This is a genomic window from Mesorhizobium sp. M0243 (assembly GCF_040321775.1).
Lineage (GTDB): Bacteria > Pseudomonadota > Alphaproteobacteria > Rhizobiales > Rhizobiaceae > Mesorhizobium.
This window is the reverse complement of the sequence record NZ_JAMYSF010000018.1, coordinates 1-57,671: the sequence shown is the minus strand read 5'-3', so window position 1 is coordinate 57,671 and position 57,671 is coordinate 1. Positions and strand designations below refer to the sequence as shown.

Here is a 57,671-nt window from a genome sequence, read left to right as displayed (position 1 = left end):
CGCCTGCTGCAACCTGCCGCTGGCGGAACTCAGCCACTGAGCGAAAGATGCGGGAGGCGGCCTGACGCCTCCCGTTTTCTCATCCTGGACGATCAGCAAATCCTGTTCTTCCAGCGCCAAACTCAATATATGATATATCAATGTACGGAGACCTCGCTATGCCTTCCCTGATCAACTCCAAGGACCAGTTGCTGCGCGAGCGTGCGGCCTCGGTCATTCCGGGCGGCATGTGGGGACACATGGCGACGCGCTATCTCGGCTCCGCCTATCCGCAGTTCTTCGAGCGCGCCGACGGCTGCCGGGTCTGGGACGTCGATGGGCGCGAATACATCGACCTGATGTGCAGTTGGGGGCCCAACATCCTCGGCCACCATCACCAGGCCGTCGAACAGGCAGCCGAGAAGCAACGTCGCCTGGGCGATGCGATGAACGGCCCGGGTGAAGTTCTGGTCGAGCTGGCGGAGTTGCTGGTCAAGACCGTCGCGCATGCCGACTGGGCAATGCTGCAGAAGAACGGCACCGACGCCACCACGGCCTGCGTGACAATCGCGCGTGCCGGCACCGGCCGGCGCAAGGTGCTGGTCGCGCGCGGCTCCTATCACGGCGCCGTGCCGTGGTGCACGCCTTCGCTCGCCGGCGTCACCGCCGAGGACCGCGCCCATCTCATCCATTTCGACTACAATGACGTTGCCGGCCTTGAGGCAGCCGTCGAGCAGGCCGGCAGCGATCTTGCCGCCGTCATCGTCACAGCTTTCCGCCACGACATCGCCCGAGATCAGGAATTGCCGACAGCCGCCTTCGCCAGACGGGCGCGCGAACTGACTACCGCCGCCGACGCGGCACTGATCGTCGACGATGTCAGGGCCGGCTTCCGCATCGACCTCGCCGGCAGCTGGGAGCCGCTCGGCGTACGGCCGGACCTTTCCGCCTTCTCGAAGGCTATCGCCAATGGTTATCCGCTGGCCGCCATCACCGGCACCGACCGGTTTCGCGAGGCCGCGACCAAGATCTATGTGACGGGTTCGTTCTGGTACGGCGCCGTCGCCATGGCCGCCGCGATCGCCACCATCAGCACGCTGCGCGATACCGACGCCATTGCCCGCATGACCGAAGCCGGCGACAGGCTGCGCTCAGGCCTCGACGCGGCAGCGAAGAAGCATGGCCTGTCGTTGCGCCAGACCGGTCCGGTGTCGATGCCGATGGTGCTGTTCGACGACGATGCCGAGTTCAAGCTGGCCAATGCCTTCTGCTCGGCCGCCTTGCGCGAAGGCGCCTATTTCCATCCCCGGCACAACATGTTCCTGAGCGCCGCGCACACCGCAAAAGACATAGATCTCGCCCTGCAGGCTGCCGATGCGGGCATGGCTGCCGCGGCGCAGGTGGCGTGACCGGCGCCGATGCGGTTCGGAGAAAAAGTTCGTTCAACCGGCGGCCGACACCAGTCGGCCGTTCTGCGCCGCGCGGCGCAGTTCCTCGGGCGTGACCGCACCGTCGTTCAGCCGCTCGAGCACCTTGACCAACAGGCGGCCGCCTTCGATCATGTCCTGCTGAATGCCCTTGCGCACGCCGTTCTCGTCACGGGCGCGCAGCGCGTCGAGAATATCGAGATGCCGGTGGCGGCCGTCATAGGTCGGCCTCGCGTGCGGGTATTGATAGTTCACCAGCGGTCCGTTGCGCAGCCAGATGCCCTCGATGATGGCCAGCAACTCCGGCATTTGCGCCGCCTGGTAGATCGAGTGATGGAATTCCCAATTGTCGCGGACGGCTTCGAACCAGCGGCCATTGTCCTCGTTGGCAATCAGCTTGTCATGCACCGCGGCCAGACGGTCGATCTCGCGCGGCTCGATGCGCGTCGTTGCCGCGGCACCCGCCATGCCTTCGAGATGCAGCCGGATGCTCCGCAGTTCCAGATACTGGGCCAGCGACAACTGGGCGACGGTGATCGAACGGCCCGCCTCCATCTCCAGGCCTTTTTCGCGCACCAGCTGCATCAGCGCCTCGCGCACTGGTGTCTCAGACACCTGAAGGCTGGCGGCGAGGTCGCGGATCTTGAAGCGATGGCCCGGCCAGAAACGGCCTTCCATCATGGCGCGGCGAAGCTCCTCGTAGACACGCGTCGTCAGATTGTCGCGCGCGATCGGCGCGATAGAAGCAGTCACATCCGCTCTCCGTTCTTGCAGTCGCGCAGGCGGCGCCTGCGTCGCGTGGGCTGTGTATATGATACCACGAATGGCCTGACCACCGACATGAGACAAGCCGCCCCGAAACCGGCAGACATGAGACGGGTAGCATGACCAGGTCGATGCCTTCCCTGCTGTTCGGCGCCATTGCCGACGATCTGACCGGCGGCACCGAGCTGGCGTCGATGCTGGTCGCGCGCGGCATTCCAACAGGATGCACGGTCGGACTGAGTGCGCCGATCCCATCAGGCAATCTTGCCCACGTGATCCTGCTGAAGACCCGCGTCATCGCGGCCAGCGATGCGGTGCGCCAGGTGCTGGAGGCCGCGGACCGGCTGGTTGCAGCGGGCGCGCGGCAGATCTTCTTCAAATACTGCGCTACCTTCGATTCCACGCCCGCCGGCAATATCGGCCCTTGCGCCGAGGCGCTGCTCGAGCGGCTTGGCGGCGGCGTCACGCTGTTCACCCCGGCGCTCTGCGAAACCGGCCGCACCGTTTATCAAGGGCATATGTTCGGTGGCGTCCAGTTGCTGGCAGAGTCGCCCAAGCGATTCGATCCGCTGACGCCGATGACCGATTCCAATCTGGTTCGCGTGCTGCAGACGCAGAGCAAGGGCAAGGCAGGGCTGGTGCCCTATCTCATTGTCGATGCGGGCGCCGTGGCGATCCGCAACGCCATACGAGAGCACAGTGCGCGCGGCGAGACGCTGCTGGTCACCGACACGGTCCGCGAGCGCGACCTGGCGGCGATCGCGGAAGCCGCCTTCGACCTGCCGCTGATGACCGGCAATTCCTCGGTCGCGGCGCATCTGCCGCCGGCCTGGCTGGCGCATGGGCTGGTGAATTCAGGCGACCTCGTTGCCGCCAGCCTGCCGGCCGTAAACGGCCCAGCGGCGGTGCTGGCCGGCAGCGTCGCCGATCGCACCATCGAACAGCTCGAGCGTTTTGCGCAGAACAATCCAATGCTGACGATCGATCTTGCCAGCGCCTTCGCCGGCGCCGATGTCATGGCCGAAGCGCGTGCCTTCGCCCAGCGGCATTTGCCCGGCACGATGATCGCCATTGCCACGACAGCGCCGCAAGCGACGGTCGAAGCGCTGCAGCAGGCGCACGGCCGCGATGTGGTGGCAGCAAGGGCGGAAGAGATCCTGGCCGGGATTGCACAGATTCTGGTGCGTGAACTCGGCGTCCGCCGGCTCGTCGTCGCCGGCGGCGAGACAGCCGGTTCGGTGGTCAAGGCGCTCGGCATCGACCGGATCGCCATGGGCGCCTATGAGGGCCCGGGACTGTCGCGCGCCATCGCCCACCTCCCCGACCTGCCATCCGATCCGCTGGCGCTGATGCTGAAATCGGGAAAGCTCGGCGGCCCGGATATTTTCGCCGACGTCCTGCAAGACATGACACGGGCGACCACCGTCGCGCCGGCGATCGATATATGGCCACCGGCAAAACCTGTCATGCGGCCAACCACAGGAAAGGCATCGTGATGGATACCGAGACTGCACGCGCCAGCCTGATCACCGCGACGCAGACGCTGGACGCTAGTGGGATGAATGTCGGCACCACCGGAAACATCAGCGTGCGCACGACAGCCGGCATGCTGATCACGCCGACGGGAATAGCCACGAGCGCCTCGCGGCCGGAGCAGATGGTGGCGATGCAGCTCGATGGAGCCTGGGACGGTGCGTTCAGGCCATCGAGCGAATGGGAAATGCACGCCGAGATCTACAAGGCCTTTCCCGAGGCCGGCGCCGTCGTCCATGCCCATCCCGACCATTGCGTGGCGCTATCGTGCCTGCGCGAGGGACTGCCGCTGTTCCATTACATGGTCGCGGGTTTCGGTGGCGATGATGTGCGCTGTTCGGACTATGCGCTGTTCGCGTCAAGCGACCTGGCCAAGGTTGCCGTCGTCGCGCTCAAGGACAGGTCGGCCTGCCTGCTCGCCAATCATGGCATGATCGCTTTCGGCGGCGATCTCGACATAGCGCTCATCCGCACCATCAAGCTCGAAACCTTGGCGCGGCAATATCTGCTGGCGCGCAGCGCCGGCACGCCGGTGCTCATCGAGGGCAGCGAACTCGCCGCCATTCGCGGGCGCTACAAGAGCTACGGCCAGCAGAAATAACCGGCCGAGCAATTCCAGGAAAAGTGTGAAGCGGTTTTCCCGGGAAAACCGCATAGCGCTTTCCCTTGGGAATAGCGCCAAAACAAGGAACGGCTCTTCGCGCTCTTGAAGTAGAGAACCACTCAGTCGACCCCACAAATGCGACGAGGGCTGTCACGCTCCGTGAAAGATCAGGCGGGGATCGGTTCGGCGGCAGGCGCATAGACGCTGACAGCCCCAGTGCCGACCAACTGGTAGATGGTCTCGGCGCTGTAGCCGAGCACGTCGGCCAGCACGGCAGCTGTGTCCTGGCCCAGCATCGGTGGCGCGGTGAAGTCGGCGGTCAACTGCGCGGCAAGTCCCTGCGCCGGGCGCACCATGGCGACGGAACCGAGATGCGGATGCGGCAAGGTCTGAACGAGGCCACGTTCGCGCACATTGGGACTATCGAAGACTTCCGGTATCGATTTTACCGTGCCGGCCGGCACGCTGGCGGCGGCACAGGCCGACATCCAGTGATCACGCGGCTTGGTCTTGAAGACGGCGGTGAGGTGCGGGATCAGCGCCTCGCGGTTGGTGGCGCGCGCCCCTGCCTTGATGAAGCGCGCATCCCCAGCCAGATGTGGCAGATCAACGACCTTCTCGCACAGCGCCGCGAACTGGCGGTCATTGCCGACCGCCAGCGCAAAGCTGCCATCGGAGGCTTCGAATATCTGATAGGGAACGACCGTCGGATGGGCATTGCCGTATCGGGCGACCTCTCGGCCGGTGTTGAGATAACCGCTGCCGACATTGATCAGCAGGCTGAGCGCGCAGTCGATCAGCGACAGGTCGAGGAACTGCCCCTTGCCGGTCGTCGTTCGCTCGAAAAGCGCTGCCAGGATCGACTGCGTGGCGACCATGCCGCAGACGATGTCGGTGATGGCGACGCCGACACGCATCGGCTCGCCATTGCTCTCGCCAGTGATGGCCATCAGGCCGCTTTCGGCCTGCATGACGAAATCATAGCCGGGCCGTCCGGCATCGGGGCCGGTCTGGCCGTAACCGGAGATCGAGCAATAGATCAGCCGTGGGTTTGAGGCACTGAGCTCCTTGAAACCAACGCCAAGGCGATCGGCGGTGCCGGAGCGGAAATTCTCGACGACGATGTCGGCCTTCGCCGCCAGCTCGCGCACGATGGCCAGCCCCTGCGGGCTCTTCATGTCGAGCGCGATGCTCTGCTTGCCGCGATTGGCGCAGAGATAGTAGGTCGAGACACCCTTGTAGCTCGGCACCGACCACGCCCTGGTGTCATCGCCGCCGTCGATGTTCTCGATCTTCCAGACTTCGGCGCCGAGATCGGCCAAGCTCATCGTCGCCCACGGACCGGCCAGCACGCGCGAAAGATCGAGAACCTTGATGCCTTCGAGCGGCAGGCGCCCACGGCCCGCCGTGCTGGCATCGTCAGTTTGGGCTTCAGTCACGATAATATCCTTCGTGGGTACAGCAATCGTGAGGACCGGTCAGACAGCCTTTAAAGTGTTGACCGGCTCCGGGAAATGACAGGCGACCCGATGCGAACCGCCAGGCGGATCGAGCGGCGGTTCGACGGCAGCGCAGATCGCCTGCGCCTTGAAGCAGCGCGTGCGGAAGCGGCAGCCTGACGGCGGGTTGAGCGGGCTCGGCACGTCACCGGTCAGCACGATGCGCTCGCGCCTGCGCTCCTTCTCGGGATTGGCGAGCGGCACCGCCGACAGCAGCGCCTGCGTGTAGGGATGCAGCGCACTGGAATAGAGCTCGGCCGCGGGCGCGATCTCGACGATCTTGCCGAGATACATCACCGCGGCCTGGTGCGAGATGTGGCGCACGACGGACAGATCATGGGCGATGAACAGATAGGAGGTGCCGAAGGATTGCTGAATATCCCTAAGCAAATTGAGCACGCCAGCCTGCACCGAAACGTCGAGCGCCGAAACCGGTTCGTCGAGGATCACCACTTGCGGGTTGAGGGCCAGCGCGCGGGCGATGACCACACGCTGGCGCTGGCCGCCGGACAGCTCGTGCGGATAGCGCTTGCCGTGATCGGGATTGAGCCGGACGAGTTCGAGCAGTTCGGCGACGCGCGCGCGGCGGTCGGCCGCCGACATGTCGCTCATGCGCAGCGGCTCGGCGATGTTGTCGGCGATGCGCATGCGCGGATGCAGCGACCCGTACGGATCCTGGAAGACCAGCTGGATGTAGCGCCGCATCAGGCGCATGTCTTCGTGATTGAGCGCGAGCAGGTTCTGGCCCCGGAACCAGCTTTCGCCGCTGGTCGGCTCGATCAGCCGCATCAGGCAGCGCCCGAGGGTCGACTTGCCGCAACCGGATTCACCGACGAGGCCCAGCGTTTCGCCGGGGGCTACGTCGAACGAGACATCAGCGACCGCACGGACATGGGCAACGGCACGGTCGAAGACGAGGCCGCCGCGAACCGGAAAGTCCTTGACGAGATGGCGTACCGAAAGCGCTGCCGCCGGCTTGGTTTCGACTTGAATTTGCTCCGCTGCGCTCATGGGCTCACGCTTCCATTGTCCAGGCTGGCCGCCACCAGCGCAGCGCTGTGGAAGGGCGGCAAGGTCGTCGCGAAATGGCAGGCCGAGAACCGGCCGCCAATATCGTGCAAAGGCGGATCCTCGGTCCGGCAGCGTGCCTCGGCATAGATGCAGCGCGGATGGAAGGCGCAGCCGCCCGGCAAGCGGCCAAGTGCGGGCGGCGAACCGTCGATCGAGAACAGCCGCTCGCGGCTTTCCTCGAGGTTGGGGATCGAGGCAATGAGGCCGCGCGTGTAGGGATGGCGCGGGTCGGCGAACAGCTCGGACACGCCAGCCTGTTCGACGACGCGGCCGGAATAGACGACCGCGACGCGGTCGGCATGACCGGCGACGACGCCGAGATCATGGGTAATCAGCACCAGGCCAAGGCCGAGCCGCTCCTGCAGCGAACGCAGCACCGACAGGATCTGCGCCTGCACCGTGACATCGAGCGCCGTGGTCGGTTCGTCGGCGATTAGCAAATCGGGATCGTTGGCGACGGCCATGGCTATGACCGCGCGCTGGCGCATGCCGCCGGAGAATTCATGCGGATACTGGTTCACCCGGCGCTCCGGCTGCGGGATCGCCACCAGATTGAGCAATTCCACCGCGCGCGCCATAGCCTGTTTGCGGGTGACGCGCTGATGCAGCCTGACCGCCTCGGCGATCTGGGCGCCGACAGTCATCACCGGGTTTAGCGAGGACAGCGGGTCCTGAAAAATCATGGCTATCCGCGCGCCCCTGATCTTGCGCATTTCGCGTGACGATTTGCCCACCAGTTCGTCGCCGTTGAAGCGGACCGAACCGGTGACCACCGCATTCTTCGACGTCAGGCCGAGCGCGGCGAGCATGCCAACGGACTTGCCCGAGCCGGACTCCCCGACAATGCCGACCACTTCGCCCTTGGCGACGTCGAGGTCGATGCCGCGCACCGCTTCGAACTGATCGCCCGCCCGTCGGAAGCCTACCCGCAGGCCGCGTATGGACAGAAGCGGCTCGCGTTCGGCTGCCTTGTCGACTGCGCCCGGTGGCGCTGAAGATATCTGTGCGCTCATCGCTTAATCCGACCTTGGATCGAGAATGTCGCGCAAGCCGTCGCCGATGAAGTTGAAGCCGAGCACGATGGTGAGGATGGCGACGCCGGGACCGAAGGCGATCCACCATTGGTAGAAATGGACGGCGCCATCGGAGATCATCGACCCCCATTCAGGCGTCGGCGGCGTGGCGCCGAGCCCGATGAAGCTGAGCGACGCGGCAAGCAGCACGACCTGGCCGAGATCCATGGTCGCGCTGATCAGCACCGGGGTCCAGCAAAGCGGCAATATGTGCGTGAACAGCACGCGTCGAGGCCTGGCGCCGGCAGCGATCGCCGCCTCGACATGCTCGCGCTCCTTCACCTCCAGCACCTGCGCCCGCATCAGCCGGGCGTAGACCGGCCACCAGACCAGCACCATGGCGATGGCGGCATTGCCGAGGCCGGGGCCGAGCGACGCCGCGACGGCCATGGCCAGCAGCATCGGCGGAAAGGACAGAGTGACGTCGACAAGCCGCATAATCGCCGCGCCGGTCAGGCCGCCGACGAAGCCGGAAATGGCGCCGAGCAGCGAGCCGATGATCACAGCGGAGACGACGACCAGTACCGCGATAGGCAGCGAATGCGCGGCCCCGTGCAGAGTGCGGGCCAGCACATCGCGCCCGAGTGCGTCGGTGCCCAGCCAGTGCGCCCAGCTCGGCGGCTGCAGCCGGCGCGCCACCATTTCGAGCGGATCGAACTGCACGACCAGATTGGCGAACACGGTCATGAACAGCCAAAACAGGATGACGATCGTGCCGATGACCAAAGGCGCGGTCAGCCATTCGGGAATGGCGGCGGAGCGGGATTTGGTGACGACCGTCGACATCAGCTTAATCTCACCCGCGGATTGGCCACGACATAGAGTATGTCGGTGATGAGATTGGTGACCAGGAAGGCGAGGCCGCCGACGATGGTGACGCCGATGATTGCCGGGAAGTCGAGCGCGCGTGCCGCCTCGACGGCATAGGAGCCCATGCCCGGCCAGGAGAAGATGGTTTCGGTCAGCACGGCGCCGGTGATCAGATAGGCGAAGGAATAGCCGATGACGGTCAAGGTCGGCACCATGGTGTTGCGCAATGCGTGGACAATGACGACGCGGAATTCGCTGGCCCCCTTGGCGCGCGCGGTGAGCACGAACTCGCGGCTCATCACATCCAGCATGTTGGCGCGCACCAGCCGCGATATGGTGCCGGAAACCGTCCAGCCGAGCACGAAGGCCGGCAGAAGCAGATGCCAGAGCGCGTCCCTGAAGACTGTCCAGTCGCCAGCCAGAAGCGAATCGATGGTCAGGAAGCCGGTGATGCCGGGCGGCAATGCCAGGCGGGCATCGACCCTGCCCGGCCCCGGCAGCCAGTTCAGCATGACGGAGAAGATGAACAACAGGCCGAGCCCCGACCAGAACACCGGCAGCGAAGAGCCGAACAAGGCGAACAGCCGCGCGCCATGGTCAATCAGGCTGTTGCGGAAATAGGCAGCCAGCACACCAAGCACGATGCCGAGCGTGGTGCCGAAGATCATCGCAGCGAAAACCAGTTCGAGCGTTGCCGGCAAGCGGTAGAGAATGTCGGTGCCGACATTGCGCTTGGTGATGAACGAGGTGCCAAGATCGCCGCTCAGCAGATTACTGAGATATATCATATAGCGTTCCGGCAAAGGACGATCGAGACCCCAGCGCGCCTTGGCGGCGGCCACCACTTCGGGGTTGCTCATCTGCTGTTCGGCGACAATCGCGGTCAGCGGATCGCCCTTGGTCACCGTGGTGATCAGGAAGGCAATGGTGACGATGCCGAGCACCAGAAACGGCATGGCGATAAGCCGGCGCAAAATATAGCGAGACACGTGGCTACCTTCACAAGGAGGGGCTTCGTAAGATGGCACAAGGCGCTTGGAGATGCCATCAAGGGAAGCATATTGACAGTGGGTGAAAGCGCCTGTCAATATAAATGGAATTTAATTTCACTTTTGAGACAGCGCCGGCGACACCGGCCCGACAGGCGGACGACGACGCCAGAAAGACCTCAGCGTGCGCAAGCGAGCCACCAGGGACGAGACGGAGCTTGAAGTCGAAGGCGCGCAGCTTTCGTCGTCGCTGGTGCGCGGGCTCGGCATCCTGCGCGCTTTCCGCCCGGGCGATGCCTCACTCGGCAATCAGGACATCATTGCCCGCACCGGCCTGCCCAAGGCCACGGTTTCCCGCATCACCTATACGCTAAGCGCGCTCGGCTATCTCCTCTACGACAAGGACCTTGGCCGCTACAGCCTGGGACCAGCCACCGTGGCGCTGGGTTATTCGGCACTGAGTTCCAGTGCGGTTGTCCACGTCGCCCGGCCGCTGATGCAGCCGCTGGCCGATTTGACGGGGGCGGCGGTGGCGCTCGGCACCCGCGACAGCCTCAACATGGTCTATCTCGCCAACTGCCGGTCGGAGAGCCTTGTCACGCTGCGCCTCAACCCGGGCTCCTATCTGCCGATCTGGAAGACATCGATGGGGCTGGCCTATGCGGCGGCACTTTCATCCGAGGAGCGTGCCAGCCTTGTGGGGGCTTTGCAGGAGGCCGAGCCGGACAGGGCGGCGATGATCGCGGCGGCGATCGACGATGCGATCGCCCAGTATGCCGACAAGGGCTATGTGACGTCGTTCGGCGCCTGGCACAGCTACATCCATGCAGTCGGCGTGCCGTTCCGTCCGAGTGACGGCTCGCCGCTGGTTGCCATCACCTGCGGCGGCATCGGCGAGATCATCACGGAAGAGCGCGCGCATGCCGAGATCGGACCGGCGCTGGTGGCGATGGTGAAGGCGCTGGGCAGAGAGCTCGAGGGACATGCCGGGTAACGGGATTGGCCCAGACGATCGGCCTCGCATGCCGGCTTGAACTTGCCTGATGGTGACCGCACAGTCGCCGTCGATGGTATGGCGGTCGCGCGTGGTTGGCGTCCATCGGGTTCAGGTGACGGGGGGAGAATCAAATGCCGATGAATTTTGCAGGACGGTTCAGCGGTCGAGCGGCGGTGATCACCGGCGGCGCATCGGGCATCGGTCTGGCAGTGGCTCAGAGGATTGTCGAAGAGGGCGGACGGGTTTCAGTCTGGGATCGCGATCCGGCTCAGATCGAACAGGCCAAGGCTACCCTTCCCGGCCTCCACGGTGTTGCCATCGACGTCGCCAATGCGGCCGGTGTGGAACGCGCCAAGCAGTCGGCGATCGAAGCGCTTGGTGGTGTCGACATCCTGGTCACCAGTGCGGCGATCACCGGACCCAACATGACGACCTGGAATTACTCGGTCGAAGATTGGCAGAAGGTCATCGACATCAACATCAATGGCGTCTTCTATTGCAACAAGGCGCTTGTCCCGCACATGCTCGAGCGCAACTATGGCCGCATCGTCAACATCGCTTCGATCGCCGGCAAGGAAGGCAATCCCAACGCTTCGGCCTACAGCACCTCGAAGGCCGCGGTGATCGGCCTGACCAAGTCGCTCGGTAAGGAGTTGGCCAAGACCAAGGTGACGGTCAATTGCGTCACACCGGCGGCCGTGCGCACCGCGATCTTCAGGCAGATGAGCCAGGAGCACATCGACTTCATGCTGTCCAAGATACCGATGGCGCGCTTCGGCGAGGTCGACGAGGTGGCGGCGCTGATCTGCTGGATCGCCTCGGAAGAGTGTTCGTTCACGACCGCCGCCGTGTTCGACGTTTCCGGCGGCCGCGCCACCTACTGAGGCAGGACGCATCTCAATTCCGCGTGACGACGCAACGAACTGGAGCGTAGGGGCGTATAGTCCAGACGTCGAATCGACGTTGACGCAACAAAGCTATGCGGGAAAGCTATGACGCGGCATGACAGTTCAGCATGCGTGATGACCTGCCGGCGCGGGGCAACTGGTTGGCGGTTGACGGACGCTGCAGCCATCCGGCGGGAGCTTGCTTCCTTTGCTTAGGGCCGAGCCTGGCGCGCTGTCCGACGACGAGCTTCTGGACCGCTATCAGCGCGCCGCCTTCGACTATTTCCTCGAGAACGTGAACCCCGAAAACGGATTGGTCGCCGACACCTCGCGGCCGAATTCGCCGGCCAGCATCGCTGTCGTCGGCTTCGCGCTGTCCAGCTATCCGGTCGGCGTCGAGCGCGGCTGGATGGCGCGCGATGCCGCCGCGAAGCTGACGCTGGCCGCGTTGCGTTTCTTCTCGGCCGGCTCGCAAGGCAATGGCGAGGAGGTCACCGGCCACAAGGGTTTCTACTACCATTTCCTCGACATGCGGACCGGCCTGCGCGTCTGGCGCTGCGAACTGTCGATGGTGGATACGGCATTGCTGATATCGGGCATGCTGGTGGCGGGCGCCTATTTCTCCGGTGATGATGACGAGGAAGCCGAAATCCGCCAACTGGCCGAGGCGCTCTACCGGCGCGTCGACTGGCGGTGGGCACAAGGCTCAAGCCCGACCTTGCGACAAGGCTGGAAGCCGAGGAGCGGCTTTCTCCACTATGGCTGGGAGGGCTACAACGAAGCCACGATCCTCTACGTCCTGTCGATGGCCTCGCCCGACAGCCCGACTTCGGACAACAGCTACGAGGGCTGGACGGCGACCTATCAGTGGGAGAACATTTACGGCTACGACGTGCTGTATGGCGGTCCGCTGTTCATGCACCAGTTCTCGCATGCCTGGATCGATTTCGCCGGCATCCGCGACGCCTTCATGCGCGAGAAGAACTCGGACTATTTCGAAAACAGCCGCCGCTCGACCTATCTGCATCGCGACTATGCACGCCACAACCCTTACGGCTATGGCGGCTACGACGAGAACCTTTGGGGTCTTTCGGCGGGCGACGGGCCAGGCGGTTTTCGCACCAGCGTGGAGCGACAGCGCCGGCGGTTTTCCGGCTATGCCGCGCGCGGCGCGCCGTTCGGTCCCGATGACGGGACGATCGCGCCTTGGTCCTATCCGGCATCACTGCCTTTCGCCCCGGAGATCTGCCTGGCGGCGTTGCGCCATCTCGGTGATCGCTACCCCGAGGTGATCGACAATTTCCGACTGCCGAGCGGTTTCAATCCGACATTGGCGAACCGACGTAAATTCGGGAGGCACGGCTGGGTGTCGGAAGGCCACTATGGGCTGGATCAAGGCATCGTGGTGATGATGATCGAGAACCATCGGTCAGGGTTGATCTGGAGACTGATGCGGTCAAATCAACACATCCGCAACGGCTTGCGCAAGGCCGGATTCAATGGCGGCTGGCTGTCTCAGCCGGCAAGCCCGGCGTCGGGTGGCGGCGATGTCGCGTGACCGGACCAGGGCTGCCGCCTTTCCTGTCGATCACAACGACATTGAGCTGATCAAGGGCGCCCATCCGCCGCACCGGAAGAACCCGCAGCCGGACGGTCCCTACAACCTCGTCGTCATCGGTGCCGGACCGGCTGGACTGACCGCCGCCTACGAAGCGGCCGGCCTCGGCGCAAAGGTCGCGCTCATCGAGCGCAACCTGATCGGCGGAACTTGCGTCAATGTCGGCTGCATCCCGTCGAAGTCGATCATCCGCACCGCAAGGCTTTATGCCGACATGCGCGACGCCGAGAATTTCGGCGGCGACATGCCGGACCGTCTTCACGTCAACTTTCAGCGCGCCATGACGCGGATGCGGCAGATCCGGCAGCGGATCAGCCGCGCCGATTCGGCAGCGAGTCTGGTTTCCGAAGGCATCGACCTTTATTTCGGCGAAGCGCGGTTTTCCGGACGGGACGCTGTCACGGTCGCCGGACAAACCTTGCGTTTCAGGAAGGCGCTGGTCGCGACGGGGGCGCGGGCGAGCCTGCCGACGATTCCAGGCCTTGCCGAAACCGGCTATCTCAGCAACGAAACCATGTTCGATCTCACGGAGTGTCCGAAGCGGCTTCTGGTCATCGGCGGCGGCCCGCTCGGTTGCGAGGCGGCGCAGGCCTTCTGCCTGCTGGGCGCGAAGGTCATCCAGGCGCAGCGCGAACCGATGTTCCTGCCCGGTGAGGAACGCGATGCCGCCCAGATCCTTTCGGACGCGCTGGCGCGCGAAGGTGTCGAAGTTCGCCTCAACACCGAGGTGGTGGCGGTGCGGACGGAAGGCGGCAAGAAGCTCGCCGACCTGGTGTGCGACGACGTCACGACGACGATTTCCGTCGACGAGATCATCACCGGCATCGGCCGATCGCCCAATGTCGACGGCCTCGACCTGGAAAACGCCGGGGTGGCATATGATGCCGACGGTATCAAGGTGGACGATTATCTCCGCACCACAAATCCGCGCATCTATGCGGCGGGCGATGTCTGCCTCGCCTACAAATTCACCCACACCGCCGAGGCGACAGCCCGCATGGTCGTGCGCAATGCCCTGTTTCTCGGACGCCGGAAACTGAGCGAACTGGTCATTCCGTGGTGCACCTATACCGATCCGGAGATCGCCCATGTCGGCCTCTATCCGGCGGAGGCGCGCCAGAACGGCATCCCGGTCAAGACCTATACAGTGCTGATGCACGATGTCGCCCGTGCGGTGATGGACGGCGAGGAGGAGGGTTTTGTCAAAATCCACGTCAGGGAGGGGTCCGACCGCATCCTGGGCGCCACGGTCGTCGCCAGCCATGCCGGCGAGATGATCAATGCGGTGTCGCTGGCGATCAAATCGGACATGGGAATGCGGGCGCTGGCCGACGTCATCCATCCATTCCCGACGCAGGCGCAAGGCATCAAGATGGCCGGTGACGCCTATCGGCGGACAAGGCTCACCTCATCATGGAAGCATCTGGCGGGCCGCTGGTTGGCGTGGTCCAGGCGATGGTGACATTCGGCAGGGCGCGCAACTGGTGCATCTGACATTCAGCGACGATGCGGCGCTTGACGAAAGCGGCGTTCGGCTGAACAAGTCGAAGCCGATTGTTGTGGTTTTGGGGCCGTCGCGCATGTCGTCTGGAATGAAGCCTCCGGCGCAAAGCCCAGAGCGTCCGCTTTGAAACCCGCGGACGCACAACCGCTCGACGCTGTCTCCGCGGCGAAAGCCGGGCGACGTGTGCTGGTTGTGTCCCACGATCCGGCCTTTCCGCCGATCTCCGGCGCGGATTTGCGGAACTACCGCAATGCTGAGTCTGCTGCGCAATTCGGCCCGGTCTGCCTGGTGTCTGTGCTGCCGCAGGCGACGGAAACAACCGATCCGTCGATCCGCACCGAAGCCTTGTCGATCAAGGGAGAGGCCCGCTCCGCCTCGATCGGGTGGTGGCGCATAAGGGCGGAGCGTCGCATCTCGCGCGTCGCCTTGACGCGGCTGGAGGCACTGGTTCGGGACTTCCGCCCCGATACGGTGCTGATCGAGGGCATCGGCCTGTTCAAGCTGCTGCGGCCTTTGCGGGCACTGACGAAACATCTCATCCTCGACATGCACAACGTCGAGTCCGACTTGGCGGGGCAGTTGCGGCACGTCGATGTGAAGCGGCCTGCGGTGGCGACGATCACGCCAAGCCTTGGCATCAGGCGTCTCGAGAGAAAAGCGATTGCCCTTGTCGACCGGGTCTGGGTCTGCTCGAGCCAGGATCGAGAGCGGTTGATGGCGCTTTCCCAGCATAAGTTGCCGATCGACGTCGTTCCAAACGGAATTCCGCACGCCGGGCACAGCCCCGAAACGCTGCCCGCCGAGCCCGGATCCGGCGAAAGCTTTCCGGTGATCCTGTTCGTCGGCCATCTCGGCTATCCGCCAAACGTCGACGCCGTCCAGAGATTAGCCGGCCCCATACTTACGCGCATCCGACTGGCCTTGCCGACCGCGACATTGATTCTCGCTGGGCGCAACCCGACAACGGCCGTGCAAGCGCTGGCAGGATTGCGGGGCGTGGAGCTTGTCGAAGACCCCGAAGACATGGCGCCGCTTCTTTCGAGAGCGCATCTCACCATCATCCCGCTTGCGGCAGGCGGCGGCACCCGCATCAAGATTTTGGAGGCGATGGCGTGGGGCGTGCCGGTGATCGCCACGCCTCTGGCGGCCGAGGGCCTGGATCTGGTCGACGGGGAGGAGCTGCTGCTGTCGGATACCGATGAAGGGCTTGCCGGAATGGCTGTCGGACTCTGCCTGGATGCCGACCGCAGGGCACGGCAGCGCATCCGCGCGCATCAAGCGGTTTGGGCAAGGTTCGGCCCAGAAGCCATCCGCAATGCTGTCCGCGGCGGCCTGGGGCTGGACGAGGCTGGCACATGATCCGTCCCTCCACCAGATATGGAGGAGCCACATCGTTCCACATCGCTTGCAGGAGCCCCGCTTCGCACGTCGTCCAGCCGGAATTTCGTGGTCTGCCCTATCAGGATGCGTGCTGAAGCTCTTGCCGAATGGGGCCGAGATAGGTTTGCGGATGCAAGCGTCCCCAAACACGGCCCCGGTCGGTCAGATGCGCGACCTGCTCTATCCAGCGTCTCGGCGCATCGGGGTCCCTCACCTCATGCCAGTCGTCGACGATAATGACAGGCAGGCCCTGGTAGAGCGGGTCGAGCGGCGAGGTCCTGGTGACGACGATGCAGCCGAGATAAAACAGCTCCCATGTCCTATGGCAGTCCAGGCCATTGCCTTCGGTGGACAGCACGAGCGGGTATTGCGAGTATAGTTGCCAGATCGAGCGCTGCGAGACCCGTTTCGTCAGGAAATCGACGTGCGGGCATCCGCCCAGGGCATCAAGCAGTTCCCGGCGCTGCCTCGAGCCATTGCTGATGCTGAAATCAGAGAACAGCCTGGGCGGGCGGCGGTCCACATGATCCTGCCGGGCGCGTATGATTTCCAGTTGCTTCACAAGCCCTGCCGGCGTGGCAAGAGACCGAGGCGTGTGAAGATCGAGCCCGATCGGGAAAGGCTTCACTCTGGGGTGAGTGCCGTCACAATTCTGGCTGTACCAGGAGACCAGGAAAGGGTTGGCGAGAAGTTGGTCGACGGTGTCCTTCGCCAGATCCGACGGCACCGAAGCATCTCCGTCGGTCGTCAGCAGCGTGAACGGTGCCGTGATCGTCGGCAGCACGATCCTGACGAACGTGTCGAGGTCGCAGGTTTGCGCATCCCTGGACAAGGTGCTCAGGCGCAGCCAGACAATGCCATGCGCGCCGCTGTAATGTTGGCGGAAAAATGCCTCGCTCTGCGTCGATGCAGTTGGCGCATTGCGATACCAGCGCGGCCCGGCGAAATCGCAGAAATGCCCGATGCCCTGCGACCACAGCACGGGCGGAACGTCAAGAAACCTTAGCGCCCTGGAATAGACGGCTCTTTTGACAGCCCTTCGAAACCTGCCCATCGGCAACTCCTAGCGCGGATCCCAATAGCGTTGCAACGTCCTACCTGGCATATTCGCCTTGAGCCGAACCCGGGCCAAAAATTTCGAGCCGTCTGGCGGGGTCGCAACTGGCTGACGATCTCGCCGGCTGCAGTGCCGCGACCAACTCCCGGCACGGCCGGAGGCACGCGGCGGTCTACAGACTTGATCGCGGCAAAGGTCGAAGTGCTTGCGGTTCAGCGCAAGACCGCACGTCTCAATCGTGCAATTCCCGCGATATCGGCGGACCGAGGGAGAAATCGGAGAACGTTACCTCAAAGCCCTCGCGTTGCGGCGAACAGCACATCATGCCGATATCGACCGTCTTCGAGGTCGGGAAATAGGCAAGCCGCACAGGCTTCCAGTGGCCGTCGGAAGCATCGAGGTACTGGACGCGGATCGCCTCGGCGTGACGGGTCAACCGGATCCTGACGCCGTTCGGATCGGCATGAATGGCGACCAGCGACCAGTCTGACGTGTCGTTGGTGACGACAACGGAGAAATAGGCAAGGCCGTCGGTGTACTCGATACCGGCCTTGATCCAGTGCGTTTCGCTGAGCCGGACCATCAGCCCGGCCTGATCATAGAGGACCTCGTAGTCGCCTTTGACCGTGACTTCGGCGCTGAAATCGCCTTCGACCGGCCGGTGCAGGAAGTGGCCGTTGTCGCGCCAGAAACCGTAGAAGGTCTCGCGCCAGAAATCGGTCTCCTTACCGGTGCGCACACGAACGCTGTCGCCGTCGATAGAATGGTGCGGCGGCGGGTTAAGCCAGGTCAGATCTTGCACTGTCATCCTTTCGCGCCGCTCCAATCCAGATGTGTATCGCGGTGTTGCCGGCATGGTCGGCAGTGACCGATCAGTCAGGCTGGTCGGTCGACGGCCGATCAGCCTGCGAACGTATAGGCCGTCTTCACCGTGGTGTAGAACTCCGCCGCATAGTGGCCCTGCTCGCGCGGCCCATAGCTCGAACCCTTGCGGCCGCCGAAGGGAACATGGAAATCGACACCCGCCGTCGGCAGGTTGACCATCACCATTCCGGCCTCCGAATTGCGCTTGAAGTGCGTGGCATGCTTGAGGCTCGAGGTGCAGATGCCGGAGGTCAAGCCGAAGGGCGTGTCGTTGGCGACGGAAAGCGCCTCGTCATAGTCCTTGACGCGAATGACGCTGGCGACAGGTCCGAAAATCTCGTCGCGCGAACTGCGCATCGCATTGGTGGCCTCGGTCAGCAATGCCGGCTGCAGATAGAAGCCTGGCGTCTTGCGGTCGAGCCGCTCGCCGCCGAAGGCGAGCGTGGCACCTTCCCTGACGCCGATGGCGATATAGTCCTCGTCCTGCTTCAGCTGCGTCGCGTCGACGACAGGACCGATCTGGGTCTGCGCGTCGAGCGCATCGCCGATGACCAGTTTGCTCATGCGATCCTTGAGGGCATCGACGAAACGGTCATGGATGGCCTCGGTCACGATCAGCCTGGACGACGCGGTGCAGCGCTGGCCGGTCGAGAAGAAGGCGCCATTGAGCGCGCAATCGACGGCGATCGCAAGATCGGCATCGTCGAGCACGACCAGTGGGTTCTTGCCGCCCATTTCAAGCTGGAACTTGCGCATGTGTTCGATGCTTGCCGCGGCAACGCGCTTGCCGGTACCGACCGAGCCGGTGAAGCTGATGGCGTTGACGTCGGGACTGTCGAGCATCGCCTGACCGACCACCGAACCCTTGCCCATGACGAGATTGAGCACGCCCTTTGGCAGGCCGGCGCGATGCAGGATGTCGACAATGGTCCAGGCGCTCTCGGGAACCAGCTCCGCCGGCTTGAAGACGACGGTGTTGCCGTGTGTCAGCGCCGGAGCGATCTTCCAGGCCGGAATGGCGATCGGAAAATTCCACGGCGTGATGATGCCGACCACGCCGACCGCCTCGCGCGTCATCTCGACGCCGACGCCCGGCCGCACGCTCGGCACGACCTCTCCGGTCAAACGCAACGTTTCGCCGGCAAAGAAATCGAAAATCTGGGCGGCGCGAATGGTCTCGCCTATGCCTTCGGCCAGCGTCTTGCCTTCCTCACGCGCGAGGTTGCGGCCAATCTCGTCCTTGCGCGCCAAAATCTCGTCGGAGGCCTTTTTCAGCACCGCGTGACGCGCCAGCGGACCGGAGCGGGACCAAGCCGGGAACGCTGCCTTGGCCGCGGCGATCGCCTGCTTGGCCTGTTCGACACCCGCCGAGGCATAATCGCCGACGATGTCACCGGTATCCGAGGGGTTGATGTTGCGCGAACCGGCGTCGCCGACCCACTCGCCATCGATGAGGTTCTTTCGAAACAGCGTCATATCGTATGTTCCTGCTTGTTGGCCGCGCGGGCATCTGTCTGAACTGGTATTTGCCAGACAATTGCCTCGCGGGAAAGCAAACAGTGAACCAGCAGCCGCGACAAAAATCCCCGCTTGCGCCGCGCGGATGGCGGGCGACGACAATGCCCCATCGAGCCTCGATGCAGCCAACAGCCACGATGCATCGTTCGGCTTGGGCCCGATTTGGTCTGTACACAAATGTCCATAGCCTTGATTTGCCTGAGGCAGCGTGTCATGCGTCGTGTCGATGGCAGCTCTCGAAACGACGATTCAGCGCGCCGGCGCCACCGGCAATATCAAGGCCACTCGCGAAGACTGGCTGAAGCTTGCGCTTGAAACGTTGATCTCTGACGGTGTCGAACGCGTCCGCGTGCTGACGCTTGGACAGAAGCTCGATGTGTCGCGTTCCAGCTTCTACTGGTATTTCAAGAGCCGACAGGATCTGCTCGATCAATTGCTGGATTACTGGCGGCAGACCAACACCAGGTTCATCGTCGAACGGGCCAGGCGGCCTTCCGCGACCGTGATCCGCGGGGTGATGAGCATTTTCGAATGCTGGGTGGACGAAAAACTGTTCGATCCGCAGCTGGATTTCGCGATCAGGGCCTGGGCCCGCCGCTCGCCCGCCATCAGGCGCGCGCTCGACGAGGCCGACGAGGAGCGCGTCAACGCCATCCGCGACATGTTCATGCGCCACGGCTATGAGGAAGAAGACGCGTTCGTGCGAGCCCGTGTGCTGTATTTCATGCAGATCGGCTATTACTCGCTTGAGCTCAACGAGCCGATGAGCAGCCGCCTGCCTCACGTCGCCGGTTATCTGCGCAGCTTCACCGGCCAGGAGCCTCCGGCGGAGGATGTCGAAGACTTCTCGCGCTATGTCGAGAAAACGCTTTCGCGCAACCGATAGTACGGCCCGTTCGGCCCCCGCGGCTGGCGACTTCGCGGGCGCGCATCGGCCCAAATAGCAAGCACGTTTGCTGCCGATAGCAGCGGAGGCGCCCCTCTGCCGCATCGGCGCAAAGCGACATCATGGACCGTTCATTCCGTCCTCCGCCAAGCTCTGGACACATATGTACAATACCGATAGGGTACGCCACACTGACTGGGTGGAGTGCGACAGGATGAAATCCCAATACAGGGCGATCGTCATCGGCGGCGGCGTGGTTGGAGCCTCGGTGCTCTATCACCTGGCGAAGTTCGGCTGGAGCGACGTCGCGCTTATCGAACGCGAGGTACTGACAGCGGGATCGAGCTGGCATGCGGCCGGCGGATTCCATGCGCTGAACGCCGATCCCAACATCGCCGCCCTGCAGGCCTATACGATCGACCTGCTCTCCGAGGTCGAGAAGGAATCGGGCCAGAGCATCGGCATGCACATGACCGGCGGCATCTCGGTCGCCTCGGCGCCCGAGCGCTGGGAATGGCTCAAGGCCTCCTACCGCATCTTCCAGACCATGGGCATCGACGATGTCCACCTGGTCGGTGTCGATGAGATCAAGCAGCGCTGCCCGATCCTCAACACCGACGGCATGCTGGGAGGCCTCTTTGCCGCGCGCGAGGGCCATATCGATCCCTCAGGCGTCGTGCACGCCTATGCCAAGGCAGCCAGGCTGCGCGGCGCCGACATCATCGAGCACAACCGGGTGCTGGAACTGAACCGCCGCGCCGATGGCGGTTGGGACGTGGTCACCGAGAAGGGCACGGTGATTGCCGAGCACGTCGTCAATGCCGGCGGACTGTGGGCCAAGCAGGTCGGCAGGATGGCCGGCATCGACCTGCCGGTATCGCCGATGGAACACCATTATCTCGTCACCGAGGCATTGCCCGAAATCCAGGCGCTGGACATGGAATTGCCGCTGATCGTCGATCTCGAAGGCTTCACCTACATGCGCCAGGAGCAGAAAGGCCTTCTGCTTGGGATCTATGAGGTCAACCACAAACACTGGAACATGGACGGGGCGCCCTGGGACTACGGCATCGAACTGATCCAGGAAAATACCGACCGCATCGCCGACGAGCTGGCGCTCGGCTTCAGCCGTTATCCCTGCCTGGAGACAGCCGGCATCAAGCGCTGGGTAAACGGCGCCTTCACCTTCTCACCGGACGGCAATCCGCTGGTCGGCCCGGTGCGCGGCGTGCCCAATTACTGGGTGGCGTGCGGCGTCATGGCCGGTTTCCTGCAAGGCGGCGGCGTCGGCAAGTCGCTGGCCGAATGGATGATCCATGGCGAGCCGGAAGCCGACGTCTACGGCATGGACATCGCCCGCTATGGCGACTTCGCCTCCAACCGCGAATACATCAGGCAGACCACCGGGCAGTTCTATTCGCGCCGCTTCGTCATGAGCTATCCCAACGAACAGCTGCCGGCGGGACGGCCCTTGAAGACAGCCGGCGCGCATGACGCGATGGATGCCGCCGGCGCGCGCTGGGGCAATTCATGGGGCATGGAAGTGCCGCTCTATTTCGCGCCGCAAGGCTTCGTCGAGACACCGACGCTGAAGCGCTCCAACGCCTTCGACATTGTCGCACAGGAATGCCGCAAAGTGCGCGAAGGTGTCGGCCTGCTCGATATATCAGCTTTCTCGCGCTACGAGATCACCGGTCCGCGGGCCGAGGCTTGGCTGGACCGGCTGCTTGCCTGTGCGCTGCCCAGGCCGGGACGCGCCAAGCTCGCGCCGATGCTGGGCGAAAACGGCAAACTCAAGGGCGACCTCACCGTCTTCAACTGGGGCGATGGCTCCTGGTGGATCATGGGATCCTACTATCTGCGCCAGTGGCATATGCGCTGGTTCGAGCAGCATATGAGCGAAGGCGTCACCGTCCGCGACATTTCGGACGCCATTGTTGGTTTCTCGCTCGCCGGACCGAATGCGCGAATGCTGCTCGAGCGGCTGACACACCAGGATGTCTCGCACGAGGCTTTCGGCTTCCTCGCCTGCAAGACATTGGATGTCGGCCTGGTGCGGGCCAAGGTCGGTCGGCTGTCGGTCATCGGCGAGCTCGGCTACGAGATCCATTGCCAGGCCAATGAGCACGCGGGCCTGCGCCGTGCGCTGCTTGCCGCAGGCAGCGATCTGGGCGTCACCGAATACGGCTTCGGCGCGGTCAATTCGCTGCGCCTCGAAAAGAGCTTTGGCATCTGGTCGCGCGAGTTCACGCAGGACTATACGCCTGATGAGACCGGGATGGACCGCTGGATCGCCTTCGACAAGGGCGATTTCATCGGGCGGGAGGCGGCCCTGAAAGAGCAGAAGGCTTCATCGAGGCGCACGCTGGTGACGCTCGAAATCGACGCGGCGGATGCCGATGCCAGTGGCTACGAGCCGGTCTGGAACAGAGGCAGGCTTGCCGGCTTCGTCACCTCCGGCGGCTATGGCCATACGGTCGGCAAGAGCCTCGCCATGGCGCTGGTCGAGCGCGAGGCGGCCGAGATCGATACGCAGTTGACAACCCACATCGTCGGCGTCGAAAGAGGTGCGCGCGTCATCGCTTCGTCGCCATACGATCCACTGGGCAAGGCGATGCGGGCATGACCGATCGAACCGGCGGCATCCGTGCAAAAGACCATGCAATGATCCACGTTCCCTTCAGAAAATCAGATCTGTCCGGCACGCCATGACCAGACGCTATTCCGCATTGTCGCTGTTCAAGGAGGGCCTGGCCGGCCAGACCGGCTGGAAGCCGGCCTGGCGCTCGCCCGAGCCGAAGCCAGCCTACGACGCGATCGTCATCGGCGGCGGCGGCCATGGGCTGGCGACGGCCTATTACCTGGCAAAGAACCACAACATCACCAGGGTCGCTGTGCTGGAAAAGGGCTGGATCGGCGGCGGCAACACCGGCCGCAACACCACCGTGGTGCGCTCCAACTACTATTACCCGGAAAGCGTTGAGCTCTACGGGCTGGCGCACCGCCTTTACGAAGGGCTGGGCAAGGACCTGAACTACAATGTCATGCTGTCGCAGCGCGGCATGGTCAATCTGTGCCACTCGACCGCGGAGATGGAGATCGGCGCGCGCACCGTCAACGCCATGCAGATCAACGGCATCGATGCCGAATTGTTTTCTCCCGAGGATGTGCGCCGGGTGGCGCCGATCTACAATTTTTCGCCGGACGCGCGCTTCCCGGTGTTCGGCGGCATCTGGCAAGGCAGGGCCGGCACGGCGCGCCATGACGCCGTCGCCTGGGGCTACGCGCGGGCGGCGAGCCGGCTCGGCGTCGATATCATCCAGAACTGCGAGATCACTGATTTCATCATCGAAGGCGGCCGCTGTCGCGGCGTCCAGACTTCGCGTGGCGCGATCCGTGCCGACCGCATCGGCATGGCGGTAGCCGGGCATTCTTCGGTGCTGGCGGCAAAGGCCGGCTTCCGGCTGCCGATCAATTCCTATGCGCTGCAAGCCTGCGTGTCCGAGCCGGTCAAGCCGATCCTCGACACGGTGGTGCTGTCGCCCGGCTGCGGCGTCTATGTCAGCCAGTCGGACAAGGGCGAGATCGTCATCGGCGGCGGCCTTGACCGCATCCCTTCCTATGCGCAGCGCGGCAATCTGCCGACGCTGGAGGAGGTGATTGCCGGTCTTTTGGAAATGTTCCCGATCTTCGGCCAGCTCAAGCTGATGCGGCAATGGGCCGGGATCGTCGATGTCGTGCCGGACTCCTCGCCGATCATAGGCGAATCACCGCTGCCCGGCCTGTTCCTCAATTGCGGCTGGGGCACGGGCGGCTTCAAGGCCATTCCCGCCGGCGGCACGCTGCTTGCGAACCTGCTGGCGACCGGCAAGCACAACGACATCAGCCGCCCCTTCGACCTCGATCGCTTCGCCAGCGGGCGGCTGATCGACGAAGCGGCCGGCTCCGGCATCGCGCATTAGAGGCAATCATGCAGTTGTTCCCTTGCCCATTTTGCGGCCCGCGTGACGAGACCGAATTCCACTATGGCGGCGATGCCGGCAACATCAGGCCTGACGGTGCCGACGTGCCGATCGATCGCTGGGCTGAGTACCTCTATCTGCGCGGCAATCCGAAAGGCACGGCGCGCGAGATCTGGGCCCACATGATTTGCGGCGAGTTCTTCGCCATGGAGCGGGACACCATCACCCACAAGGTGCTGTCTTCGGCCGCTCTCGACGGGGAGCATGCCGCGTGACCGCCTCGCGTCTTGCCACCGGCGGCAGCGCCATCGACCGCTCGCGCCCGATCCGCTTCAGCTTCGACGGCGCCACCGTGCATGGCTTTGCCGGCGACACCATCGCCTCGGCGCTGCTGGCCGGCGACGTCGCGGTCGTCGGCCGCAGCTTCAAATATCACCGGCCGCGCGGCATCTGGGGTGCCGGCGTCGAGGAGCCGAACGCGCTGGTCGATCTCGGCGGCAGCGTGCCGGCGAAGCCCAACACGCGCGCCACGACCGAGCCGGCGCGCGACGGGCTGATGGCGAAAAGCGTCAACGCCACGCCCAGCGCGCTGGCCGACCGCAACGCCTTTCTCGACCGTTTCGCGCGCTTCATACCGGCGGCGTTCTACTACAAGACTTTCATGTGGCCGGACTGGCACAGGTTCGAGCCGCGCATCCGCGCCATGGCGGGATTGGGCACAGTCGACGCCGACTGGATCTCGCCGGGCACGGCGGACCAGATCAACCATCATTCCGATGTGCTGGTTGTAGGCGCGGGACCCGCAGGGCTGGCGGCGGCAAGGCTGGCGTCTGGTGCTGGCCTGACCGTCACACTGGTCGACGACCAGCATAGCCCCGGCGGATCGCTCAGCCATCGTGCCGCGGAGATCGACGGCAAGCCGGCGGCCGTATGGGTCAAGGAGACGATTGCCGAGCTTGCCGCTGGCGGTCACCTCATCCTGCCTTCGACCACCGCCTTCGGCATTTACGACCACAATCTGGTCGGGCTGAACCAGCGTCATCTCGACGGCCGGCCGGATACGCTGTGGCGGGTCAGGCCGCGCCAGATCGTGCTGGCGGCCGGCGCCATCGAGCGGCCGCTGCCCTTCGCCAACAACGACCTGCCGGGCATCCTATCGGCGGATGCGGCGCTCGCCTATCTCCGGTGCCACGCTGTGCTGGTCGGCCGCCGCATCGTCGTCGCCACCAACAATGACAGCGCCTATGAGGTGGCGGGGGCGCTTGCCGAGGCCGGCGCCGAAGTCAGGCTTGTCGACATCCGGCGCGACGGCACGCCTGCCGCGCCGGCCAATGTCCGGCTGGCCAAAGGGCGTTCTCTCATATCCGCCAGCGGCAGGCTGCGCGTCGACGGCGTAACGCTCGACGACGGCACGAGGTTCGATGCCGATTGCATCCTGATCTCGGGCGGCTGGACGCCGACCCTCCATCTCTTCGGCCAAGCCAAGGGCAAGCTCGCCTGGAGCGAGGCGCGCGCGGCCTTTCTGCCGGGCGATCCGGTCGATAACATCGCGGTGGCAGGTGCGGCTGCCGGCGCGGTTTCCTTGTCGGAGGTGTTTGCTGGCGCCAGCACCGCCGTTGCATCGCTCGGCCAGACGAAGGCTCCCCTACCGCGGAGCACCGGGCCGGAGGCAACGGACGGCATAGTCGCGGCATGGCCAATGCCGGGCTCGAAGGGACGCATCTGGATCGACTATCAAAACGACGTGACGGTGAAGGACGTCGAGTTGGCAGCGCGCGAAAACTTCGTCTCGGTCGAACATCTGAAGCGCTACACCACGCTCGGCATGGCGACCGACCAGGGCAAGACCTCCAACCTGCCCGGCCTGGCGCTGATGGCCGGCATCACCGGCCGCACCGTGCCGGAGGTCGGCACCACCACCTATCGTCCGCCATTCACCCCGGTGCCGCTGGCAAGCTTTGCCGGCGCGCGCGTCGGCGAATTGATGGCGCCGGTGCGCCGGCTGCCGCTCGAAAATGTCCACCGCGCCAATGGCGCCGTCTTTCAGGAATATGGCGGCTGGCTGCGCCCGGCCCACTATGGCGGCTACGCAGATGCGGAGCGTTCGATCGCGGACGAGGCACGGCGCGCCCGTCAATCCGTGGCGCTGTTCGATGGTTCGACGCTCGGCAAGATCGAGGTGATCGGGCCGCAGGCGGCCGCATTCGTGGATTTTCTGTACTACAACACCATGTCGACGCTGAAGCCCGGCCGCTGCCGCTACGGCTTCATGCTGTCGGAGAACGGCGTGGTCTTCGACGACGGCGTTCTGGTGCGGTTGGACGAGCATCGCTTCGTCGTCTCGTGCTCGTCCTCGCATGTCGCTGCCGTGCACGCCCGGCTGGAGGAATGGCGTCAGGACCGTTTTGGGCGCGACGCCGTCTACATCCACAACGCCACATCAGACATGGCGACGCTGACCGTCTCGGGGCCAAACTCCCGAAAACTGCTCGAAACGCTTGGCCTCGGCCTCTCGCTCGACGATGCCGACCTGCCGCATATGGCGATCGCTCATGGCACCTATGCCGGCGACGATGTCCGTATTGCCCGCGTCAGCTTCACTGGCGACAGGAGCTACGAAATCTCCATCCGGGCCGATCGCGCCGAGCCGTTATGGGCGCATCTGCGCGAGGCCGGCCAGGCGCTCGAGGCCGTCGTCATCGGCCTCGAGGCGCTGATGATCCTGCGGACAGAGAAAGGCTTTATCGTCATCGGCAGGGACACTGACGGCACCACGTTGCCGCATGATCTCGGCGTCGACGGTCCGCGCGCCAAGCGCCAGACCGAGTTCGTCGGCCGCCGCTCGCTGTTCACAGAGGAGGCCTCGCGTGACAACCGCATGCAGCTTGTCGGATTGGCGGTGCCGCAAGGCGAAGCGCCGCTACCGACCGGCGCGCACGGCATCAAACGGAGCGACGGCAGATTGCGCAGCCAGGGCTTTGTCACCTCGAGCTACCAGAGCCCGACGCTCGGCCGCCCGGTTGCGCTTGGGCTGATCGAGCGCGGCGCGACGCGGCACGGCGAGACGATCGACATCCAGCATCTCGGCAAGATCAGCAAGGCGACGATTACCGCCCCTTGCGCCTTCGACCCGGCAGGAGAGCGGCTGCATGCGTGATCTCGCGGAAAAATGGTCCGTTGCACCGGACTGGCAGGGCGCGGTCATCGCCACGCCGGGCCTTGCGGTCAGCGCGATCTGCGGCCTCAACCAGCTTCTGGTCAGTGGCGACCTCGACGCGTGGGCAAGGGCTTCCGGTGTCGACGGAACTGGCGTGGGTGCTTTTGGTACCGCACAGGGCGACCGCTATGCGGCGCGGCTGGCGCGCGACCGGTTGCTCGTCGTGTCGAAGAGCCCGCTCCCCATCCCCACGGGCTGGCATGCAGACGGGTTCGCGGCGACGGCGATCAGCGCCGGGTTGCAAATATTCGAGGCCGAGGGCACGGCGCTCGATGCTTTCATCGCGCGTGGAACGACGCTCGATCCCAGCCAGCCAAGTGCCAGTGCAGCGCTTTCCTTCGCCGGCATCAGCGCCGTCGTCTATTGCCATGACGGCAAGCTGCGCATCCATGTCGATCGCGGTCTTGCCGCCTATCTCTGGACATGGATGGAAATTGCCATCGGCAACATCGCCGCCGGATCAGCCGATTAGCCGGCGGCAGTGCGATCCGGTCAGAGCGTGAACGACCAGAACAGGCAGGCCAGCGTCGCGGCGGCAAAGACCACGAAGAACAGGCTGCGCAGCAGCACGTTGCGGCGCAGCTCGTTCATGACGAAGTGACAACCTACGATCGCCGCCGCAAACAGGAACCGCCAGTTCAGCAATGCCCACACGGCGCTGCCCTGCCCGAACGCCCATCTGGCGACAAGACAGCCGACGATGGTCGCAAACAGTGCAATCACGGTCCAGAAGAGGGCATCGGCGGCATGGGTCAGGACGATGCCGGCCGCCCTGATCGGCAGGATCATCATCAGCATTGCGCTGAAGAAATAGACAGCGGCAATCGGGATGAACACGCCGGCGTCGGCGATGCCGTCAAGGCGCCTGACGCCGATGGCACCATAGGGATAGCCGTGCCTGGCGACAGCCAGGCTCAACGCCATGAGCAAGGCGGTCAGCACGGCGACCAATGCGAAGGATGTGAGGGCTTTGCTCATGACGTTCCTGTCCCAGACGAATCAGACAGGAACGTTTTTAGCGGGCAGTCGTAAATTGCGTAAGCGAGATCAATCATTACGCGAATTTCGGTTGCGGCGTAATCCGCCGACGGCGTCTATTCGGCGGCGATCCTGCCTGCCGAGCGGTTGGCCAGCACGAAGCCGACCTCGTCGACCGCCTGCGCGGCACGCTTAAGGATCGCCTCGGAGTGTAGCACGCCGTCGGTGAAATCCTTGTCGGTGGCGTAGACGGCGGTGGGCAGCGCAAAGGCCTCAAAGAAGCCGAACAGCGGCCGCAGCTGATGTTCGACAATCAAGGCGTGGCGCTCGCCACCGCCGGTCGCCGTCAACACGATGGGCTTCCCCCGCAGCGCTGCCGGATCGATCAGGTCGAAGAAGTGCTTGAACAGGCCGGTATAGCTGCCTTTGTAGGTCGGCGAGCCGACGACGAGCACGTCGGCAGCGAGGACTTCGTCCAGGATCGCCCGGGCCTGGCTATCGAGGTCGCGGGCCCATCTTGCCGTGCCGAGCGACGGGCCGAGATCCTCGATATCATAAGTGGTCGCCGACAGACTGTGGCTGGCGGCGATGTCCCTGGTGACCAGATCGACGAAGGCGCGCGTCTTTGACGGCCGGGTGATGTTGCCGGAAAAGCCGACGACTGTTGGATTTGACATGGCAGTGAACCTCTTGGGGTATAGTGGCCGAAAAATTTTGCTGTGGCGAGCCTCTCGCCCGCCGGTGAGAAATCAGCTCCAGGCGTGCAGCGGCGGGTTTTCGCCGTTGAGGAAATATTTGCCGAGGATCGAATATTTCCAGCGCACCGGATCGTGCAGCGTGTGCGTGCGCGCGTTGCGCCAATGCCGGTCGAGATTGTGTTCGGCCAGCGTTGAGCGGGTCCCCGCAAGTTCGAACAGCTTGTTGGTGGCGGCAATGGCGATCTCGGTCGACAGGATTTTTGCCTCGGCGGTGACGATCTGGGCGTGCGCCACCGTGTCGGCGGTCGGCTCGATCACCGCCCGGTCGATTGCCAGGCCGGCCTTTTCCAGCAGCGCCTGCGCCGCGTGCAGGCGCAGCGTCAGGTCGCCGATGGCCTGGATGGTGTAGGGATCGTCCCAGGCATTGTCGACGCCACTGTCGATCCAGGCTCGGCTCTTGGTCCTGACGAATTGACCGTCTCGTCGATCGCTGCCTGGGCGATGCCGGTGTCGACCGCCACTTGGATGATCTGGAAGATGGCGCCGTCGGCGGTTGGCCTGTCAAAACCCTTGTAGCCTGGCACCAGATGCGTCTTCGGCACCTTGACGTTGTCGATGATGACGGTGCCGGACAGCGTCGTGCGCTGGCCGAAGCTCGACCAATCGTCGATGACGGTCAGGCCGGGCGCGCCGCGGTCGGCGATCGCATACCAGGCACGGCCTTGGTCATCGAGCGCGACGATCGGCACGAGATGAGCGAGCAGCGCGCCGGACGAATAGAATTTGCGGCCATTGACGACGACATGGTCGCCGGCATCGGTGAAGCGGGTTTCGAAATCGGCGGCGCGTTTGGAGCCGAACTCGGAAAAGGCGTTGCCGAACCGCGTGCCTTTCAACGCTTCGGCAAACAGCAGCTTCTGCTGGTCCGCGTCGGACACGGTGCGGATGGCGGCGACCACGCCGAGATGGTTCTGGGCAATCTGGCCGATCGAGGAATCGGCCGCCGAGATGATCTCGATCACCTTCGCCAGCGTCGCATAGGACAATTCCGGCCCGCCGAATGCCTTGGGCACGTTGATCGACCACAGGCCGCTTTGCGAAAAGGCATCGAGTTCGGCAACCGGCCAGATCCGCTCGCGGTCGCGCCTTGAGGAGTCCTTGACGAATTCGGCGGCGAGCGCGTGGGCGATAGCAATCGCCTCGGCGGCGTCCTTGATGATGTGCGCCGGCGCGGTCGGTCTTGCGACTGCCGGCACGGCGGCGGAAGCCTGGTCGGTCTTGACGGTCGAAACGGTCATTTCACTGCTCCTTGGGATTTCATTTCAGGCAACGGCATGGAGATGGGCTGGTTTGACGGCGGGCGAAGGCTGTTGCCCGGCGGTCGATTGACCGAGGTAGAAGGCCCTGATGTCCTCGCGCTGGCGAAGCTCGGCGGCCGCACCAGTGAGAACGGAGACGCCGTTTTCGAGCACAGTGGCGTGGTCGGCATAACGGAGCGCCACCGCCGAATTCTGCTCGGCGACCAGGATCGACAGGCCGGTCTCGCGGTTCAGCTTTCTGAGCGTCTGGAAGATGTCCTGGACGATGAGCGGCGCGAGACCCATCGACGGTTCGTCGAGGACCAGCAGGCGCGGCCGCGACATCAGCGCCCGGCCGATGGCGGTCATCTGCTGTTCGCCGCCAGAAGTCAGGCCGGACGATGTCCGGCGCTTTTCCCTGAGCCTCGGGAAATAGCCGTAGATCCGCTCGAGATCTTCGTTGATCTCGGCGCGGCGGCCACTGCGGCCAATGCCGCCGGCAACCAGATTTTCCTCGACGGTGAGGCTCTTGAAGCAATGCCGGCCTTCCAGCACCTGGACCAGGCCGGCGCGCACGAGATCGCCCGGCTTGCGGCGCGAGACATCCGAGCCTTCATAGCGGATGGTGCCTGCATTGACCTGGCCACGCTCGGCCGGCAGCAAATTGGAGACGGCCTTGAGCGTCGTGGTCTTGCCGGCGCCATTGGCGCCAAGCAATGCCAGGATCTGGCCGCGCCGAAGTTCGAAGCTGACGCCGTGCAGCGCCGTGATGGCGTGGTTGTAGGTGGCATGAACCGTATCCACGGCAAGAATGACGTCATCGTCCGGCATGGGGCTCTCATTTTGTGGTTCGATGAACCGAACAGGCCGGGCGCTGCGGAACCCTATCCGCTGCGCCCGGCTCTGCCCTGATCAGTTGGTGGTCACTGCGTTGGCATCATCCGCGGTGCGCAGCTTGATGCCCTTCTCGGCGGCGTAGGCCTCGGCGGACTTCTCGATGATTGGCCGCAGCAGCGCCCAGTCCGGCGCGATCCAGTCGGAGACGACGTTCCACTTCTTGCCGCCCCACTGCTGGAAGGTCACGTAGCCCTCGCCTTCGTGATTGTCCCAGCTGACATTGATCGAGTGGAACAGGTCCTTGGCGCCAAGCGCCTCGACTTTGGCCGGATCAAGCTTGAGGTGCTCGAAGCCCCAGCGGACCTCGTCGCCGGTCAGCGTGCGGTGGCCGAACTTCTCCTGCGCGACGCGGATCGCCTCGACATTGAGGATGCCGTTGACGATGCCGAGATTGTGGTAGACCGAGCCGATACGCGCCTTGTCTTCGAGGTTACCCTTGCCGGCGCCGTAGACCGTCTTCACGATCTCCTGAACCACCGGGTAGGAGTTGCCGGAAGCCTGGGTGGTGATGGCGGTGTAACCCTTGGCGGCGTCGCCGGCCGGGATGACATCCTCTTCCGAGTTCGACCAGACATTGCCGACGATGTGATCGACGGGAAAGCCGACCTTGACCGCCGTTTTCAACGCCACCGGGTTCATCACGCCCCACCCGCGCAGGACGACGAAGTCCGGCTTGGCGCGGCGGATCGTCAGCCACTGCGACTGCTGCTCGTTACCGGGATGCGGCACCTCGATCTGCTGCACGGTGAAGCCGTATTTCTGCGCCAGCAATTCATAGATCGGGATGGTTTCCTTGCCGTAAGGCGAGCCGTGATAGAGCACGACGATCTTCTTGCCCTTCAGTCTGTCGATGCCGCCTTCCTTGGAGGCGATGTAGTTCACGATGCCTGATGTCTCGCTGTAAGGATTGAGCAGCAGCGGGAAGACGTAGGGGAAAACGCGTCCATCTGTGGAATCGGTGCGGCCGTGGTTGACGGTGATCAGCGGCACCTTGTCGGCGGTGATGCGGTCGATCATGGCGTAGGCGATGCCGACCGAGAGCGGGTTCCAGGCGGCGGCACCGGCATGGCTCTTCTGCCGCTCGTAGCATTCGACGCCGCGCTCGACCTCGTACTGGGTCTCGCATTCGTCCCAGGTCAGCTTGACGCCGTTGACGCCGCCGTCGCGGATGTTGATGAGGTTGAGATAATCGATGAAGCCGCCGAAGAAGCCGGTGCCGCCGGCCGCATACGGCCCGACACGATAGCTCTGCAGCGGGAAATACTGTTCGTCGGCGTGCGCGGCGGGCAAGGCCACCGACACGATCATCGCCGCGGACAGCGCCGCCGCCTTGATTGTGTTCAGGAAATTCATGGTTGAGGTACTCCCGGTATGGGCCGTCTTGGGTTCGGCCTCTGGTTCATTTTCGATGCGTCAGCTCAAGTCGACTGCCAGGCGGACAGGAGCCGTCTTCGGACCCTGTCCCACAGCGCCACCAGCCCGTCGGGTTCAAGGATCAGAAACAGGATGATGAGCGCGCCCAGCACGATGCGCTGGCTCATGTCGAGCACGCCCGAATCGAAAAGATCGCCAAGCAGGAAGCCGCCGAGGCGCGAAAGAGCGAGCGGGAAGACCACGATGAGGGCGGCGCCGAAAAATGCGCCGCGGATCGAAGCCAGGCCACCGATGATGATGATGAACAGTATCTGGAACGACCGGTCGAGGTCGAAGCCATCCGGCTCGACGGTCCGCAGATACGCGAAGGCCCAGATGACGCCGGCGACGCCGATGATGAAGGACGAGATGGCGAAGGCCAGCAGCTTGGTCTTCAGCACCGGGATGCCGATGATGCGGGCAGCGGTTTCATTGTCGCGGATGGCGATGAAGTTGCGCCCGGTCTGCGACGAGACCAGCCGATGGGCGAGGAAGGTCAGCACGGTGACGATGGTTAGCGCGAAGAGATAGCGGCCGATGGCGCCGTCGAGCGCGAAGCCTGAAATCGACAATCTCGGCGCGTCGATGACGCCGGAAGCCGAGTTGTTGGAGAACCAGCTGAACTTGGTCAGCGCCCATTGCACGAAGAACTGCGCGGCGAGCGTCGAAACCGCGAGGTAGAAGCCTTTGAGCCGCAGGCTAGGCAGGCCGAAGACGATGCCGATCGCGGCGGCGACGATGCCGGCCAGGAAAATGCTGCCGATCAGCGGCAGGCCTTCGACGCGCAGGTTGAAATTATAGGCGGCGAAGGCGCCCGCCGCCATGAAGGCAGCACTACCCAGCGAAACCTGGCCGGCATAGCCGGTCAGGATGTTCAAGCCCACGCCGGCGAGGCTGAGCGCCAGGAACGGCAGCAGGATGGCCTCGAACAGATAGCTCGAGCCGATCAGCGGCACGACGCCATAGGCGAAGGCGAGCAGCAACACGGGCACGACCCATTTCGGCAGCACCGGCGCGGACGAGAAATCGCTTGTTATGGCGGTCATGGCTCAGATCCTCTCGACGAGCTTCTGGCCGAACAGGCCGGAAGGACGGATCAGCAGGAAGACCAGCGCGACGACATAGGCGAACCAGCTCTCTATGCCGCCGCCGAAATAGTCGCCGATATAGACCTCGGCGAGCTTCTCGCTGGCGCCGATCAGCAACCCGCCGACGATGGCACCGAGGATGGAATCGAAGCCGCCGAGCACCAGCACCGGCAGCGCCTTGAGCACCACCAGCGACAGCGAGAACTGCACACCGAGGCGCGCACCCCAGAGCAGTCCCGCCACCAGTGCGACAAGACCGGCAGCAGCCCAGACGGTGGCCCAGATCAGCGGCAGCCTGAGACCGACCGCGAGGGCCGCGAACTGATCGTCGGCGACGGCGCGAAAGGAGAGGCCGATGCGGGTGTAGCGGAAAAACAGCGACAGCAAGAGGACCATGCCGGCGGCAACCACTGCGGCAAAAATGTCGAACTGGCTGATCAGCACGCCGCCGATTTCCAGCGGCACGTCCTCGATGCCGAGATCGAGGCCGTGGACCTGCGTGCCCCAGATCAGCTGGGCGGCGCCCTCGATGATGTAGGACAGGCCGAGCGTCGCCATGAACAGTGTGATCGGCGGCTTGTTGGTCAGCGGCCGCAGCACCGTGCGCTCGATGGCGACACCCATGGCGACCATGATGGCGAAAGTGATCACCAGCGCCAGCGCGAACGGGATGCCGCGCTCGATAAGGCTGACGAAGGTGAGTGCCGCGAACAACAGCATCGCGCCTTGCGCGAAATTGAGCACGCCCGAGGTCTTGTAGATCAGCACGAAGCCGATCGCGACCAGCGAGTACATGACGCCGGAGAGCAGGCCGCCGACGAGCACTTCGATGAAGAACTGGTAGTCGAAATCGGCGATCATATGCCTGCCCCGTCCTCATTGTCCGAGGCGACGCCGAGGTAGGCATCGATGACGCGCTGGTCGTTCCTGACCTCGTCTGGCGTGGCGTCGGCGATCTTGCGGCCGTAGTCGAGAACGGCAATGCGGTCGGACAGGCCCATGACGACGCCGACATCGTGCTCGATCAACACCACGGTGGTGGCGAAACGATCGCGCGCGGCACGGACGAAAGCCGCCATCTCGCTCTTTTCGCTCGCGGTCATGCCGGCCATCGGCTCGTCGAGCAAAAGCAGGCGCGGCTGGGCGACCAGTGCGCGGGCCAGTTCGACACGCTTCTGCAGTCCGTAAGGCAAGGTGCCGACAAGACGGTCGCGAATGGCGGTGAGGTCGAGAAATTCGAGGATCTGTTCCGCGCGGCTGCGTGTTTCGCGCTGCTCGCCGCGCGAGCGGCCGATGCCGAGCACCTGGCCGGCAAAGTTGGAGCGAACCTTGTAGGCGAGGCCGGAAGCGACATTGTCGAGGACGCTGAGACCCTTGAACAGTGCAAGGTTCTGGAAGGTTCTGGCGACACCGAGGTGAGCCAACTGCTGCGTCGGCACCTGGGCATAGAAGGTGCCGTCGAGCCGGACGTGGCCGCGATCCGGCCGATAGACGCCGCTGATGACGTTGATCAGCGAGCTTTTGCCGGCGCCGTTCGGGCCGATGATGGCGCGAATTTCGCCTGGGTGAACCGACAGGTCGATATCGGCCAGTGCCACGACGCCGCCGAACGACAGGCCGATGCCCTGGAGCGAAAGCAGCGGAGCGGCGACACCAGCAACGGAGCCGATCGGCTCGCCGTCGTCTTCGGACTGCTGCTGCAGACGCGGGCTTGACGGCAGGCCGCGCGCAAAGACTTCCGGCGCATAGACCGAAGCGTCCATCACTCCGAGCGTATAACTGGGCAACGGCATTCCAATCGTCCTTGATTAGGCGCGCAAAACCTCATTGCCGCTCGACGGATCGAGCGCGCCGGCAACCTTCATGCGTGTACTGGCCGGACCGTGGCGGGCCAGGCTGCGGGATGGCTACTCCGCCGCCAGCGACGCCGCCGCCTCGGCGTTTTCCAGTTCGCGGACCAGCGGGATGACATGCTTGCCGAAATACTCGACCTCTTCCTGGAAGTGCAGGAAGCCGAGCAGGATGAGATCGGCGCCGGCGCGCTTCAGGTCGACGATGCGTTGAGCGACCTGCCTGGGGGTGCCGATCAGGTTCGAGCGGAAGCCGTCATTGTACTGGACCAGATCGTCGAAGGAGGATTTCGCCCAATTGCCCTCGCCTTCCGGCGAAGCCTTGCCGGCATTTTTCACCTCATGGCCAAAGGCGTTGACCGCCTCGGGGTTGGCCTTGGCAATGATTTCGGCGAGCACCGCCCTGGCCTCATCCTCTGTCTCGCGGACGACCGCGAAGGCGTTGACGCCAACCTTGACGGAATGGTTATTGGCCTTCGCCTTGGTCCTGAGGTCGTCGACCTGCTTGGCGACCTCGGCCGGCGTGTTGCCATTGGTGAAGTACCAGTCCGAGACCCGCGATGCCATGTCGCGCGCGGCGCGCGACGAGCCGCCCTGGAAGATTTCGGGCAGCGGCTGCGGCGGTTTCGGCTTCAGCGAATATTCGTTGAAGCGGTAGAAATCGCCACGGAAGGTGAAGCTGTCCTCGGTCCATATTCCGCGCAGCGCACGAATGAATTCCTCCGAGCGGCGATAGCGCTCGTCATGGTCGAGCCAATGCTCGCCGATGGCATGGAACTCGCCACGGAACCAGCCGGAGACGAGGTTGATCGCGACGCGGCCATTGGTGAGATAGCTGATGGTGGCGATCTGCTTGGCCGCCAGCGCCGGGTTCCACGGTCCGGGCAGGATCGCCGCGATGACCTTGAGCGTTGTGGTCGCCGCCAGCAGATCATGGCTGAACGCCACCGATTCATGCTGCTCGTCGGCGCCGTAGCCGGCGGTGAAGCGGATCTGGCTGAGTGCGTAATCAAAGCCGGACTTCTCGGCGATCTGCGCCAGCTTGCGATTGTACTCGGCCGAATGGTTGGTGCGCTGCTCGATGTTGGAGATCACAAGGCCGCCCGAAACATTCGGCACCCAGTAAGCAAACTTGATCGAGTCGGTCTCTGCGTGTGCCATGAACTGTCTCCCATTCAGGCCATCTCGTTGATCGATCCGACCGCAGCCGGTTTCGTCGGTATTTATTATGTTTATAGAATCTATATACAAAGAAGGATTTTCCGTTTTTGAGCCCCTCTTGGGACGGAAATACCAATTTTGCTCGGCCAACCCGGTTTGCCGGTGTCAGCTCATGACCGGACCCTGCGCGGCATTGGCGCCGATGGCCTGCGCTGACGGCAGCGTTACCAGCAGCTTGGCAATTTCAACCGCGACCGCCTGGGCATGGCGAGCGACTTCCGGCAGACCCATGAGCTCGCCGAAAGTCCCTCGTGCCAGCGGGCCGGCGACCAGGAGTGTCGCGACCGCCTCACCGTCCCGGCCGATCGCGCGGCTGTCGAGACCTGTCTCGATGCCAAGCCCATATTGGTCCGTCCTGATCAAGCCGGTTTCCGCCAGCGAGCTCAGCGCCGGGTTCAGCTGCAGCGCCTGCCCATGAGCCGGACCGGTGGTGTTGATGACGGCAGCGAAGCGCGCCGCCTCGATCCGGGTCTGCCCGCGCCGTTGAAAGCTGACAGCTAGGCTGCCGTCCTCATCGTTCGACGCGACAAGCCTGGCGGCAATGGTGTCGACTGTACCGGCGGCATGGCGCCGGTCGAGCACGGCGGCGACCTGCGGGGCGATCCTGAAACGATGCACGTCCCAGAACACGCGCAGCTGGCGGACCAGCCTTGCCCGCTCCGGCGGGGCAAGTGCGGCCCACAGCACCGGCCCCTGCAGGCGCAACTGGTCGAAGACCGACTGCCAGTTGACATTGGCCGCTCTTGCCGCTGCCAGCGTCGCGCGAATGGTCCTGAGCAGGCCGAGCGCCGTCGTCGCCGGCGCGGATGCAAAATCGCCAAAAGGCTCGCCCCTGACATCGGGGTGTCCGCGCGAGCGTAAGCCGCGGCGCGACAGCGTGAGGATGCGGCCACGATGGCCACGACGGTCAAGTTCGGCGACCATGTCGGCCGAGGTCAGCCCGGAGCCGACGATCAGCACCGAGGCGTCCGGCCCGATCCCGGCAAGCGCCGCGGCTGCGTATGGGTCGGCGATGAAACCCGGCGCTTCCGTCAGGTGGATCAACGCGGCTGGAATTGCAGGCTGCGGATGCGTTGCTGCTAGAACGACGATGTCGGAGGCGACCGGTCCGGCAGAGGTGTGCACGGTCCAGCCCGCGCCACTGGCATCGCGTGTCACGCGTGTGGCGGAACCTTCAACATGATGGACAAGGCCGGAATTGAGATGCGGCGCCAGATGCTCGGCAACATAGCGACCGAACACGCGCCGGCGCGGAAAAGCGTCGCCGTTCATCCAGATCGCATCCGGGTCGTGTTCGAGTTCTCCGCTGCCAGTCAACCAGCGTGCAAAATGCTGCGGGTCGTCGGGAGCCATGCTCATCCTGACCGCGGGAACATTGACCCGATGAGAGGGTTCCTCGCTGGAATAGGCAAGGCCACCGCCAATCAAGGGTCGCGGCTCGATCACGGAAATGGAAATGCGCTCCGGTCGAGGCATTTGCGCCAGGTGCCACGCCACCGCCGCACCGGAAAAGCCGCCGCCAATAATGGCGACGCGCAACCGCGAGGACGCAGGAAGCAAGTTCACGAGGCGCTGGCGAGCGACTTCGGCCGGTGGTCGCCGGCGATGGTTTCGCCGAACGGACCGGTGTTTACGGACGAGCCGGCTGCCTTGACCGGATGGTCGGTCGGCAGTTTCGGCAGCACCAGCTCGCCGAAGCGATAGGCTTCTTCGAGATGTGGATAGCCGGAAAGGATGAAGGTATCGATGCCGAGGCGCCGGTACTCGTCGATGCGCTCGGCGATCGTGTCGGGATCGCCGACAAGTGCGGTACCTGCGCCGCCGCGCACCAGGCCGACGCCGGCCCAGAGGTTGGGGGCGATCTCGAGCTTGGCGCGATTGCCGCCATGCAATGCGCTCATCCGCGCCTGGCCGACCGAATCCATGCGGGCAAAGACCTTCTGCGCCGAGGCGATCGTCGCGTCGTCGAGCCGGCTTATCAGCCTGTCGGCAGCGGCCCAGGCCTCCTCGGTGGTTTCGCGGGCGATGACATGCAGCCTAATGCCGAAGGAGAGCTTGCGGCCAGCCTTCTGCGCCAGTTCACGCATGCCGTCCAGCTTGCGCTCGACATCGGCTGGCGGCTCTCCCCAGGTCAAATATTTGTCGATCTCCTGCGCCGCCACCACGGACCCAGCGTCGGACGAGCCCCCGAAATACAATGGCGGATATGGCGTCTGCACCGGCGGAAACAGCAGCCGGCCGTCCTCGATGTGGAAATGCTTGCCCTCGTGCCCCACCGTCTCGCCGCTCAGCACCCGCTTGTAGATCTGCAAGAACTCCTGCGTCACCTCATAGCGTTCGGCATGCGACAGGAAGATGCCGTCGCCCTTGTTCTCCAGCGGATCGCCGCCGGTGACGACGTTGATCAGCAGGCGGCCATTGGAGATGCGATCCAGCGTCGCAGTCATGCGCGCGGCCAGCGTCGGCGACTGCAAACCGGGCCGCACGGCGACAAGGAAACGCAAGCGCTCGGTAATCGGCACAAGAGCCGATGCGATCACCCAGGAATCCTCGCACGAGCGGCCGGTCGGCAACAGCACGCCATAGTAGCCGAGCGTGTCGGCCGCCTTCGCCACTTGCGTCAGATACGGCAGATCGACCGATCTGCCACCCTCGGCCGTGCCGAGGTAGCGGCTGTCGCCATGCGTAGGCAGAAACCAGAGCACCTTGATGCGGTCTGGCACGACCCGGCTCATGGCCTTTCTCCCGCTGCCTGGCGAAGGCGGCCGGATATGCCTGCTTTGGTGAGTAGCTGATGCGAAAGAGTGGGCATGGCGTGGTCCTGTCCGGGTGGAAACCAGATCGCCAGTGCAGATTGCTTATTCCACAAACTCTGTAGAGTTAGTTTATTCCAATTCTGTCGCCGCTATTAGAATTTCTCTCTCTGGCAGGGAAAGGGGGCCCGGCCGAATAACCGGGGCGGCCCCCTTCGTATCAGAACGCGGGTTCGACCGCGTTGACGTTGTCCTTGGTGACGACGGTCAGCGGGATGGGCAGCCGGTCCTTGACCTGCTTCCCGTCGATGATCTCGGCCATCGTGTTGATCGCCAGGCGGCCATCCTCGACGGGCGACTGGACGATGGTCGAGTACATCTCATTGGTGCGGATGGATTCGAACGCATCCTTCTGGCCATTGATGCCGACAATCGGCGGTGCGGCCTTGGAGGGGTTGGCCTCCTTCCATGCGTCGATGAAGCCGCGGGCCATCGTGTCGTCATTGGCGTAGACACCGCTGATCTGGTCGCCGAAGCGTGTGATCAGATCGCGGCTGACCACCAGTGCCTTTTGCTGGTCGAAGTCGGCATTGACCGTGTCGAGCACCTTGATGTCGGCATTGGTTTCCTTGAGACGGTCGGTGAAGCCGCTGACACGTCCGATCGTGGTGCCGTTGCCGGCCTGGCCGGCGATGATGACGACGGAGCCCTTGCCGCCGAGCGCCTTGCTCAGCGAGTCCGCCGCCAGCTTGCCTTCCTCATAGACATCAGGCCCGGTGAACGACTTGATGAACGGCTTGGCATCGTCGCTCATCGGCGAATTGATGAGGATCGCCGGAATGTTCGCCTGCTGCGCGCGCGCCAGTCCCGGTATGTAGGCCTGCGGGTCGAGCGGCCACAGGATGATGCCGTCGACCTTGCGCGCAACGCAGGTGTTGAGCTGCTCGGTGCCTTTCTGGACATCAAAATCCTGGCTGAGGCTCAGGATCTCGATGCCGAGTTCCGCGGCGCGCGCCTGAAGCGCCTTGTTGGCCGGCGTCGCATAGGCATGCGAATCCGCTGCCGTCACGTAGCAGACCGTCTTGGCGCTGGCCCAGCCCGTCGATGCCAGCACAGCCGCCATGGCGGCGACGTGAAGCATGCTTTTCTTGCCAATCATGTGTTCCTCCCAATCATGTGGTTCCTCCTTGAGTGATTGGATTGTCGCGAACGAGCGCCGGGCGCGTGCCCGGAGCCCTCCCCTTGGTGGTAACGGCCCGATCGAGCACGACGAGCAGGATCAGGATAAGCCCGGACACGACCTGCTGGACGTATGCGGGAACGGACTGGAACTCCATCGCGATGGTCAGCGAGCCGATTGTCAGCACGCCGCCGAGCGTGCCGAGCGCGGATCCCCTGCCGCCTTCGAGACGAGTTCCGCCGACAACGACCGCGGCAATGACGGCGACCGTCAATTCCGAGCCGAAGACGGGTGAGCCGGTGTTGGTGACGAGGCTCTGGAGAACCCCCGCCAGGCCGGCAAGCGTGCCGGCAAAGACAAAGCCGAGAAAGACGATACGGTCCGAGGCGATACCGCTTTCCTTGGCAGCCGCCGGGTTGGATCCCACCGCAAAGACGTTACGCCCAGGTATGGTGCGCGTCAGCCAGAAATGCAGCAGCACGATCAGGGCGATGAACAGCGCGCTGCGGAGGGTGAAGACATCGAGATAGATCTTGGCCAGCGCCAGGGAAAGCATGATGTCGGTTCCGGTCACCGGCTGGCTGTTGGTGATCCAGTGCGCGAGCGAGCGGAAGATGAGCATCGTCGCGAGCGTCAGCACGAGCGAATTCACCTTCAGGCCGACGACCAGCATGCCGTTGACGGCGCCTGCCAGGGTACCGACCAGGATGCCGACGATCGCGGCAGGGAGGATGCCGATCTCTCGCTGCAGGATGACCGATACGATGCCGGCCAGGGCAAACACCGCGCCACCGGAGAGGTCGATCTGGCCCGATATCAAAAGCACCGTCAGGCCGATCGCGATCAGGCCGATCGTCGCCGCCCGGTCGAGGCCGAGGCCGAGGGTCGATGCCGAGAGGTAGCCGGGGACCACCAGCGCGGAAATGACGAGCGTCAGACCGAGAATGACGATGACGCGATACTGCGAGACAAGCGAAAGAAAACGCATCACGACACGCCCCGCTTGCGCAGCGCCGCATCCATGCCGACGGCGCCGACGATCAGGATGCCGAGCACGAAACCCTGGATCGGCGTGCGCACACCGTCGAGCACCATGACGTTGGTCAGCAGTTGCACGAAGATGAGGCCGGCAACGGCCCGTGGCACCGATCCGAAGCCGCCGACGATCGACACGCCGCCGACCACCACCGCCGTGATGGCACTGAATTCGTAGCCGCCGCCGATGAGCGGCCGCGCGCTCTGCAGCGTCAGCCCGAGCAGGCCGCCGCTGATGCCGGAAGCGAGTGCTGTGATCACGAAGGCGCCAGCCTTCACGGCCTGCACCGGAACCGCACTTGCCTCGGCGGCGCTGTAATTGCCGCCGGTGGCAAGCGTCCATCTGCCCCAGAAGGAGCGGGACAGGACGAAATGGCCGACAAGAGCAATGACCAGGAAGATCAGCACCACGACCGGAATGCCGAACAGCCGGCCCTTGGCGAGTTCGGCGGAGGCGGGATTGCTGCCATAGACGATGACCCCGCCGACAGCCGCCTGGACGATGCCCAGTCCGATCGTGCCAATGCCGAGCGTGGCAATGATTGGATTGATGCCGACATATCCGACCAGGACCCCGTTGAGCAGGCCTATGAGGCCCGCGAGACCAACCGCCAGCACGAAGGCCGGCAGCGGTCCGATCATCGGCTGCAGCCCGAGCGACAGGATGGCGCCGCAGGCGATGGTGGCCGGCACCGACAGGTCGGCCAGGCTGCCGACCACGAGCACGAAGGTCATGCCGACGACGACGATGCCGACGATGGACATCGAGGTCAGGACGTTGAGCAAATTGCCTGATGTGAAGAAGGCGGGGCTGACGAAGGAGCCGTAGAGCATCACGGCGAGGATAGCGAAGGCCAGCCCCGCCTTCGACAGGACATCGACAAGCCTGCTGCCACGCGTAAAGCGGTCGTTGCGGTTCACGCCGCCGATCTCCATGGCAGCTTCGGTCACGCCGTCTCCTCCCCCGTGGCTAGCGCCATGATGCGCTCCTCGCTCAATTCGCTGCGCAGGAGAGGCTCGGAGGCATAGCCATCGCGCATCACCACCACGCGGTCGCAGACGCCGAGGATTTCGGGCAGCTCCGACGAGATCATCACGACCGCCATGCCGCCGGCGACGAGTTGGCCGATGATGTGGTGGATCTCGGCCTTGGCGCCGACGTCGACGCCCCGCGTCGGCTCGTCGAGGATCAAGGCCGAAGGTTTGGCGGCAAGCCATTTGGCGATGACCGCCTTCTGCTGGTTACCGCCCGACAGAAGGCTGATGCGCCGTTCGCCGTCGGGCGGTGAAATCGAAAACTGCTTGACCGAGTCCGCGGCAAGCGAGTGATCGGCGCTGCGGCTGATGCGCCCGAAACGGCTCAGGCGGCGCAGTATGGGCAGGCTGATGTTTTCCCGGATCGACATTCCAGGCACGACGCCGTCGCCCTTGCGATCTTCCGGAACATAGGCAATGCCTGCCCTGACCGCCTGGGATGGCGAGTTGATCGAGACCTCGCGTCCGTTGACGCTGACCGAGCCCTCGACAAGCCGCGACAGGCCGAAGATTGCGCGGGCGACCTCGGTGCGGCCAGCGCCCACCAGCCCCGTCAAGCCCAGTATCTCGCCGGCGCGTACATCGAAGCTGACATTGCGGAAGCGCGTGCCGTCGCTGATGCGTTCGACGCGCAGCACCGACTTGCCGATCTCGGCCGGGCTTTTCGGGAAGACATTGCTGACTTCGCGACCGACCATCAGCCTGATCATGTGAGCGGCATTTATGCCTTCGATCGGACGCGTCTCGATCATTGAGCCGTCGCGCAGCACAGTCACCTCGTCGGCGATTTCGAGCACCTCCTTCAGTCGGTGGCTGATGTAGATGATGGCGATGCCGTCATCGCGCATCTTGCGCAGGATCCGGAACAACGCCGCCGTCTCATGCTCGCTGAGGCTGGATGTCGGTTCGTCCAGGACGATGATCCTGGGCTGCGCCGCGTAGGCCTTGGCGATCTCGACGAGCTGCTGCTGGCTGATCGACAGGTTGCCGAGCCGTTCACGCGGGTTGATGCCGCTCCGAGCTCATCGAGGACGGCGGTCGCAGCCCGGATCATCTCGCCCTTGCGCAGAAAGATCCACTTGCCCGGCATGCGGCCGAGATAGACGTTTTCGGCGACGCTCAGGTCGGCGACCAGATTGATTTCCTGATGCACCATGCGGATGCCGAGCGCCTGGGCGTCGGCGGGCCGGCGCATGCGCACCTCGGCGCCGCCGACCCTGATTGTGCCGCTGCTGGGTGCGTAGGACCCGTTGAGCACTTTCATGAGCGTCGATTTGCCGGCGCCGTTCTCACCCACGACCGCATGAACCGTGCCGAATTTCACGGCGAAATTGACGTTGGACAGAGCCTTCACGCCCGGGAACGTCTTGCTGATGCCTCGCATGTCCAGGGCGCAATCGGCGGCGACAGTCATATCTGGCTAGGTTCCTCCTGGCGGGTGGCCGATCATCCTTGGTATCGGCCGTCGATATGTTAGTATAATAGTCGCTTCAAACGCAATTCGACCCTCTTCGAACTGGCTTGAACGTCCGCGCTTTTGAACACGCGGCTCAGTCCAGGCTCTCGGTTGCGGATTGAATTTCTCGCCGCGGACGATGACTATTGCACTAATATAACAGTTCTGGCAAGCTGGATTCCGGCGGTCGTTATGGACATCAGGTGTCAACCGACCTCACCCTTGCATTGGGTGCATTCTAATTGACATTCTAATATAATCTGACCATTTCTGGTGAACGAAGACACGGATTTGCAATGGACCTGGATCCTTCGACGCTCAATCGGGCTCTTCCGCTCCGCGATCAGATCTATCACAAGATCCGCAACCTGATCGTCGTCGGGCAGTTGAAGCCGGGGGAGGTCATCAACGAGGTCGCCATCGCGGAGGCCCTGGGTGTGTCGCGCACCCCCGTTCGTGAAGCGGTCAAGCGCATCAGCGACGAGGGTCTGGTCAAGATCCTGGCGCAAACGGGCACCTATGTCGCTCCGATCAGCCGGGCCGACCTGGAAGAAGCCTATGTCATCCGGCGGGCACTGGAGATGGAGAGCGCCCGACGCGCGGCCGCCAAGTTCACACCGGCCGCCAGCGAATTGCTGGAAGACAACATGGCGGCGCACCGCCTCGCCATATCGCGAGGCAGATATGCCACCGCGATACAGCTCGACGATGTCTTTCACCGCACCATCGCCGAGATCTGCGGCCTGCCGATGATCTGGAGAGCCGTCGACATCTCAAAGGCACAGATGGATCGCGGCCGCTATCTCGCCATCCCCAAGCCGGGCTATGGCGAACAGACGATCGAGCAGCACGAGGCCATTTTCGACGCGCTGAAGCGCCACGACGCCGAGGGGGCGGCAAGGGCCATGGAACATCATCTCGAGACGTCGTTCCGCAACACGCTCGAAGTCGCCGCCGACCTTCTCGACTGAAACACCGCGAGCCACCGGCATGCAAAGAATGGGACTTTGTATCGGCGTGAAAGCCGAGGCGATCGCGGACTACAAGCGCGTCCACGCCGCCGTCTGGCCGGAAGTGCTCGACGTCATCAGTCGCGCCGACATCCGCAACTATTCGATCTTCCTGCGCGAACCGGAGAACCTTCTGTTCGCCTGCTGGGAGTATCACGGCAGCGACTTCGCCAGGGATGCGGCGCGGATGAGCGAGTCGCCGGCCATGCGCAAATGGTGGGAACTGTGCGACCCCATGCAGACGCCACTGCCGACGCGCGCCGACGGCGAATGGTGGGCGGCCATGGAAGCGGTCTTCCATCTCGATTGACCGTGTCCCGCGTGCGGCGGTCCGTTGTTTCATCCAGCCGTTTGCCGCCCTCAAACTGCGCCGCAAGGCGCACTCATTGCACGCTCACCTAACCGATCCGCCACTACGCCCCTGCAATCCAAGCCTTTCGCAACCGCACCTTGACCACTGACATTCTATTATATTAGTGTTCCAAATCACTTTTGCCTCTCGGCGCTCCTTGTCGGGGGGAGCTTTTTCAGAGTTTGGGTCATGGCACGGTTCATCAAGCTGTCGGATATCGACAACATTCTTCTGGCGGTCGATCCGTTGAAAATCGGCGACAAAGCCGGGGACGTGGCGGCCAGGGCACGCATACCGCGCGGGCACAAAATGGCCTTGCGCGACATCGGCTCGGACGAGCCGATCGTGAAATACGGCCAGACCATCGGGTTTGCGCGGGAACCCATCGTCGCCGGCGACTGGGTTCACGAGCACAATGTGTATCTGCGCAATTTCGAACGCGACTACGTCTTCGGCACCAATACCAGGCAAACCGAGGTCGTTGCCGAGGCCGAGCGCGCTACTTTCATGGGTTACCGCCGGCCGAGCGGCAAGGTGGGCACGCGCAACTTCATTGCCGTCCTGACCTCGGTGAACTGCTCTGCCAGCGTCGCCCGGTTCATCGTCGACGAGGTCAACCGGTCTGGCATCCTGCGCGACTATCCCAATGTCGACGGCATCATCGCACTCGTCCACGGCACTGGCTGCGGCATCGACACCAAGGGCCCCGCTTACGACCTGTTGAAACGGACGCAATGGGGCTTTGCCACCAACCCCAATGTCGGCGGCGTGCTGATGGTCGGACTCGGCTGCGAAGCGTTCCAGATCCCACGCTGGATGCAGTCGTACAACATCGAGGAGAGCACGATTTTCCGCACGATGACCATCCAGGAAACCGGCGGCACGCGAAAGACAGTCGAGGCCGGCGTCAAGGCGATCGTCGACATGCTGCCTACGGTGAACGCCGCCGAAAGGACTCCGCAGCCGGCCTCCGAACTGGTGCTTGCGCTGCAATGCGGCGGATCGGACGGCTATTCCGGCATCAGCGCCAATCCGGCACTGGGTGCTGCGGTGGACCTGCTTGTCGGGCAAGGCGGCACGGCCGTGCTCTCGGAGACGCCCGAGATCTATGGCGCCGAACATCTTCTCGCCTTGCGCGCCGAGAGCCGCGCGGTGGGTGAAAAGCTGATCGAGCGCATCCGCTGGTGGGAGGATTATACCGCCAGGCACGACATGGAGATGAACAACAACCCTTCGCCCGGCAACAAGCTGGGTGGGCTGACGACCATCCTGGAGAAATCGCTCGGCGCCTCCGCCAAGGGCGGCACCACCAATCTGCGCGCGGTGCTGGAATATGCCGAGCCGATCAACGAGCGCGGCCTCGTCTTCATGGATACGCCTGGCTACGATCCGGTCTCGGCCACCGGGCAGGTCGCCGGCGGAGCCAACATATTGTGCTTCACCACCGGCCGCGGTTCGGCCTTCGGCTGCAAGCCGACGCCCTCGATCAAGCTCGCCTCCAACAGCTTCATCTTCGAGCAGATGCGCGAGGACATGGACATCAATTGCGGAGACATACTGGACGGCGTCTCGCTGGCCGAGAAGGGCGAGGAGATCTTCGCCGAGATCCTGCGCGTCGCTTCCGGCGGGCGCACCAGGTCGGAAGCGCTCGGCTATGGCGACAACGAGTTCGTGCCATGGAGCCTCGGCGCGACGATGTAGCGATATCGCCCGCCTGCACAGGCCGGCCTTTATCCCGGAAGTAGCTCAAACGGAAAGAACCGCTCGACATGAACAGGATTGATCTTGACGGCCAGCACGCTGTGGTCACCGGCGGCGCCCAAGGCCTCGGCTTTGCGATGGCCAGACGCTTCGTCGCCTCCGGCGCGACGGTAACCTTGTGGGATCTCGATGAGGCTCGCCTCGAAACCGCCAAGAAGGAACTCGGCAACGCCGCCACGACAGAGATCGTGGACGTCGCCGATTGGGTGTCGGTGGACGCGGCGCGCGCCAGGACCGAAGAGCTGGCCGGCAACATTTCCATTCTGGTCAATTCCGCCGGAATCGCCGGCCCGGCCGTCCCGCTCGACGTCTACGACATCGAGACGTGGAAAAAGGTCATCGACGTCAACGTCAACGGTACGTTCTACGTCAATCGCGCCGTGGTTCCCGGGATGAAGGAGCGCAATTACGGGCGGATCGTCAACATCGCTTCGGTCGCCGGCAAGGAGGGCAACCCCAACGCCTCCGCCTATTCAGCCTCGAAGGCGGCGGTCATCGGCTTGACCAAGTCGCTCGGCAAAGAACTGGCGCAGTACGACATCGCCGTGAACTGCATCTCGCCGGCCACGGCACAGACGCGCATCCTTGAACAACTGACGCCGGAGCATATCGAATATATGCGCTCGCGCATTCCGCGCGGCCGCCTGTTGGAGGTCGATGAGGCCGCTGCCATGGTCGCCTGGCTCGTCTCCAAGGAGAACAGTTTTACAACCGCCTCCACGTTCGACCTGTCGGGTGGGCGGACGACCTATTGAAAGGCAGTTGACGTTCAGCCAGGCAACCGACCGAGACCAATCGCAAAGCGCTCCACCATCGCGAGGCCAGGCTCGCTGGGCCGCATCGCCGGAGCCCGGGCGTGTATCGGGATGCCTGCGCGGGCGCCGAACAGCCGCTTGCCATAGCAGATCAAGTTTTCGATGCCTTGCATGACGAAGACCGCTGCCGGCAACATTCTTGCATATTCAGCCTCGGCCGTGGCTTCGCCTCCGGCGCGGAACGCATGATAGGCGCGCACGGCATAGTCGGCGCAATCCGGCGCCAGGATCATGCCGCGGCAACCGATGCGGAAATTGTCGATCAGTTCCAGGCCGCCACGCCCGTTGAAAACCGGTATCCGGCCATCGGTGCGCTCGATCAGCCCGGCGATGTCGGTAACCGGACCCTCGCCCTTGATCAGCCTAACGTTGGGATACAGCGTGACGAGGTCGCGGATTTCGTCTGATGAAAGGCCGCGCCCGAAAAACGCCGGCGCGTTCTGGATCGCCACCGGCAGATCGGTCGCCTCGGCAACGCGGCCGAAGAACTTGATGTATTCCGGCGCACCATAGGACCCAACCGGCGGCGGCTGCAGGATCACCCAATCCGCTCCCACGCTTTCAGCATGGCGAACCTGTGCGACCTGCTCGGCCACCGAAGCGCCGAAGATGGTGAAAGCGAGTGGCACTTTTCCGTCGGTGTCTTCCGCCGTCCAGTCCATGATCGTCCGGCGCTCGGCCTCGGACAGCTTGGCGACTTCCGTCGCCAAGCCGAGCGCCGCCATGCCGTGCACGCCGCTCGCCAGGCAGATCTCGACCTGCCTGCGCATCGCCGCGCGGTCGAGTTTTTCGTTCTCATCAAAGAGCGCGTAGAGAATGGCGTGAATGCCGTGGAAATCATAAGGTTTGAATTTTGTCACGCGGACCTCAATGGCTTTCGCGTTGAATGGCGTGGCCACGGCATCCGACGAGAAAATCGAGGTCGGCGCCGCGATCCGCCTGCAGCACATGGTCGACGTAAAGACCCTGATAGCCGCCGCGCATAGCCGGCTGCGGCGGAGCCCAGGATGTCCGCCGCTTTGCGAGTTCCTGTTCTGACACGTCGAGATGCAGCTTCCTTGCTTCGACATCGAGCTCGATCATGTCGCCGCTCCTCACCAGCGCCAGCGGGCCGCCGACAGCGGCTTCGGGTGCGGCATGCAGCACGACGGTGCCGAAGGCGGTGCCCGACATGCGGGCATCGGAGATACGGATCATGTCGCGGACGCCTTGCTTCAACAGCTTCTGAGGCAGCGCCATGTTGCCGACCTCGGCCATTCCCGGATAGCCCTTGGGGCCGCAATTCTTCAGCACCATGATCGAGCCCTCGTCGATGTCCAGCAAGGGATCGTCGATGCGCGCCTTGTAGTCGTCAATGTCCTCGAAGACGACGGCGCGGCCGCGATGCTTCATGAGAGCTGGCGACGCGGCTGACGGTTTGATGATGGCGCCGTCGGGCGCCAGATTGCCGCGCAGCACCGCGATGCCGCCGTGCGATGTCAGCGCCTTGTCGCGCGGGCGGATCACCTCCGGATTGTAGTTTTGGGCGTCAGTGATGTTCTCGCGCACGCTCTTGCCGGTGACGGTCAGCGCATCGAGATCGAGCATGTCGGCGATCTCTTTCATGACGGCCGGAATACCGCCGGCGTAGCAGAAATCCTCCATCAGGAAACGGCCTGACGGCATCAGGTCGAGGATGGTCGGCACGTCGCGGCCATATCGATCCCAATCATCCAGGGTCAGCTCGGTGCCGACGCGGCCGGCGATGGCCAGGAGATGCACGACCGCATTGGTGGAGCCGCCGATCGCGCCATTGACGCGGATGGCGTTGGCGAAAGCTTTTCTCGTGAGGATAGCCGACGGGCGCAGATCCTCATTGACCATCACGACGATGCGCCGCCCCGTCATGCGGGCGATGCGGCTGCGGCGCGCGTCGACCGCCGGATAGGCAGCGTTACCGGGCAGCGCCAGGCCGAGCGACTCGACCATGGAAGCCATGGTCGAGGCCGTGCCCATGGTCATGCAGTGACCGGGCGAGCGCGACATGGCGCTCTCGGCATTGGCGAAATCCTGCTCGCTCATCACACCGGCGCGAACGTCTTCCGAAAATTTCCACACATCGGTGCCGGAACCGATTTCGTGGCCCTGGAAGCGGCCATTAAGCATCGGCCCGCCGGAGATGGCGATCGACGGCAGGTCGCAGGAGGCCGCGCCCATGACCAGCGACGGTGTGGTCTTGTCACAGCCGGCCATCAGCACGACGCCGTCCATCGGGTTGCCGCGGATCGCCTCCTCGACATCCATCGAGGCGAGGTTGCGAAACAGCATCGCCGTCGGCCGCAGATTGGACTCGCCGCAAGAGAAGACCGGGAATTCGAGCGGCAGGCCGCCGGCTTCCAGCACGCCGGCCTTGATGTGCTCGATCAGAGCACGGAAATGCACGTGGCAAGGCGTGAATTCGGAGAATGTGTTGCAGATGCCGATCACCGGACGGCCGTCGAAGGCATCGTCGGGCAGGCCGTTGTTCTTCATCCAGCTGCGGTGGATGAAGGCATCCTTGCCCAGCCCGCCGAACCAATGCTGCGATCGTCTCTTGGTCATGGTCTTTCCGGCGTTCAGGCGGGATGCTGCAGCTGGCTCAGCCCGCCATCGACGACGAGCGTCGCCGCGTTCATGAACGGGCATTCGTCGGAGATCATGAACACCGCAGCCCGCGCGATCTCGCGCGCCGTGGCGATGCGGCCGCCGGGATGCAGCGCCATGGTGTTGGCGCGTGCTGCGGCCGGATCGGCAAAGCTGTTCCAGTAGTCGATCGCCTTCTGCGTCTCGACATAGCCCGGCGCCAGCGCGTTCACGCGCACGCCTTGCGCCGCATATTCGAGCGCCAGCGATTTGGTCAGGCCGAGCAGCGCGTGCTTGGCGACGGGATAGGGGAAGGTGTGCGGAATGATGGTGAAGCTGTGCGTCGAGGCGATGTTGAGGATGGCGCCGCCGCCGCTTGTAATCATGCCCGGCAGCACAGCCTTGCTGCAATTCCAGGCGCCCTTGACGTTGACGTCGAAATTGCGGTTCCACTCTTCCTCGGTCGCCTTGAGCGGCGTCGAGAACACATTGACCCCGGCATTGTTGATCAGCGCGTTGATGTGGCCGATTTCGTCGGTCGCTTGGCCGACGGCAGTGGCAATCGCGGCTCCGTCGCTGATGTCGGCTGCCGCATGCCCGACATGGCCGTGCGGCGCGGCAAGGCCGGCGACGGCCTTGTCCAGCAGTGCGCCGTCGCGGTCGACGAGGAACAGTCTTGCGCCTTCGGCAAGGCAGGCCTCGGCGATGGCCAGCCCGATGCCTTGCGCGGCACCCGTCAGGAAGATGCGTTTGCCGGAAAGGCGCACAGCCATTTTTTGTTCCTCCAGCCTATCGCCGACCCAGTGCCGATGAGCGCAGATTGTCGAGCAGCACGGCCAGCAGCAAAATAACGCCGCGCACGATGTACTGGTAGAAGGCCGGTATGTTGAGCAGGTTCATGGCGTTCTCGGCGATGCCCATGATCAGCACGCCGACGATGACGCCCGACATGGTGGCGCGGCCGCCGGCGAGCGAGACGCCGCCGAGCACGCAGGCCGAGATGACCGAAAGCTCCAAGCCCACCGCCGCGTTGGGCTGGCCCGAGGTGATGCGCGACGCCAGCAGGATGCCGGCGATACCGCAGACGACGCCCTGCAACGCGAATATCCAGATGCGCGTCCAGTCGACATTGACACCGGCAAGCCGCGAGGCCTCAGGATTGCCGCCGATGGCCAGCGTGTTCTTGCCAAAGACGGTGCGGTTGAGCACGAAACCGAAAATGCAAAACAGGATGGCAAGCACCCAGACCGGCGTCGGTATGCCGAGCAGTTTCGAGAGCGCCAGCTGATAGAAATCCGAGCTGTTGATGCCGACGGCGCGGCCGTCGGACGCGATCAGCGCAAAGCCGCGCACGATCTGCATGGTGGCCAGCGTCGTGATCAGCGCGTTGATGCGAAATTTGGCGATGACAACGCCGTTGATGAAGCCGACGAAACCACCGCAGGCGATTGCCGCCAGCAGGCCAAGCAGGATCGAGCCAGTGTAATTCGACGCCATCACAGCGACCATGCCGGCAAAGGCGACGATCGAACCGACCGACAGGTCGAAGTCGCGCGCGGCGAGGCAGAACATCATGGTGCAGGCGACGATGCCGACGGTGACCACCGACTGCAGCAGGCCGAGCATGTTGCGGTCGGTAAGGAAGTTCGGCACCAGAGCCGACACCAGCGCGAAGGCGACGACAAAGATGACGACGAGGCCCTGTTCGCCGAGCAGGATTTTTTTCAACTGGTCGGTCATGCCAAAGTCCTCAGGATGCGATCGCGTCGGGGGTTTTCTGATCGGGGAGAGCGGCGGCCAGGATCGCCCTTTCGGCGAACTGGTCGCGGGTGAGTTCGGCGCTGACGCGGCCACCGCACATCACCAGAATACGGTCGCAGATGCCCATCACTTCCGGCAGTTCGGACGAGACGACGACGATCGCCATGCCGTCCTGCGCAAGCTGGTAGAGCAATTCGTAGATTTCCGATTTGGCGCCGACATCGATGCCGCGCGTCGGTTCGTCGACGATGAGAACCCGCACCCCTTGTTCGGACAGCCAGCGGCCAAGGATGACCTTCTGCTGGTTGCCGCCGGAGAGATTGATGATGTCCTGCTTGCGCGACGGCGTGCGCACCTTGAGCTTCTTGATGAAGGTTTCGGCGGTGGCGATCTCGCTGGCGCGGTTGAGCACGCCGAAGCGCGTGTGATGGCGCCGCGACGAGATGTTGATGTTCTCCTCGACCGAGCGGCCCTGGATGATGCCGTCATGCTTGCGATCCTCCGAGCACAGCACGATGCCGGCCCGGATCGTGCCACGCGGATCGGCGGCACGGACCAGCTTGCCGTCGACGGTGATGCTACCGCCCGAGCGCGGATCGGCGCCATAGACCAGCCGCATCAGTTCCGAGCGCCCGGCGCCGATCAGGCCGAAGAAGCCGACGATCTCGCCTGCCCTCGCCTCGAAACTGGCCGGCGTCTTCAGTTTGGGGCCGCTGAGAGCGTCGACCTTCAGGCGGACATCGCCCGTTTTTCGTGCGCGAAAACCCCAGATATCCGAAATCTCGCGGCCGACCATCTCGGCGACGACCTGGTCGCGGGTGACGCCTTTCAGCGACGCATGGTGCGCCGCGAGCTTGCCGTCGCGCAGCACGGTCAGGCTGTCGCAGAGCCGGAACACTTCGTCGAGCCTGTGCGAGACATAGATGATGACCTTGCCTTCGCCGCGCAGGCGGTCGATCAGGGCAAACAGGATTTCGCTTTCGCGCGAGGAAAGCGACGAGGTCGGTTCGTCCAGCGCGATAACGCGTGCGTCGAGCATGACCGCCTTGGCGATCTCGACCATCTGGCGTTCGCCGATCGACAGCGTCTTGACCTTGCGGCGCATGTCGATGTCGATACCGGCCGATTTCAGCTTGGCGCCGACGTCGTCCAGCATCCGGCGGCCGGCGATGATGCCGGCGTTGGCGGGGAAACGACCGAGGCTGAGGTTTTCGGCAACGGTGAGTTCAGGAACGAGTTGCAGTTCCTGATGAATGACAATGACGCCATTGTCGAAGGCATCCCGGGTCGAGGTATAGGCCTGAACCCTACCGTCAATGCGGATCTCGCCCTGATCGGCATGCTGGTCACCGGACAGTATCTTGATCAGGGTGGATTTGCCGGCGCCGTTCTCGCCCATCAAACCATGCACGGCGCCTTTGTCGACACCGAACGAGACGTCCGACAGCGCCTTGACGCCCGGATAGGTCTTGGTGATGTGCGAGAAGTCGAGAAAGGACACGGGCAGCGATCCTCTTATGGAATGGCAAACAGGCGGCGGGATGAGCCGCCGCCTGTCTGTACAGGGAGGATTATTCGATGCCGAGACCCTGGCGGACCTTCTGGTAGTCGTCGCGCTTGGCGAGTGCACCCGAGGTCAGGATCAGCTTCTCCGGCTCCTTGTTGTTGGCAACCCAGTCATACATGTTGAGCGCCGTCTCGTAGCCATGACGCTTCGGCGAGATGATCACGGTGCCGACGAAGCCGGTGGCCGTCGGCTTCTTAAACTCGTTGATCGCCGAATCCGCGCCGCCAATGCCAACACCGATCATGGCGTCCGCCGGAATGCCAACGCTTTCGGCTGCACGCACGGCGCCGAGCACCGCTTCGTCGTTGAGGCCGAAGGAAACCCACTTCTTGATGTCGGCATGGGCGTTGAGCACGACCGTCGCCGCATTGAGGGCAGCTTCCGTGTCGGTCTTGGCCTGCGGGGCGTCAAAAATGTTCTCGGCCTTGAAGCCGTTTGCCTTCAGCACCGAGATGGCACCTTCGACGCGATCGACCGCCGTCGGCAGCTGGTCGTAGGAGACGCGGATGGCGCCAACCTCGTCGGCTTTCCAGCCGCGCGCCTTCATTTCGTCGACGATCGCCTGGCCGACGGCTTCGCCGATCTTGGTGGCCGAAATGCCCATATGCGGGACGTCTTCCAGCGCCTTGCCGTCGGCGCCGACCAGACGGTCGTCGACAGTCATCAGCTTGAGATTGTTGGCGGCGGCCTTGGCGACGATGCCGGGGCCAAGCTTCACGTCCGGTGTGCAGACGATGAAGCCCTGGGCGCCCTGGGCGCCGAGATTGTCGATCGCCGACATCAGCTTCTCACCGTCCTCGGCGCCGATCTTGACCAGGGTAAAGCCCTTCTCCTTGGCGGCCTGGTCGGCGAACTTCCATTCGTCCTGGAACCACGGCTCCTCGGGCTGCTTGACGATGAAACCGATCTTGGTGTCCTGAGCATATGCAGCGATGGTCGTGACGGACAGCACGGCAAGCGCGCCCGCGACGAGCGCGGTCTTCAAAAGTCGCATGATTACCTCCCAGCGATAGACCGGGCGCTCAGCCCGGATGCCGGAGTGTCTAATCGTTTTTATCATACTCGTCAATTGATCTGGTATGATAATTAATGTACATGCTCTGACCAGCAATCGCTGGCGCAATCAGTCCGCATCCGTTAATGGCGGATCGGTTGTGCGAAACCAGCGGTTCGCCGCCTTGGAGGAGGGCTGAGGTGACCGGGACTTTGAAGAAACCGCAAGGCGACACAGCCACTCGCCGCCCGCGCGTCATGCCCGATGTGACCAAGGCAATGGCCTCAGACATCTTTTCCGGGCGCTACCCGGCCGGATCCTCCTTGCCGACCGAAAACGAACTCGGCGTCGAATATGGTGTCAGCCGCACTGTCATCCGCGAGGCCCTGAAAGTGTTGGCGGCAAAGGGGCTGGTGCTGTCGCGGCCGCGCGTCGGCACGATCGTCTGCAACGAGGACGACTGGAACATCATCGACCCACAGGTGCTGGCCTGGCACGCGCCGCATGCACTGGACGACAAGCTGTTCGACGCCATCCTCGAAACGCGCCGCGCCATCGAACCGCTGGTCGCCGAACTGGCGGCCACGCGCGCAACGCTGCAGGAAATAGCCGATCTCGAAGCGGCATGGCGCGGCATGGCCGGCGCCGGCGAGGATCTCGCCGCCTTCTCGCGCAGCGACATCGCTTTCCACCAGATCGTCTATGCCGCGAGCCATAACCCGATCTTTCGCCAGATCGGCAATCTCATCGACACCGGGCTGAAATTCTCGCTCGAGGCGACGGCGGTGATTTCGCTCGACCGGCGCATGGAGGCCGTGGCGGCGCACCGCGAGGTGGTCGAGGCGCTGCGCATGCGCGACGCCGAGGCGGCGCGTGGGGCCGCAAACAAGATCCTCGACCTTGCGGCGCGCGACCTCGTCAGCGCCAAGAAACTCAAGAGCAACTGAGATTGCGCATGAAAATCATCTCGCTCACCACCTACATCGTTCCGCCGCGCTGGCTGTTCCTGAAGATCGAGACCGATGCCGGCGTCACCGGCTGGGGCGAGCCGGTCGTCGAGGGCCGGGCTCTGACCGTCGAGGCAGCGGTCAAGGAGCTTGGCGATTACCTCATCGGCAAGGATCCCCGCCTGATCGAGGACCACTGGACGGTGATGCACCGCGGCGGCTTCTACCGTGGCGGGCCGATCCTGATGAGCGCCATTGCGGGGATCGACCAGGCACTGTGGGATATCAAGGGCAAGGCGCTCGGCGTTCCCGTGCATGAGTTGCTCGGTGGCAAGCTGCGCGACACGATCAAGGTCTATTCTTGGATCGGCGGCGACCGGCCGGCCGAAGTGGCCGCTGGTGCCCGGGAAATGGTTGCGCGCGGCTTCCTGGCGCTCAAGATGAACGGCACTGAAGAACTGCAGATCGTCGACAGCCACGACAAGATCGACGCCGCTGTCGAACGCGTCGCCATGGTGCGCGAGGCCGTCGGACCCAACATCGGCATCGCCGTCGATTTTCATGGCCGCGTGCACCGGCCGATGGCGCGTGCCCTGGTCAAGGAACTCGAACCCTATAGGCTGATGTTCATCGAGGAGCCGGTGCTCAGCGAAAACCGCGAGGCGCTGAAGGAGATCGCCGCGCTCGGCTCGACGCCGATCGCGCTCGGCGAGCGGCTCTACAGCCGCTGGGACTTCAAATCCGTGTTCAAGGAAGGCGTCGTCGACATCATCCAGCCTGATCTGTCGCATGCCGGTGGCATCACCGAATGCCGCAAGATCGCGGCGATGGCGGAAGCCTATGACGTCGCGGTGGCGCCGCACTGCCCGCTCGGGCCGATCGCGCTTGCCGCGTGCCTGCAGCTCGACGCGGTCAGCTACAACTGCTTCATCCAGGAGCAGAGCCTCGGCATCCACTACAACGCCGCCAACGACCTGCTCGACTATGCCGCCAACAAGGATGTCTTCCGCTACGAGGATGGTTATGTCGCCATTCCCGACGGCCCGGGCCTGGGTGTCGAGATCGACGAGGAGTATGTCAAGGAACGCGCCAAGGAAGGCCACCGCTGGCGCAACCCTGTCTGGCGCCACAAAGACGGCTCCTTCGCCGAGTGGTGATCGGGCCGGCTTCCAGTCTCTAGAGCGATTCCTATTTTGAGAGAATCGTAGGATTCCCAAAGCCGGATGTTGTGATTCAAGATGCTGGCTGGATTGGAGGCCAGCATCTGATGACGCGAGCGCTTTCAAATGATCTTCGTGAGCGTGCAGTAGCGGCGGTTGGC

50 protein-coding genes and 2 pseudogenes (1 of these 52 running past the window's edge) are annotated in these 57,671 nt (G+C 63.9%); 21 read left to right on the top strand and 31 right to left on the bottom strand.

Going from position 1 to position 57,671, the window contains the following annotated elements; genetic code table 11:
• Both NKJ11_RS22085 and NKJ11_RS22080 read left to right on the top strand, forming a co-directional pair.
• Positions 1-40: the 3' portion of an ABC transporter substrate-binding protein gene (locus NKJ11_RS22085; RefSeq protein WP_164892841.1), read on the top strand. The gene continues 1,523 nt to the left of window position 1, outside the view; only the last 40 of its 1,563 coding nucleotides appear in the window; its start codon lies off the left edge, out of view; its stop codon occupies positions 38-40.
• A 118-nt stretch (positions 41-158) separates the two neighbouring features.
• Positions 159-1,388: an aminotransferase class III-fold pyridoxal phosphate-dependent enzyme gene (locus NKJ11_RS22080; RefSeq protein WP_352794275.1), complete on the top strand. Its 1,230-nt coding sequence runs from the start codon at positions 159-161 to the stop codon at positions 1,386-1,388.
• Positions 1,389-1,421: 33 nt separating this feature from the next.
• Here the strand turns inward: NKJ11_RS22080 and NKJ11_RS22075 are convergent, their stop codons facing one another.
• Positions 1,422-2,159 (bottom strand): GntR family transcriptional regulator, encoded by a 738-nt coding sequence (locus NKJ11_RS22075; protein WP_127289852.1) that lies wholly within the window; start codon positions 2,157-2,159, stop codon positions 1,422-1,424.
• Between the two features lie 131 nt (positions 2,160-2,290).
• On the opposite strand from NKJ11_RS22075, the gene otnK reads away from it, so the two are divergent.
• Both otnK and NKJ11_RS22065 read left to right on the top strand, forming a co-directional pair.
• A complete protein-coding gene (otnK, locus tag NKJ11_RS22070; RefSeq protein ID WP_352612472.1) occupies positions 2,291-3,667 on the top strand; it encodes a 3-oxo-tetronate kinase in 1,377 nt (458 codons plus the stop codon).
• Positions 3,667-4,305, top strand: coding sequence for a class II aldolase/adducin family protein (locus NKJ11_RS22065; protein WP_352794274.1), 639 nt, complete (start codon positions 3,667-3,669; stop codon positions 4,303-4,305). Before otnK ends, NKJ11_RS22065 begins: the two co-directional genes overlap by 1 nt.
• A gap of 170 nt (positions 4,306-4,475) precedes the next feature.
• Here the strand turns inward: NKJ11_RS22065 and NKJ11_RS22060 are convergent, their stop codons facing one another.
• From NKJ11_RS22060 to NKJ11_RS22040, 5 genes are read right to left on the bottom strand one after another with little or no spacing between them, the layout of a single operon-like run.
• Positions 4,476-5,747, bottom strand: coding sequence for a CaiB/BaiF CoA transferase family protein (locus NKJ11_RS22060; protein ID WP_352551173.1), 1,272 nt, complete (start codon positions 5,745-5,747; stop codon positions 4,476-4,478).
• A 39-nt stretch (positions 5,748-5,786) separates the two neighbouring features.
• On the bottom strand, positions 5,787-6,818 hold the full coding sequence (locus NKJ11_RS22055; protein ID WP_352794273.1) for an ABC transporter ATP-binding protein: 1,032 nt from the start codon (positions 6,816-6,818) through the stop codon (positions 5,787-5,789).
• On the bottom strand, positions 6,815-7,891 hold the full coding sequence (locus tag NKJ11_RS22050; RefSeq protein ID WP_352794272.1) for an ABC transporter ATP-binding protein: 1,077 nt from the start codon (positions 7,889-7,891) through the stop codon (positions 6,815-6,817). Before NKJ11_RS22050 ends, NKJ11_RS22055 begins: the two co-directional genes overlap by 4 nt.
• Before the next feature lie 3 nt (positions 7,892-7,894).
• The gene (locus NKJ11_RS22045; protein ID WP_352794271.1) at positions 7,895-8,737 is read right to left on the bottom strand and encodes an ABC transporter permease; all 843 of its coding nucleotides are present in this window, start codon (positions 8,735-8,737) and stop codon (positions 7,895-7,897) included.
• Complete coding sequence (locus NKJ11_RS22040; RefSeq protein WP_352794270.1) at positions 8,737-9,750, bottom strand: ABC transporter permease; 1,014 nt, start codon at positions 9,748-9,750, stop codon at positions 8,737-8,739. The genes NKJ11_RS22045 and NKJ11_RS22040 overlap by 1 nt, the downstream gene beginning before the upstream one ends.
• A gap of 184 nt (positions 9,751-9,934) precedes the next feature.
• Here NKJ11_RS22040 and NKJ11_RS22035 point away from each other — a divergent pair, with 184 nt between their 5' ends.
• From NKJ11_RS22035 to NKJ11_RS22015, 5 genes are all read left to right on the top strand, one after another.
• Positions 9,935-10,744, top strand: coding sequence for an IclR family transcriptional regulator (locus NKJ11_RS22035; RefSeq protein ID WP_352439771.1), 810 nt, complete (start codon positions 9,935-9,937; stop codon positions 10,742-10,744).
• 134 nt (positions 10,745-10,878) lie between these two features.
• On the top strand, positions 10,879-11,631 hold the full coding sequence (locus NKJ11_RS22030) for an SDR family NAD(P)-dependent oxidoreductase (protein WP_352612464.1): 753 nt from the start codon (positions 10,879-10,881) through the stop codon (positions 11,629-11,631).
• A gap of 211 nt (positions 11,632-11,842) precedes the next feature.
• Positions 11,843-13,192 carry a glucoamylase family protein gene (locus tag NKJ11_RS22025; RefSeq protein WP_128302893.1) on the top strand — a complete coding sequence of 450 codons (1,350 nt, stop codon included), beginning with the start codon at positions 11,843-11,845 and terminating at the stop codon, positions 13,190-13,192.
• Positions 13,182-14,714 carry a mercuric reductase gene (locus NKJ11_RS22020; protein WP_352794269.1) on the top strand — a complete coding sequence of 511 codons (1,533 nt, stop codon included), beginning with the start codon at positions 13,182-13,184 and terminating at the stop codon, positions 14,712-14,714. Before NKJ11_RS22025 ends, NKJ11_RS22020 begins: the two co-directional genes overlap by 11 nt.
• A gap of 225 nt (positions 14,715-14,939) precedes the next feature.
• Positions 14,940-16,115, top strand: a complete 1,176-nt coding sequence (locus tag NKJ11_RS22015; RefSeq protein WP_502905814.1) for a glycosyltransferase family 4 protein — start codon at positions 14,940-14,942, stop codon at positions 16,113-16,115.
• A 100-nt stretch (positions 16,116-16,215) separates the two neighbouring features.
• Here the strand turns inward: NKJ11_RS22015 and NKJ11_RS22010 are convergent, their stop codons facing one another.
• The 3 genes from NKJ11_RS22010 to NKJ11_RS22000 all read right to left on the bottom strand — a co-directional run bounded on the left by NKJ11_RS22010 (position 16,216) and on the right by NKJ11_RS22000 (position 19,533).
• Positions 16,216-17,190: a hypothetical protein gene (locus tag NKJ11_RS22010; protein ID WP_352794267.1), complete on the bottom strand. Its 975-nt coding sequence runs from the start codon at positions 17,188-17,190 to the stop codon at positions 16,216-16,218.
• Positions 17,191-17,425: 235 nt separating this feature from the next.
• Positions 17,426-18,001, bottom strand: coding sequence for a DUF1349 domain-containing protein (locus tag NKJ11_RS22005; protein WP_352794266.1), 576 nt, complete (start codon positions 17,999-18,001; stop codon positions 17,426-17,428).
• A gap of 92 nt (positions 18,002-18,093) precedes the next feature.
• Positions 18,094-19,533 carry an aldehyde dehydrogenase family protein gene (locus tag NKJ11_RS22000; protein WP_352794265.1) on the bottom strand — a complete coding sequence of 480 codons (1,440 nt, stop codon included), beginning with the start codon at positions 19,531-19,533 and terminating at the stop codon, positions 18,094-18,096.
• A 268-nt stretch (positions 19,534-19,801) separates the two neighbouring features.
• On the opposite strand from NKJ11_RS22000, the gene NKJ11_RS21995 reads away from it, so the two are divergent.
• The 6 genes from NKJ11_RS21995 (at position 19,802) to NKJ11_RS21970 (ending at position 28,112) form a co-directional block, all read left to right on the top strand.
• Positions 19,802-20,461: a TetR/AcrR family transcriptional regulator gene (locus NKJ11_RS21995; protein WP_164779967.1), complete on the top strand. Its 660-nt coding sequence runs from the start codon at positions 19,802-19,804 to the stop codon at positions 20,459-20,461.
• 214 nt (positions 20,462-20,675) lie between these two features.
• The gene (locus NKJ11_RS21990) at positions 20,676-23,087 is read left to right on the top strand and encodes a GcvT family protein (protein ID WP_352439776.1); all 2,412 of its coding nucleotides are present in this window, start codon (positions 20,676-20,678) and stop codon (positions 23,085-23,087) included.
• An 82-nt stretch (positions 23,088-23,169) separates the two neighbouring features.
• Positions 23,170-24,423, top strand: a complete 1,254-nt coding sequence (locus NKJ11_RS21985; protein ID WP_352794264.1) for a sarcosine oxidase subunit beta — start codon at positions 23,170-23,172, stop codon at positions 24,421-24,423.
• Between the two features lie 8 nt (positions 24,424-24,431).
• A complete protein-coding gene (locus NKJ11_RS21980; RefSeq protein ID WP_128302831.1) occupies positions 24,432-24,698 on the top strand; it encodes a sarcosine oxidase subunit delta in 267 nt (88 codons plus the stop codon).
• Complete coding sequence (locus NKJ11_RS21975; protein WP_352794263.1) at positions 24,695-27,580, top strand: sarcosine oxidase subunit alpha family protein; 2,886 nt, start codon at positions 24,695-24,697, stop codon at positions 27,578-27,580. The genes NKJ11_RS21980 and NKJ11_RS21975 overlap by 4 nt, the downstream gene beginning before the upstream one ends.
• The gene (locus tag NKJ11_RS21970) at positions 27,573-28,112 is read left to right on the top strand and encodes a hypothetical protein (RefSeq protein ID WP_352551202.1); all 540 of its coding nucleotides are present in this window, start codon (positions 27,573-27,575) and stop codon (positions 28,110-28,112) included. Before NKJ11_RS21975 ends, NKJ11_RS21970 begins: the two co-directional genes overlap by 8 nt.
• 20 nt (positions 28,113-28,132) lie before the next feature.
• On the opposite strand, the gene NKJ11_RS21965 is transcribed toward NKJ11_RS21970, so the two are convergent.
• The 16 genes and pseudogenes from NKJ11_RS21965 to NKJ11_RS21890 form a co-directional block, all read right to left on the bottom strand.
• On the bottom strand, positions 28,133-28,618 hold the full coding sequence (locus NKJ11_RS21965; RefSeq protein WP_023811545.1) for a hypothetical protein: 486 nt from the start codon (positions 28,616-28,618) through the stop codon (positions 28,133-28,135).
• A gap of 116 nt (positions 28,619-28,734) precedes the next feature.
• Positions 28,735-29,295: an FMN reductase gene (msuE, locus tag NKJ11_RS21960; protein WP_023811544.1), complete on the bottom strand. Its 561-nt coding sequence runs from the start codon at positions 29,293-29,295 to the stop codon at positions 28,735-28,737.
• 72 nt (positions 29,296-29,367) lie between these two features.
• Positions 29,368-30,614 (bottom strand): annotated as a pseudogene (locus tag NKJ11_RS21955) (SfnB family sulfur acquisition oxidoreductase).
• Positions 30,615-30,638: 24 nt separating this feature from the next.
• Positions 30,639-31,445 carry an ABC transporter ATP-binding protein gene (locus NKJ11_RS21950; protein ID WP_352611573.1) on the bottom strand — a complete coding sequence of 269 codons (807 nt, stop codon included), beginning with the start codon at positions 31,443-31,445 and terminating at the stop codon, positions 30,639-30,641.
• 81 nt (positions 31,446-31,526) lie between these two features.
• Entirely contained in the window at positions 31,527-32,864 is a 1,338-nt protein-coding gene (locus NKJ11_RS21945; RefSeq protein ID WP_352794262.1) for an ABC transporter substrate-binding protein, read from the bottom strand.
• 65 nt (positions 32,865-32,929) lie between these two features.
• Positions 32,930-33,970 (bottom strand): branched-chain amino acid ABC transporter permease, encoded by a 1,041-nt coding sequence (locus tag NKJ11_RS21940; protein ID WP_352439782.1) that lies wholly within the window; start codon positions 33,968-33,970, stop codon positions 32,930-32,932.
• Between the two features lie 3 nt (positions 33,971-33,973).
• Positions 33,974-34,873: a branched-chain amino acid ABC transporter permease gene (locus NKJ11_RS21935; RefSeq protein WP_352439783.1), complete on the bottom strand. Its 900-nt coding sequence runs from the start codon at positions 34,871-34,873 to the stop codon at positions 33,974-33,976.
• Entirely contained in the window at positions 34,870-35,805 is a 936-nt protein-coding gene (locus NKJ11_RS21930; protein WP_023811539.1) for an ABC transporter ATP-binding protein, read from the bottom strand. The genes NKJ11_RS21935 and NKJ11_RS21930 overlap by 4 nt, the downstream gene beginning before the upstream one ends.
• 114 nt (positions 35,806-35,919) lie before the next feature.
• The gene (gene sfnG, locus NKJ11_RS21925; RefSeq protein WP_352794261.1) at positions 35,920-37,023 is read right to left on the bottom strand and encodes a dimethylsulfone monooxygenase SfnG; all 1,104 of its coding nucleotides are present in this window, start codon (positions 37,021-37,023) and stop codon (positions 35,920-35,922) included.
• A gap of 165 nt (positions 37,024-37,188) precedes the next feature.
• Positions 37,189-38,649: an FAD/NAD(P)-binding protein gene (locus tag NKJ11_RS21920; RefSeq protein WP_128302821.1), complete on the bottom strand. Its 1,461-nt coding sequence runs from the start codon at positions 38,647-38,649 to the stop codon at positions 37,189-37,191.
• Entirely contained in the window at positions 38,646-39,818 is a 1,173-nt protein-coding gene (ssuD, locus tag NKJ11_RS21915; RefSeq protein WP_128302820.1) for an FMNH2-dependent alkanesulfonate monooxygenase, read from the bottom strand. The genes NKJ11_RS21920 and ssuD overlap by 4 nt, the downstream gene beginning before the upstream one ends.
• A gap of 238 nt (positions 39,819-40,056) precedes the next feature.
• Positions 40,057-40,995, bottom strand: coding sequence for a sugar ABC transporter substrate-binding protein (locus NKJ11_RS21910; RefSeq protein WP_128302819.1), 939 nt, complete (start codon positions 40,993-40,995; stop codon positions 40,057-40,059).
• 13 nt (positions 40,996-41,008) lie between these two features.
• Positions 41,009-42,004, bottom strand: a complete 996-nt coding sequence (locus NKJ11_RS21905) for an ABC transporter permease (RefSeq protein ID WP_127322263.1) — start codon at positions 42,002-42,004, stop codon at positions 41,009-41,011.
• Positions 42,004-43,002, bottom strand: a complete 999-nt coding sequence (locus NKJ11_RS21900) for an ABC transporter permease (protein WP_352794260.1) — start codon at positions 43,000-43,002, stop codon at positions 42,004-42,006. The genes NKJ11_RS21905 and NKJ11_RS21900 overlap by 1 nt, the downstream gene beginning before the upstream one ends.
• Positions 42,999-43,955, bottom strand: a complete 957-nt coding sequence (locus tag NKJ11_RS21895; protein WP_352794259.1) for a sugar ABC transporter ATP-binding protein — start codon at positions 43,953-43,955, stop codon at positions 42,999-43,001. Before NKJ11_RS21895 ends, NKJ11_RS21900 begins: the two co-directional genes overlap by 4 nt.
• Before the next feature lie 197 nt (positions 43,956-44,152).
• Positions 44,153-44,470 (bottom strand): annotated as a pseudogene (locus NKJ11_RS21890) (ATP-binding cassette domain-containing protein); the annotation flags it as partial.
• Positions 44,471-44,838: 368 nt separating this feature from the next.
• Here NKJ11_RS21890 and NKJ11_RS21885 point away from each other — a divergent pair.
• The 4 genes from NKJ11_RS21885 to NKJ11_RS21870 all read left to right on the top strand — a co-directional run bounded on the left by NKJ11_RS21885 (position 44,839) and on the right by NKJ11_RS21870 (position 48,420).
• A complete protein-coding gene (locus NKJ11_RS21885; protein ID WP_128302817.1) occupies positions 44,839-45,513 on the top strand; it encodes a GntR family transcriptional regulator in 675 nt (224 codons plus the stop codon).
• A 19-nt stretch (positions 45,514-45,532) separates the two neighbouring features.
• Positions 45,533-45,862, top strand: a complete 330-nt coding sequence (locus tag NKJ11_RS21880) for an L-rhamnose mutarotase (protein WP_128302816.1) — start codon at positions 45,533-45,535, stop codon at positions 45,860-45,862.
• A 231-nt stretch (positions 45,863-46,093) separates the two neighbouring features.
• Positions 46,094-47,605, top strand: coding sequence for a UxaA family hydrolase (locus tag NKJ11_RS21875; protein WP_128302815.1), 1,512 nt, complete (start codon positions 46,094-46,096; stop codon positions 47,603-47,605).
• 68 nt (positions 47,606-47,673) lie between these two features.
• Complete coding sequence (locus NKJ11_RS21870; RefSeq protein ID WP_128302814.1) at positions 47,674-48,420, top strand: SDR family NAD(P)-dependent oxidoreductase; 747 nt, start codon at positions 47,674-47,676, stop codon at positions 48,418-48,420.
• Between the two features lie 14 nt (positions 48,421-48,434).
• Here the strand turns inward: NKJ11_RS21870 and NKJ11_RS21865 are convergent, their stop codons facing one another.
• The 6 genes from NKJ11_RS21865 to NKJ11_RS21840 all read right to left on the bottom strand — a co-directional run bounded on the left by NKJ11_RS21865 (position 48,435) and on the right by NKJ11_RS21840 (position 55,403).
• Positions 48,435-49,340 (bottom strand): dihydrodipicolinate synthase family protein, encoded by a 906-nt coding sequence (locus NKJ11_RS21865; RefSeq protein WP_128302813.1) that lies wholly within the window; start codon positions 49,338-49,340, stop codon positions 48,435-48,437.
• Positions 49,341-49,347: 7 nt separating this feature from the next.
• A complete protein-coding gene (araD, locus tag NKJ11_RS21860) occupies positions 49,348-51,060 on the bottom strand; it encodes an L-arabinonate dehydratase (protein WP_128302812.1) in 1,713 nt (570 codons plus the stop codon).
• A gap of 14 nt (positions 51,061-51,074) precedes the next feature.
• Positions 51,075-51,854 (bottom strand): SDR family oxidoreductase, encoded by a 780-nt coding sequence (locus tag NKJ11_RS21855; RefSeq protein WP_352794258.1) that lies wholly within the window; start codon positions 51,852-51,854, stop codon positions 51,075-51,077.
• Positions 51,855-51,870: 16 nt separating this feature from the next.
• Positions 51,871-52,821, bottom strand: a complete 951-nt coding sequence (gene araH / locus NKJ11_RS21850; protein WP_352673256.1) for an L-arabinose ABC transporter permease AraH — start codon at positions 52,819-52,821, stop codon at positions 51,871-51,873.
• 10 nt (positions 52,822-52,831) lie between these two features.
• Positions 52,832-54,343 carry an L-arabinose ABC transporter ATP-binding protein AraG gene (araG, locus tag NKJ11_RS21845; RefSeq protein WP_352439793.1) on the bottom strand — a complete coding sequence of 504 codons (1,512 nt, stop codon included), beginning with the start codon at positions 54,341-54,343 and terminating at the stop codon, positions 52,832-52,834.
• A 70-nt stretch (positions 54,344-54,413) separates the two neighbouring features.
• A complete protein-coding gene (locus tag NKJ11_RS21840) occupies positions 54,414-55,403 on the bottom strand; it encodes an arabinose ABC transporter substrate-binding protein (RefSeq protein ID WP_224698169.1) in 990 nt (329 codons plus the stop codon).
• A gap of 200 nt (positions 55,404-55,603) precedes the next feature.
• Between NKJ11_RS21840 and NKJ11_RS21835 the strand changes: the two genes are divergently transcribed.
• The gene (locus tag NKJ11_RS21835; RefSeq protein ID WP_128302809.1) at positions 55,604-56,350 is read left to right on the top strand and encodes a FadR/GntR family transcriptional regulator; all 747 of its coding nucleotides are present in this window, start codon (positions 55,604-55,606) and stop codon (positions 56,348-56,350) included.
• Positions 56,351-56,358: 8 nt separating this feature from the next.
• The gene (gene dgoD, locus NKJ11_RS21830) at positions 56,359-57,507 is read left to right on the top strand and encodes a galactonate dehydratase (protein ID WP_128302808.1); all 1,149 of its coding nucleotides are present in this window, start codon (positions 56,359-56,361) and stop codon (positions 57,505-57,507) included.
• Positions 57,508-57,671: the final 164 nt, after the last annotated feature.

Bases quoted from the DNA above. Each gene is read 5' to 3' on its own strand.
- NKJ11_RS22050 (WP_352794272.1), bottom strand. From the start codon at position 7,891: ATGAGCGCACAGATATCTTCAGCGCCACCGGGCGCAGTCGACAAGGCA.
- otnK (WP_352612472.1), top strand. From the start codon at position 2,291: ATGACCAGGTCGATGCCTTCCCTGCTGTTCGGCGCCATTGCCGACGAT.
- NKJ11_RS21970 (WP_352551202.1), top strand. From the start codon at position 27,573: ATGCGTGATCTCGCGGAAAAATGGTCCGTTGCACCGGACTGGCAGGGC.
- NKJ11_RS21995 (WP_164779967.1), top strand. From the start codon at position 19,802: ATGGCAGCTCTCGAAACGACGATTCAGCGCGCCGGCGCCACCGGCAAT.
- NKJ11_RS21880 (WP_128302816.1), top strand. From the start codon at position 45,533: ATGCAAAGAATGGGACTTTGTATCGGCGTGAAAGCCGAGGCGATCGCG.
- NKJ11_RS21980 (WP_128302831.1), top strand. From the start codon at position 24,432: ATGCAGTTGTTCCCTTGCCCATTTTGCGGCCCGCGTGACGAGACCGAA.
- NKJ11_RS22080 (WP_352794275.1), top strand. From the start codon at position 159: ATGCCTTCCCTGATCAACTCCAAGGACCAGTTGCTGCGCGAGCGTGCG.
- araH (WP_352673256.1), bottom strand. From the start codon at position 52,821: ATGACCGACCAGTTGAAAAAAATCCTGCTCGGCGAACAGGGCCTCGTC.
- NKJ11_RS21930 (WP_023811539.1), bottom strand. From the start codon at position 35,805: ATGCCGTTGCCCAGTTATACGCTCGGAGTGATGGACGCTTCGGTCTAT.
- NKJ11_RS22065 (WP_352794274.1), top strand. From the start codon at position 3,667: ATGGATACCGAGACTGCACGCGCCAGCCTGATCACCGCGACGCAGACG.
- dgoD (WP_128302808.1), top strand. From the start codon at position 56,359: ATGAAAATCATCTCGCTCACCACCTACATCGTTCCGCCGCGCTGGCTG.
- NKJ11_RS22055 (WP_352794273.1), bottom strand. From the start codon at position 6,818: ATGAGCGCAGCGGAGCAAATTCAAGTCGAAACCAAGCCGGCGGCAGCG.
- NKJ11_RS21950 (WP_352611573.1), bottom strand. From the start codon at position 31,445: ATGCCGGACGATGACGTCATTCTTGCCGTGGATACGGTTCATGCCACC.
- NKJ11_RS21965 (WP_023811545.1), bottom strand. From the start codon at position 28,618: ATGAGCAAAGCCCTCACATCCTTCGCATTGGTCGCCGTGCTGACCGCC.
- NKJ11_RS21885 (WP_128302817.1), top strand. From the start codon at position 44,839: ATGGACCTGGATCCTTCGACGCTCAATCGGGCTCTTCCGCTCCGCGAT.
- NKJ11_RS21870 (WP_128302814.1), top strand. From the start codon at position 47,674: ATGAACAGGATTGATCTTGACGGCCAGCACGCTGTGGTCACCGGCGGC.
- NKJ11_RS21945 (WP_352794262.1), bottom strand. From the start codon at position 32,864: ATGAATTTCCTGAACACAATCAAGGCGGCGGCGCTGTCCGCGGCGATG.
- NKJ11_RS22010 (WP_352794267.1), bottom strand. From the start codon at position 17,190: ATGGGCAGGTTTCGAAGGGCTGTCAAAAGAGCCGTCTATTCCAGGGCG.
- ssuD (WP_128302820.1), bottom strand. From the start codon at position 39,818: ATGAGCCGGGTCGTGCCAGACCGCATCAAGGTGCTCTGGTTTCTGCCT.
- NKJ11_RS21840 (WP_224698169.1), bottom strand. From the start codon at position 55,403: ATGCGACTTTTGAAGACCGCGCTCGTCGCGGGCGCGCTTGCCGTGCTG.
- NKJ11_RS22030 (WP_352612464.1), top strand. From the start codon at position 10,879: ATGCCGATGAATTTTGCAGGACGGTTCAGCGGTCGAGCGGCGGTGATC.
- NKJ11_RS22000 (WP_352794265.1), bottom strand. From the start codon at position 19,533: ATGACGCTGTTTCGAAAGAACCTCATCGATGGCGAGTGGGTCGGCGAC.
- NKJ11_RS21875 (WP_128302815.1), top strand. From the start codon at position 46,094: ATGGCACGGTTCATCAAGCTGTCGGATATCGACAACATTCTTCTGGCG.
- NKJ11_RS22045 (WP_352794271.1), bottom strand. From the start codon at position 8,737: ATGTCGACGGTCGTCACCAAATCCCGCTCCGCCGCCATTCCCGAATGG.
- msuE (WP_023811544.1), bottom strand. From the start codon at position 29,295: ATGTCAAATCCAACAGTCGTCGGCTTTTCCGGCAACATCACCCGGCCG.
- araD (WP_128302812.1), bottom strand. From the start codon at position 51,060: ATGACCAAGAGACGATCGCAGCATTGGTTCGGCGGGCTGGGCAAGGAT.
- NKJ11_RS21905 (WP_127322263.1), bottom strand. From the start codon at position 42,004: ATGCGTTTTCTTTCGCTTGTCTCGCAGTATCGCGTCATCGTCATTCTC.
- NKJ11_RS21935 (WP_352439783.1), bottom strand. From the start codon at position 34,873: ATGATCGCCGATTTCGACTACCAGTTCTTCATCGAAGTGCTCGTCGGC.
- NKJ11_RS22005 (WP_352794266.1), bottom strand. From the start codon at position 18,001: ATGACAGTGCAAGATCTGACCTGGCTTAACCCGCCGCCGCACCATTCT.
- NKJ11_RS21910 (WP_128302819.1), bottom strand. From the start codon at position 40,995: ATGATTGGCAAGAAAAGCATGCTTCACGTCGCCGCCATGGCGGCTGTG.
- NKJ11_RS21985 (WP_352794264.1), top strand. From the start codon at position 23,170: ATGACCAGACGCTATTCCGCATTGTCGCTGTTCAAGGAGGGCCTGGCC.
- sfnG (WP_352794261.1), bottom strand. From the start codon at position 37,023: ATGGCACACGCAGAGACCGACTCGATCAAGTTTGCTTACTGGGTGCCG.
- NKJ11_RS21855 (WP_352794258.1), bottom strand. From the start codon at position 51,854: ATGGCTGTGCGCCTTTCCGGCAAACGCATCTTCCTGACGGGTGCCGCG.
- NKJ11_RS21940 (WP_352439782.1), bottom strand. From the start codon at position 33,970: ATGACCGCCATAACAAGCGATTTCTCGTCCGCGCCGGTGCTGCCGAAA.
- NKJ11_RS22020 (WP_352794269.1), top strand. From the start codon at position 13,182: ATGTCGCGTGACCGGACCAGGGCTGCCGCCTTTCCTGTCGATCACAAC.
- NKJ11_RS21990 (WP_352439776.1), top strand. From the start codon at position 20,676: ATGAAATCCCAATACAGGGCGATCGTCATCGGCGGCGGCGTGGTTGGA.